Source organism: Mycobacterium angelicum, assembly GCF_002086155.1.
Classification (GTDB): Bacteria; Actinomycetota; Actinomycetes; order Mycobacteriales; family Mycobacteriaceae; genus Mycobacterium; species Mycobacterium angelicum.
This window is the reverse complement of record NZ_MVHE01000011.1, coordinates 1-57,671: the sequence shown is the minus strand read 5'-3', so window position 1 is coordinate 57,671 and position 57,671 is coordinate 1. Positions and strand designations below refer to the sequence as shown.

Here is a 57,671-nt window from a genome sequence, read left to right as displayed (position 1 = left end):
TTCACCACGATGTCGGGACGGTGATTGCCCACCACGGTGTACCACCGCAACTTGTCCCGCCAGGTTGCGGCCAGATCGAGGAAAACTTCGGCAGGGTGTTGGCCCCGTTCGCGGCTGAGGTCTTCGAAGTTGCGACCCACCACCGACGCATCGGGGCAATCGATGATGACGGCATCGTCGAAACGGCGGTTCCACAGGCCGGTCATCATGAATCCGCCCATGTCTTTGATGAATTGGGCGCGGAATTGCGGGTCTTGCAGCAGCGCGAACTGGTCGTCGGCGGTGCGCAGGTTGCGCAGCGTGACGCCGCTGCTGAACTCCTCGAACGCAGCGAAGTCCACCCCGTCGCAGAATATCGTCATCGGGCCGGGCAGCGCCTGAAACCGTAAGTCGCCGTTGAGTATTCGGTTGGTGAGAAATGCCAGCAGCCGCGACACCCGGTGTAGCAAGGGGTTGGACTTGAAGTCCAGCGCGGTCAGGAGGCTGGTGCGCAGCGGCCTACGGCCGATTCCGGCCGCGGTCAGCGCGAATGCCAAGACGTTGACCTGAGTTTCGGCGTTGGGGGCGCTCTGCAGGATCCGGCCGCGCCGGCGCAGCCGCTTGTGCAAGCGCCGGTACTCGCGCCACCGTGCGAACGTCGATGGCAACGGTTCCGCCCAAGCCCGGTCACCAGCGAGCTTGTCCCGACGGGTGGTCATGGTCGACAACCCGAGGAAACCTTCGTCGAGCGCGTCGTCGAGGATGCGTTCCATGGTCGCTATCTGTGAGTCGCTGGGCCGAAAGTGCTTGTCGGTCGCGGTCTTTAGGCCCAGCACCCCGACGCGCAGATCGCTGTGACCCAACATGGCCGCGACGTTGGGGCCCAGCGGCTGCTGCTGCAGCCATTGGCGGTATTCGCCGGGGGTGCTCCAGGTCTTGTCCTGCTGCAAGATTGTCTTGATGCCTGAATGCGGGATCGCCTCCACTCGGGCGAACAGGTCCGCCGAATCGTCGGCGTCCACAGTGACCATGCTCAGCGAGCAGTTGCCGATGACCACGGTCGTCACCCCATGGCGCACCGATTCCGGCAGCCCAGGGGCGGTGACGATTTCGGCGTCGTAGTGCGAGTGGATCTCCAAAAAGCCAGGCGTGACCCATTTTCCGTCGGCGTCGATCACCTCGTCGTAGTCGGCGGGATTCAGCGGCCGCGCGGACACCGCGGTCACCGCCCCGTCGGCAATCGCGACGTCACCGATGGCGCCCGGCGATCCGCTCCCGTCGAAAACCAGCCCACGCCGGATCAAGACTCGTGGGGCGGGCTTGCTTGCGGTGTTGCTCATTGGCGGGCTCCTTAAGTTCGGGTCCCGGCGATCGCGCTGACGACCCTGTGCGACAAATGATCCAAGCCGCGGCCCCGGGAGCCCAAGGGGCGAATAATCCCATTAGGCGCAGCAAATGGTGCAAAAGTGTGCAGCGGTGGCCGACGGCGGGTGGGTAAGCTGACCGCAAATGCACCAGCTTCTCAGCCGGATCTGGCCGGGTAATCGCTTGCGTGCCAAGATAATTCGATGTAGGAGGCCTGATGACCGGCGACGCCGACGCAATCTATCTCAACGGTGACATTGTCACCATCGACGACGAGCGACCAACGGCCGAGGCGGTCGCGATCAAGAATGGCCGCATTGTCGCCGTCGGGACTCGCGCCGAGGTGGTGGCCCGATACCAGGGGCCAGTGACGCGCCAGGTAGACCTGGATGGCAAGACCCTGCTGCCCGGCTTCATCGACCCGCACAGCCACTACATCAACGCGCTCACGGTGGCCAACCAGGTCAATGTGTTCGCGCCTCCGGCCGGCCCCGGCGCAGATGTCGACGCCATCGTCGCCGAGCTGAAGAACTTCCGCGACACCCGCGACATCGGTGCGGGCGAGCTCATCATCGGCTACGGCTACGACGAAACGGTCATGCCCGGGGGGCGCACGCTGCATCGAGAGGACCTCGACCGGGACTTCCCGGACAATCCGGTATTGGTCGGGCATGTGTCGCTGCACGGGGCGGTGCTCAATTCGGCGGCGCTGGACAAGTTCGGCATCTCGGCGGACACCGTGACACCGCCGGGCGGCGTGATCGTGCGCAAGGAAGGGTCGAATGAACCCGACGGGCTGGTCATGGAAACCGCGTTCCTGCCGATCTTCGGCGCGCTGCCCAAGCCCACCCCGGAGCAAGAGGTCGAGTGGAGTATCGCCGGTCAACGGCTGTACGCCGCGGCTGGCATCACCACCGCCCACGAAGGGTTGACCCACGCGGCCGACATTGCCCTGCTGCAGCGAGCGGCCGCCGGAGGCGCCGATCTGATCGACGTCGTCGCGTACCCGTTCATCCTCGACCTTGATGCGGTCCTTCAGGAAAACCCGCCGGAGAACTTCGGGACCTACCGCAACGGCGTCAAGCTAGGTGGCGTGAAGATCACCCTGGACGGATCGCCGCAGGGGCGCACGGCGTACTTCACCACCCCGTACCTGGTCGACGGACCCGGCGGCGAGCGCAACTGGACGGGAGAACTCGGCTTCCCGCAAGAAACCGTCAACTCCTGGTTCAAGCGTGTCTACGATCTAGGCCTGCCGCTGAACGTCCACGCCAACGGTGATGCCGCCATTGACGCGCTGCTGGCCGCACACGAATTCGCCGCGGCCGGCGATCTGACCAAAGACCGCCACACCACGGTTATTCATTCCCAATTCGTACGGCGTGACCAGCTTGCCAAATACGTCGAATACAAGCTGATTCCCTCGCTGTTCACCGAGCACGCCTTCTACTTCGCCGACACGCATACCCGTATGCGAGGCAAGGAGCAGGCCCATTTCCTCAGCCCGATGCGGGCCGCCATCGACAGCGGCCTGCGCCCGACCAATCACACTGACTTCAACGTCACACCGCTGGACCAGATGTTCGTAGTGTGGACCGCGGTCAATCGCGTCTCGCGAAGCGGCGAGGTCATCGGTGCCGATCAGCGCGTCACCGCGCTGGAAGCGCTTGAGGCGATCACGATCAATGCCGCATATCAGTACGGCGAGGAGCTGTCCAAGGGCTCGATCACGGTAGGCAAACTCGCCGACCTGGTCATCCTGGACGCCAACCCGCTGACCGTGGACCCGATGCTGATCAAAGACATCGCGGTGGTCGAGACGATCAAAAAGGGGCGCACGATCTATCGCAGACCGGTCGCACTACCGGTTTGATGCTGGCCGCTACGGCCACGCGCCTTGATCACCGCCACCACCGAGGATGGCCAACCGGGTCAGCCGCCGGGCGGGAGGCTGGGCGGGGTCGTCACGGCTTTGGACGGTGTCGTCGTCGGCGTGGACGTGACGGCGGGAACGCTGGTGACCGTGACGGTGCTCGTGCTCGTACTGATCGATGGCGGCGGCACGGTGATCGTGGTGACGGTCGTTGACGCCGTGGTGGACGAGGTCGTCGTCGCGGTTCCCGCGGCAATCACCCCGCAGGCCAGCCGCTTGCTCGACTCACCGGCCGGGCTGGTGCCCAGGTAGTCCGCGTTCTCGTGGATGACCAGTGCGGTGCCCGGGTTTTCTCGTAGGTCCGCCGCGGTGAACAAGTTGCTGGTGGTGATGAGTTTTGCCGAGCCGTCATTGCGCACCTGCAATGCGGTCAGCTCGCCGCTGGCGGGATAGCCGGTGTGACCGGGCGCCTGGTAGACGCCTCCGGCGGAGTCGAAATCGTCGGTATCGCATTTGCCCACCGAGTGGATTTGCAGGCCGTGGAAGCCCGGCCGCAGGACCGGGTTCGGACCGGCCTCCACGCTCACCGTCGCATAGCCGTTGGTGAAATCGATTGTGGCGCTGGCGATCACGATCCCGTCGGAGCTCTTCAACTGCGTGGTCGTCCGGTCCGCGCCGGGCTGCCCACTGCTGCTTGGTGACGTACTCGGCTCGCCGGCCTGTTGGTTGGTGCAGGCGCCCAACGGCGCGACGGCCGCGGTAAGCGCCGCGACGGCAACGGCTGCTTGCCTTTTCACGCCCTTTTTCATGGGCCCAACCTACCCGAATTGGCAAGTATCAAACGCTGCGGAATTCGCGGTGTCGCGCCGCGGACTCAGCGGTGCTGATGCTGCTGCAGTGGCGCGGCAGGCCGGCCACTAGAGACGACTAGAGCCGGCCCATTCCGCCGCCGCCCATGTGTGGACCACCGAATCCACCGGGTCCACCGATGCCACCGATCTGGCCCGGTGAACCGATGCCGCCGGGGGTTCCGGGCGCACCCGATTGGGGTCCGTATGGTCCGTACGGTTCACCGGGCGCCGGAGGCCCGCCCGGTCCACCGGGCCCACCCCAGCCGCCGGGTCCATACACGCCGCCCGGGGTACCGGGTTCGGGCGGGCCGATGGGTGTCGGAGGCGCGGCCGGACCGAGCATGCATTGCTGTAACTGGTCGTTCCAGACCTGGCCCGGGGGGCAGATTGGGTCGGCCCGGCTGATCGCTGGTGCGCCGAGTCCGACCACCGGCATGACGCCTAACGCAACAGCGAACGCAGCGACGGCACCGCAGCGCGGCAGAAAATTCGTCATTTCGGGCCTTTCGGTTCGTGGTCTGTCGTTGCGGGGTGATCCCCGTGCTGACCAGGTGTCATTAATGATCCGGGCCGCAGGAACGCGGCCCAAGGGTCAGAACAGACCACTACAACCGAAGAATGGTGCAAAAGTGTGCGGCGGCCGCCGCGGCGAACTAGGCCGAACGAGGGATACCGCGAGTGCGTGCCAGGCTGCCCTTGAGCAGGAGGTCGCGCTCGGATTCCGACAGGCCGCCCCAAACGCCGTAGGGCTCGGCGACATCCAGCGCGTGGGACCGGCACTCCTGCATCACCGGGCAGCGGCGGCACATCTCCTTGGCGCGCTGTTCGCGTTGCATGCGGGCACGGCCACGCTCGCCGTCGGGATGGAAGAACATCGATGAGTCGAGCCCGCGGCACAGGCCCTGCAATTGCCAGTTCCAGACGTCGGCGTTGGGCCCAGGTAGCTGCTCTGGCTGTGGCATTGCTGATTCCCTCTCTACACGGCACACCTAAGTGGAGGTCAGGTTCGCGAACGCGCGAGTTGTGCAACTGAAATGGAGTGGTGTCACCGATGACTACCCGTCAACGGTAGACGCTAGGGGTGCCGCCGAATTTCCGTCAATAGGCGCTTCTCCCGGCAAAATACGGGGCCGTTGTTTGAGAATTAACTTTGCGTTCATCTGTCGCCCATTCGTCGAAGGCTAGGTGTGCTAACCGCACGCCTTCGTTATCGGGTTTTCCCAGGTCACCTGGGTACTGTGAACCAGCTGTAATTAGCCCATAGAAGGCTGTGAGTAATATTTCGGTAACCCAGAAAGCACAAACTTTTTACCATTGTGGGCGCAGCTATCACGGTGATTGAAACTCGTCACACTTCCGAATCGCGACTCAGTACGGAACCGTACCGAGCCACGCGGCTGCGGCCCCGGCTGTCGTGAGCCGGCGCCGGGAGGCCGGCCTCTAGCTACGCCGCCGGGGCGATCCCCAGCTGGTTCCCCAACTGTGTTGCCAGACTCAGCAACTGGGCAGCCAATGCCGGGTTGCTGGCCTGTATCTGGTTGAACGTCGCGATTATCTGGGCGGCCAGCGCCGGGTTGTTCTGCACCTGGGCCAACAGGCCGGCCACCAACTGCGGATTGCTGGCCAAGAAGCCATACACGCCGGACAGCAAAGCCGGGTTGCTCGTCAGCAACGGCACGAAGTTGGACAACAGCGCCGGATTGCCCGTCACCAGGGCGATCTGCTGGGTCAACGCCGTGGTCTCCAGCGCGGTTAGAGCACCGGTCGCGGCGGTGCTCACCTGGCCGACCGTCGCCGTCGCGACGTCGGCCACGCCATTCACCGCGGCGGTGACCTGAGCGGCCACCGGCGCGATGGCCGCGGTGGCCGCGGCCACTATCGGGGTGGCCGCGATGGCCTTGGCCACCGGCTCCACGGCCGCGACCACCGGCGCGGTGGCGCTGGTGATGCCAGCTATAGCCGCTTTGACCGCAGGCGTGAAGACCGCGGCGGAGCGGGCAACCGTCGTCTCGAGATTTCCGATGGCGACGACGAGAGGCGTACCGACGAGGGCCGCGATCAGCCCGTACTCGAACGCTGTGGCCGCTGGGTTTGCCGCAGCCGCGGCCGGCGCCAACGCGGCCGGACTGGCCCCCACCGCGGCGGCAACCTGACCAGGCAGGGCTTTGAGCGCCTGCTGTAACGGCGCCAGTTGCTCGGCCACCGCCGAAGCTCCGCTGTGATAGCCGATCATCGCGGTCACATCCTGCACCCACATCGCCTCGTATTCAGCGTCTTTGAAGGCGATCGCCGGGGCGTTGAAGCCGAACACATTCGAGACCACCAGCGAGATCATCTGGTTGCGATTGGTTGCAATCGCGAGGGGATGCACCACGGCAGCTCGCGCCTGTTCGAAGACGGTTGCCACCGTCGTGGCGCCAACGGCCGCGCCTCCTGCGTGGGTCGCGGCCGCGTCGAGCCAGTGCGCGTACGGTCCGGCGACCGCGGCCATGGCCGCCGACGCCGGACCCTGCCACGCCGAACCCACCAGGTCGGAAATCATCGATGAAAAGGAACTCGCCGCCATACCCAGCTCGTCGGCCAACCCGTTCCAGGCGGCCGCGGCGGTCAGCATCGGAGCCGAGCCTGCACCGCTGTACATCTGCGCCGAGCTAACCTCTGGCGCCGCCATCAAGAAACTCATCACAACCGCCTTCCTGCGCCTTCCTGCCGGCCTTCCCGGCCTGACCGCCACCGTGCTGACGGCCTCGAGGATTTACCTACCGAACCCCCGTTCACGCCGATTCACCGCAGCCACCTCTAGCCGCCCTCGCGGTGCCACCACTACCAACACCACGCACCACGCCCTTTCATCGAAGCGCTCGGCGATCGACCGGTCACTCAGGAACTGTGACGAGGGAGAATTTTATGCCCATTCGCGGCCGAATGTCTGGTCTTTTCCACTTCATGGAAAACGCATAAATTCCGGTCCGCCGCGCGTCTGCCGCCACGGCAATCCCGCCGACGGCGTTAGCCGACTGGCCCATTGCCCCAGCACAATCGTGCTAACGACGGCGTTGCACGAGGCCGGGTGCGTGGCTGGTGCGATCACGTGGGTTCGGCTGCGGCATGCCATAATCGCGACCAACCGGGGCCTTCTTCGCGAGAATTGACCAAACATCAGCAACTCGGGTAATTCCGTGGTAGAAGGGCTCTGCTGTTGCCAACACTCGGTAATTGCGCAAAAGGGAATCGGGCGGAAACACGGCTATCTCTGTGAGTGAAACTGCAAACACCGGGACTCTTTTCGATGCCGCTTTCGGCAGCAGCCCGGGTTCCTGGCCGCTGCCCACGGCCACCTCGTCGCAACAGCTGTGGCTGCGTGCCGTCGCGGCCGGCGGACAGGGCCGGTACGGCAGCGCCTACAGCGATTTGGCGCTGCTGCGTCGCCGCGTCGAAACGGGCCCACTGGCCTCGCTGGCCTACAGCACCCACGCATCGTTTCTGCGCCAGCTGGGCTGGCACCGGCTGGCGCGCGGCTGGGACGGTCGTGCCCTGGCCCTGGGCCTGGCCGAACGAGATCCCGAGGCAACCGCCGATGCCCTGATCGGGTTGGCGGCCGACGCCCTGGGCGTCGGCCGCCTTGCTGCGGCCGCGACCCTGCTGGCTCGCGCGGAAGCGCTGCCCGTGTCGGAGCGGCTGGCCGTGCGCAGGCGCTGGGTGGCCGCGGAGCTGGCGATGGCCGGCGGCGACGGGACGACCGCGGTCCGCCATGCCGAGGAGGCGGCCGGACTTGCGGCGGCCATGACCACCGCGTCGGTGCGCCACCAGGTCAAAAGTGAGGTGGTGCTGGCGGCGGCGCTGTGCAGCGCCGGCGCCGTCGAGCGGTCCCGGGCGGTGGCCGGCCACGCGCTGCCGGCCACCGCCCGTCATGGGCTGATACCGCTGCGCTGGGCGTTGGCTTGCTTGCTGATCGATACCGGAAGCGTCACGGTTGCGCCACAACAGGTGCGCGAACTCACCGAAATTCGGGATATTTGCGCAGGCCAGGTGCGGCGCGCCGGAGGAACCTGGCGTACCGCTTGAAACGCCGTACGGCCGTTATTGTCTAGCTGTGTCTTAGCCCGGGATGTGTCCGGACCGTAACGTTGGAGAGACCGCCGTCAATGACAATTGAAGGGGAACGTCTCGACGCTGTGGTTGCGGAAGCCGTGGCTGGAGACCGCAATGCGCTTCGGGAGGTGCTGGAGACCATCCGCCCGATCGTCGTGCGGTATTGCCGCGCACGAGTCGGCACCGTCGAGCGGAGTGGCCTGTCAGCAGATGACGTGGCTCAGGAGGTGTGCTTGGCCACCATAACGGCACTGCCACGCTACCGGGACCGAGGACGCCCCTTCCTGGCCTTCCTGTACGGCATCGCGGCACACAAGGTTGCCGACGCGCATCGGGCCGCCGGCCGTGATCTGGCCTATCCCGCCGAGGAGGTCCCCGAACGCCGGTCGGCCGACGCGGGGCCGGAACAGATGGCCATCGAGGCCGACTCGGTCACCCGGATGAACGAATTGCTCGAAATCCTGCCGGCCAAGCAACGCGAGATCCTGATCCTGCGGGTCGTCGTCGGGCTGTCCGCCGAGGAGACCGCAGCCGCCGTCGGCAGCACCACCGGGGCCGTTCGGGTGGCCCAGCATCGCGCGCTACAGCGACTGAAAGACGAAATCGTTGCGGCAGGTGACTATGCGTGAATTTGGTTATGCCCTAGGCGATCAGCCCGGCCTGGACGAGGTTGCCCGCACTGATCTGCTGCTCGACGCCCTCGCCGAACGCGCCGCCGTCCGTCTCAGCGACCCTGACGACGATGCACTGGCCGCCCTGCTGGGCGATTGGCGTGACGATCTGCGCTGGCCGCCGGCCAGCGCATTGGTCTCCCAGGACGAGGCCACCGAGGCGCTGATCGCCGGGATGACCGAGCGCCGGCGCGCGCGCCGCGGCCTGGCCGCGGTGGGGTCGGTGGCCGCGACGCTGTTGGCGCTCAGCGGGTTCGGCGCTGTCGTGGCCGACGCACGCCCGGGGGATGCGCTGTATGGCCTGCACAAGATGATGTTCGACGAACCACGGGTCAACGACGATCAGATCGTGTTGTCCGCCAAGGCCGATCTGGCCAAGGTCGAGCAGATGATCGCCCAGGGCCAGTGGAGCCAGGCGCAGACGCAGCTGGCCGAGGTCAGCAGCACCCTGCAGGCCGTCAACGACGGCAGCCGCCGCCAGGACCTGCTGGCCGAGGTGAATCAGCTCAACACCAAGGTGGAAAAGCGCGACCCGCACGCCGCAGCCCCCGCGCCGGCCAGCGAGGTCACGTCGTCGGCGCCCATTCCGGCCTCGACGTCGCCAAGGGCCGCCACACCCAGCACCACGAGTCCGGCACCCACCACCAGCCCGGCTATGACTACGAGCCCGACCGCGAGCCCGACGACGACTACCACCCGAACCAAGAAGTCGAAGCCGAGCGCGTCGTCAACCGCGCCCAAGGTCACGCCTACTTCGCCTACTTCAGCCGTCGCGTCGCCGCCGGCGACGACGCTTCCCGCAGCGCCGCCCGCCTAGCGGGTTTCTCAGAGGTGGCGGCGGAATCCGTCTGCGTCCGACGTCGCTTCGTTGAGCGAGGCATCCGCGTACCCGCGGCAGTAGTCCCACGTGACGTAGGCATCCGGCTCCGGGTCGTACGCCGGCTCGTGCGGGCGCACCGTGCCGTCGATCAGCAGCTGCAACAGGTTGGCGCGCAACATGTCCCAGTCGTGATAGTGGTCTTGCTGGCACTCGTCGCAGCACACCACCAGACCGCGAATTCCCTTGTGCGCCAATAAAGCTTCGTACACGGCCAAGTCGGCCAGGTCGGCTTCGACGGCCATCCGCTCCTGCTGATCCAGCGGCTGGCCCGGCTCGACGGCCTCCAGCGCCGCCGACGGGTCACAGGGGTCGTCGGCAAAGGGGTCGGGTGGCAAACCCGGGGGGAGGTGGTCGCGCACCCCTCTACAGTACGCAAGCGGACAGCGATAATGCCAGAAATTGAGATCGCCGCACGCTGCGCGTCGGGCACCGCCGATTGAGCCGATAGGATGGGTACCTCACTGACGCATGCGTATGGAGGGCTTCACCGATGTCCCGTGGCATGTCCGGCCTAGAAGACAGCTCCGACCTGGTCGGTAGCCCATACGTGCGTATGGGCGGCCTGACCGATGACCCGGTGCCGACCGGAGGCGACGACCCGCACAAGATCGCGATGCTGGGCCTGACGTTCGACGACGTCCTGCTGTTGCCCGCGGCTTCCGACGTGGTGCCGGCCACCGCCGACACGTCCAGTCAGCTGACCAAGAAGATCCGGCTCAAGGTGCCGTTGGTCAGCTCGGCCATGGACACCGTCACCGAGTCGCGGATGGCCATCGCGATGGCCCGCGCCGGCGGCATGGGTGTGCTGCACCGCAACCTGCCCGTCGCCGAACAAGCCGGCCAGGTCGAAATGGTGAAGCGCTCCGAGGCCGGCATGGTCACCGACCCGGTCACCTGCCGCCCGGACAACACTTTGGCCCAGGTCGACGCGCTGTGCGCCCGCTTCCGCATCTCGGGGCTGCCGGTGGTCGACGACGACGGCGCCCTGGTCGGCATCATCACCAACCGGGACATGCGCTTCGAGGTCGACCAGACCAAGCAGGTCGCCGAGGTGATGACCAAGTCGCCGCTGATCACCGCCCAGGAGGGGGTGAGCGCGTCGGCGGCGCTAGGACTGTTGCGGCGCAACAAGATCGAGAAGCTGCCCATCGTCGACGGCCGGGGCAAGCTGACCGGGCTGATCACCGTCAAGGACTTCGTGAAGACCGAGCAGCACCCGCTGGCCACCAAGGACAAGGACGGCCGGCTACTGGTGGGTGCGGCCGTCGGTGTCGGCGGCGACGCCTGGGTGCGCGCCATGATGCTGGTCGACGCCGGGGTCGACGTGCTCGTCGTCGACACCGCCCACGCCCACAACCGGCTGGTGCTCGACATGGTGAGCAAACTCAAACTCGAGGTGGGCGACCGCGTCGAGGTGGTCGGCGGCAACGTCGCCACCAGGTCTGCGGCCGCGGCCCTGGTCGACGCCGGCGCCGACGCCGTGAAGGTCGGTGTGGGGCCGGGCTCGATCTGCACCACCAGGGTCGTCGCCGGGGTGGGCGCGCCGCAGATCACCGCAATCCTGGAGGCCGTTGCGGTGTGCGGACCCGCCGGAGTGCCGGTGATCGCCGATGGCGGGCTGCAGTACTCCGGCGATATCGCCAAGGCCCTGGCCGCCGGCGCCTCGACGGCGATGCTGGGCTCGCTGCTGGCCGGCACCGCCGAAGCGCCCGGCGAACTGATCTTCGTCAACGGCAAGCAGTACAAGAGCTACCGCGGCATGGGCTCATTGGGCGCCATGGCGGGCAGGGGCTCCTCCGGTGCACAGGCGAAGTCCTACTCAAAGGACCGTTACTTCGCCGACGACGCGCTTTCCGAGGACAAACTCGTACCCGAAGGGATCGAGGGCCGGGTGCCGTTCCGTGGTCCGCTGGCGACGGTGATCCACCAGCTGACCGGCGGCCTGTGCGCAGCAATGGGTTACACCGGCTCGCCCACCATCGAAGTGCTGCAGCAGGCGCAGTTCGTCCGGATCACGGCGGCCGGTCTCAAGGAGAGCCACCCGCACGATGTCGCGATGACCGTCGAAGCGCCCAACTACTACGCACGCTGACAGGCGGACCTGACATGGTCGAAATCGGCATGGGCCGCACCGCGCGGCGCACCTATGAATTGAGCGAAGTCAATATCGTGCCGTCGCGGCGCACCCGCTCGTCACAAGACGTGTCCACAGCCTGGCAACTGGACGCCTACCGGTTCGAGATCCCGGTGCTGGCGCACCCCACAGATGCGCTGGTATCCCCGGAGTTCGCGATCGAACTGGGCCGGCTGGGCGGGCTGGCCGTGCTCAACGGCGAAGGGCTGATCGGCCGGCATGCCGACGTCCAGGCCAGGATCGCCCAGCTCGTCGAGGCCGCCAGTAAGGAGCCGGAACCGTCGGCGGCGATCCGGCTGCTGCAGGAGCTGCACGCCGCGCCGCTGAACCCCGATTTGCTGGGCGCGGCGGTGGCGCGCATCCGGGAAGCCGGGGTGACGACCGCGGTGCGGGTCAGTCCGCAGAACGCCCAGGCGCTGACGCCGGTGCTGCTGCAGGCCGGGATCGACCTGCTGGTCATCCACGGCACCATCGTCTCTGCCGAAAGAGTGGCCTTGGATAAGGAACGAGACGGCGAGCCGCTGAACCTCAAGACCTTCATCGCCGAACTCGACGTGCCCGTGGTCGCCGGTGGTGTGCAGGACCACCGCACGGCGCTGCATCTGATGCGCACCGGCGCGGCCGGCGTCATTGTCGGCTACGGCTCCACCCGCGGGGTCACCACCACCGACGAGGTGCTGGGCATCAGCGTGCCGATGGCCACCGCGATCGCCGATGCCGCCGCCGCCCGGCGCGAATACCTCGACGAGACGGGCGGGCGTTACGTGCACGTGCTGGCCGACGGCGACATCCACACCTCCGGAGAGCTGGCCAAGGCCATCGCGTGCGGCGCCGACGCGGTGGTGCTGGGCACGCCGCTGGCCGAGGCCGCCGAAGCACTGGGCGAAGGGTGGTTCTGGCCGGCCGCGGCCGCGCATCCGTCGTTGCCGCGCGGGGCGCTGCTGCAAATCGCCGTCGGCGAGCGGCCGCCGCTGGAGCGGGTGCTCAACGGCCCGTCCGACGATCCGTTCGGCACCCTGAATCTGGTCGGTGGCCTGCGCCGGTCGATGGCCAAGGCCGGCTACTGCGATCTCAAGGAGTTCCAGAAGGTCGGCCTGACGGTAGCGACCTGAGGTCGGTTGAGCCGCCGAACGTGCGGCCAGCCGCACGTTCGGCACCGAATGTGCAGCTAGCCGCACGCTGGACGCCGAGGTTAGGGTGGCTGATTGACACGGCAGATGTAAAGAAGGTCATACTGCAGCGATGAAGCCGGATTACGACGTCCTCATTATCGGTTCGGGTTTCGGGGGCAGTGTCAGCGCGCTGCGGCTGACCGAAAAAGGCTACCGGGTAGGCGTGCTGGAGGCCGGCCGCCGGTATGCCGACGAGGAGTTCGCCAAGACATCGTGGGACCTGCGCAAGTTTCTGTGGGCACCCAAGCTGGGCTGCTACGGCATCCAGCGGATTCACCCGCTGAAGAACGTGATGATCCTGGCCGGTGCTGGCGTGGGCGGCGGCTCCCTGAACTACGCCAACACCCTGTACATACCGCCGGACCCCTTTTTCAACGACCAGCAGTGGCGGCACATCACCGACTGGCGATCCGAACTGATGCCGCATTACGAGCAGGCGCAACGGATGCTGGGCGTCGTCTACAACCCGACCTTCACCGACGCGGACCGCATCGTCAAAGAGGTCGCCGACGAGATGGGCTGCGGCGACACCTTCGTGCCCACTCCGGTCGGGGTGTTCTTCGGAGCCGACGGCACCAAGACGCCGGGCAAGACCGTGCCCGACCCATTCTTCGGCGGCGCGGGGCCGGCGCGCACCGGCTGTCTGGAATGCGGCTGCTGTATGACGGGCTGTCGCTACGGCGCTAAGAACACACTGCTGAAGAACTACCTCGGTCTCGCGGAATCCGCAGGCGCACAAGTGATTCCGATGACCACCGTGAAGGGATTCCAACAGCGGCCGGACGGCCTGTGGGAGGTGCGCACGGTGCGCACCGGCAGTTGGCTGCGCAGGGACCGGCGCACCTTCACCGCCGAGCACCTGATCCTGGCCGCCGGCACCTGGGGAACCCAGCACCTGCTGTTCAACCAGCGCGATAAGGGACGGCTGCCCCGCCTTTCCAAGCGACTGGGCGTGTTGACCCGGACCAACTCCGAGTCGATCGTCGGTGCCGCGCGACTGGAGGTCTCCCCGGACCTCGACCTCACCCACGGGGTGGCGATCACCTCGTCGATTCACCCGACGTCGGACACCCACATCGAACCCGTCCGTTACGGCAAGGGCTCCAACGCGATGGGTCTGCTGCAGACTTTGATGACCGACGGCTCGGGGCCCGAGGGCACCGACGTGCCGCGGTGGAAGCAGTTGGTGCGACAGGGCCGCGAAGACCCGTCGCACATCCTGCGGCTGCTCAACCCACGCCAGTGGAGTGAGCGCACGATGATCGCCCTGGTGATGCAGCATCTGGACAACTCGATCACCACCTTCACCAAGCGCGGCAAGCTCGGTATCCGCTGGTACTCCAGCAAGCAGGGCCACGGTGAACCCAACCCGACCTGGATCCCGGTGGGCAACGAGGTCACCCGCCGTATCGCCGAGAAGATCGACGGCGTGGCCGGCGGCACCTGGGGCGAGCTGTTCAACATCCCGCTGACCGCGCACTTCCTCGGCGGTGCGGTGATCGGCGACAGCCCGGAGAACGGCGTCATCGACCCCTATCACCGCGCCTACGGTTACCCGACGATGTACGTGGTCGACGGCGCCGCGATTTCGGCGAACCTGGGCGTCAACCCGTCGCTGTCCATCGCCGCCCAGGCCGAGCGGGCCGCGTCGTTGTGGCCGAACAAGGGCGAGAACGACCAGCGGCCGCTGCAGGGTGACGCCTACCGGCGGATGGACCCGATCGCACCGGAGCATCCGGTGGTGCCCGCCGACGCGCCGGGTGCGCTGCGGTGGCTGCCGATCGATCCGGTCAGCCCCACGGCCGAGGTGGGTTAGCCGGCCGCTAGCTGGCCAGCGTCAGGGGTGCTCCGCTGACCACCTGGCTGCGCTGTCCGCGCACGTTGACGGGCACGTCGCCCATCAGGGTGACCCGCTGCATGAGCCGGTACTGGTCGTCGTAGTCGTCGACGGCGCGGTGCTGGGTGGCCCGGTTGTCCCACATGGCGACGTCGCCCGGTTCCCAGTTCCAACGGATGGTGTTCTCCGGCAACGTGATTCGCAGCTGTAACAAGTCGAACAGCACATTTGACTCGTGGCTGTCCAGGCCGACGAAATTGCGCACGAAGTCCCCTGCGAGCAGAGTGCGCTCGCCGGTCTCCGGGTGTACCTGCACGACCGGGTGAACGGTCCGGAAATCGGGGTGCTCGAAAACCTTGCGGAAGGCGCGTTGCGCGTCGGTCTGCACCTGGGCCTCGGCCTTCACGTAGTCGTAGCGGTTGCTGTGCAAAGCCCACAGGTTCTCGGCGAGGCACTTGAGTGGCTCGGGCAGGTCCGCGTACGCGGTCGCGGTATTGGCCCACAGCGTTGAGCCGCCGTAGTCGGGCAGCTTGACCGCCCGCAGCACCGAGGCCGCGGGGTAGTTCGCGGCGAACGTGACGTCGGTGTGCCAGCGATTCGCCTTGCCGAAGTCGGAGTTGATGGGCGTGAGGATGGGTGCGCCGGGCGCTACGGCAGTCACCGATGGGTGGCCGACGGGGGTGCCCAGCAGGGCGGCGAAGGCAAGCTGTTCGGCGTCGTCGAGGTGATGCTGGCCGCGGAAGAAGACCACCTTGTGGGCCAGCAGCGCCGCGCGGATCTCGGCAACTGCGGCCACGTCCAGGTCGCCACCGAGCCGCACCCCGCTTACCTGGGCGCCGATCCGGCTGCCGAGCTTCTTAACCGAGATGACTTGGGACATGTTGGGTCCTTCAGGGAGAAGATTCGGTGTAGTCAGTTGACTACATGGGCTAGTGTAGTCATGTGACTACGCGCGCGTCAACGGCACACCGGACCACACACCGGACGACACCCACCGGGCGGGAAGAAGTGGCGGCGGCGGTCTTGGAGGCCGCCACCGATCTATTCGCCGAGCGGGGTCCCGCCGCGACGTCGATTCGCGACATCGCCGCCCGGTCCAGGGTCAACCACGGGCTGGTGTTCCGGCACTTCGGCACCAAGGAACAACTGGTCGGATCAGTGCTGGATCACCTGGGCGAGAAGTTGGCGGGCCTGCTGCACGCCGGAGCAGCAGCCGACGTCGTCGATCGGGCGCTGGACCGGCACATGCGGGTCTTGGCCCGGTCGCTGCTGGACGGCTATCCGGCCGGCCAGCTGCAAAAGCAGTTCCCCAACGTCGCCTCGCTGATCGACGAGGTGCGCCCACGCCACGAGTCGGAATCCGACGCGCGGATGGCCGTCGCCAATGCCCTTGCGCTGCAATTCGGTTGGCGGCTGTTTGCGCCGATGCTGCGCACCGCGACGGGTCTGGACGACATGACCGACGAGGAATTGCGACAGGCGATTCTGGCCGAAGTTGCCTGGATCGTTGAGCCGCACTGAACCCAGGGCCCAAATTCACGGAATTGAGTGTGCGCGTGGGGCGGGCTTCGGCCGGCTGTCGCGCCCAGGATTCACCCTCAAGGCCCTGGATGCACACCCGGCCTCGGTGTCACCCCGTCTGGCGGGTCAACGTCCGCCGGTGCAACGGCTCGCGGCCGGGCGGCTGCGGCGGCGCCGGCAGCTGCGCCTCGCGTTCGCGCACCGCGATGGTTTTCGGCGCGTCGGTACTCAGCGTGAGTTCCTTTCCGGCGTGCCGGATGGTCAACTTGCTGCCCGGCCCGTCGCGCAGCGTGTAGGTGACGTCGGAGTGGTTGACGTCGACGGTGAGCCGGCATCCCTGCCAGCGCAACCGGAACCGTAGGCACGAAATACCGTCGGGCAGTTGGGGATCCAGCGTCAGGATGCCCTCGTCGTCGCGCAATCCGCCGAAACCGGCGACCAGCGCCATCCACGCCCCGGCCAGCGAGGCCATGTGCAAGCCGTCGCGGGTGTTCTTGTGCAGGTCGCGAAGGTCGATCAACGCGGCTTCGTAGGCGTAGTCATGGGCCAGCTCCAAATGGCCGACCTCGGCGCACATCACCGCCTGCGTGCAGGCCGACAGCGAGGAGTCGCGCACCATGCGCCGCTCGTAATAGTCGACGTTGCGCGCCTTCTGTTCGGGAGTGAATGCGTGGCTCTGCCATTGCATCGCCAGCACCAGATCGGCCTGTTTGATCACCTGCGCGGGGTAGAGCTTCACGTAGGGCTCGTGCAGCAACAGCGGGTAGGTGGTGTTGGTTTCGAAGTCCCACTCGGCGAAGGTGGTGAAGCCTTCACATTGCTGGTGGACACCCAGCTCCTCGTCGTAGGGGACGTGGACGGCATTGGCCGCGTCGCGCCACGCGGCCATTTCCTCGGTGGTGACGCCCTGTTCGCCCGCCTTGTCGGGGTGCCGTGCGCAGGAATCGGCGGCGGTAAGCAGGTTGTGCGCCGCCATCAGATTGGTGAAGACGTTGTCGCGCACGATCGCGGTGTACTCGTCGGGACCGGTGACTCCGTCCAGATGCCACACGCCGTGGCGGTCATGGTGGCCCAGCGACATCCATAGCCGAGCGGTCTCGATGAGCACGGCGAGACCACACTCGGACTCCAGTGAATGATCACCGGTGACGGTGCGGTAGCGCTCGAAGGCCATCGCGATGTCGGCGTTGATGTGCCAGGCCGCCGTACCGGCCGGCCAGTAGGCCGAGCACTCCTGGCCGCGGATGGTTCGCCAGGGAAAGGCCGCCCCGTCCAGGCCGAGTTCGGCGGCCCGCTCCTTGGCCAGATCGAGCGTCGACGCCCGCCAGCGCAGGGCGTCGGCGACCGCGTGCGGCAGCGTGTAGGTGAGCACCGGAAGGACGAAACCCTCGGTGTCCCAAAAGGCGTGGCCGTCGTAGCCGGTGCCGGTGAGCCCCTTGCTGGGAATCGCGCGCCGTTCGGCCCGGGCGCTGGCCTGCACCAGATGGAAGAGCCCGAAGCGCACCGCCTGCTGTGACTCCGGGTCGCCCTCGACCTCGACGTCGGCGGAGTCCCAGAACTCGTCGAGGTATTTCCGCTGCCCGTCCACCAGGCCCTGCCACCCGCTGTAGCGGGCGCTGTGCAGTGCGGCGGCGGCCTGATCGCGCAGTGCCGGACGCGACCGCAGGCTGGACCATCCGTAGGCCAGGTATTTGACGATGCGCAGCTTCTGTCCGGCGCGCAGCCCGCAGATCACCGTGGTACGGGCCAGGTCTGCGCGCGCGTCGGTCGATATCTCGACGCGGCCGGGGACGTCCACCTCGTGGTCCATCGCCGCGGCCATCATCAGGGCACTGGACCGGGTGCGGTGCATGAGAATTGCTTTGCTGCCGGCACTTTCGTGGTCGACGGCCTCCAGCGGGTTTTCCAGAATCGCCGACACCCGCGGGTCGTCGGAGGTCTCCGGCTGGTCTTCGTTGGTGACCAGTTCGGACTGCACGGTCACCCGGACGAAGTCGTCGACGGCCTCCACCACGTACTCGATGGCCGCGACGCCGCGCTGGACGAGCGACACCAGCCGGGTGGACACCACTTTGACCTGCTTGCCGGTGGGGGAGCGCCAGTGCGCCTTGCGGCACAGCGTGCCGGCGCGCAGGTCGAGAATGCGCTCGTGGTCGATCAATTCTCCGTAGCGGACGTCGAACGGCTCGTCATCGACCATCAGCCGAATGATCTTGCCGTTGGTGACGTCGACGACCGTCTGGCCGGCTTCGGGATAGCCGTATCCGGCTTCGGCATACGGCAGCGGCCGGATCTCGTAGAACGAGTTCAAATAGGTGCCCGGCAATCCGTACGGCTCACCCTCGTCGAGATTGCCGCGCAATCCGATGTGTCCGTTGGACAACGCGAACAGCGACTCCGACTGGGCCAGTAGGTTCAGATTGAGCCGAGTCTCGCGCACCTGCCACGGCTCTACCGGAAAGGCTTCCTCAGAGATCATGACTGCAGCAGCTCGGCGAGATCGGTAACCACCACGTCGGCGCCGTTGCGGCGCAAATCCTCGGCCTGGCCCACCCTGTCGACGCCTACCACGAAGCCAAAGTTACCGGCACGGCCGGCCGCCACACCGGATAGGGCGTCCTCGAACACAACCGCTGCATCGGGGGCCACGTCGAGCAGCTGCGCGCCGCGCAGATACGAGTCCGGTGCCGGCTTGCCGGCGATGTGCTCCTCGCGCAGTGTCACGCCGTCGACGCGCTGCTGGACGAACCGGTCCAGACCGGTGATCTCGAGCACGTCGCGGGTATTGGCGCTGGACGACACCACGGCGACGCCCAGCCCAGCTTCGGTCACCGCTTCCAGATAGCGCCGCGATCCGTCGAACACCTCGACGCCGTCCTTCTTGAGGACCCGCTGGAACATGTCGTTCTTGCGGTTGCCCAGGCCGTAAATCGTTTCGGCTTCGCCGGGATCGTCGGGATTGCCTTGGGGGAGTTCGATTTTCCGGCTCTCCAGGAAGGACCGGACACCGTCTTCACGCTTCTTGCCGTCCACGTACTGCCGGTAGTCGGCGGCGGGGTCGAACGGCACGAACGGTTCGCCGGTGCGTTCGGCCCGATCGGACAGGTAAGCGTCGAACATGGCCTTCCAGGCCTTTGTGTGCACGCTGGCGGTATCGGTGAGTACACCGTCCAGGTCGAAGAGACAGGCACGCACGTTGTCCGGCAGACCCAGCGCAGAGGACACTCAGAAACCTCACTTTCGGGCGGTGGTGGGCCATACCAGTTCACCATGCCCCGAGCGGGTGGCGCGACGGGTCCGCCCCCAGGCGACGCGATACCTCGTCACGACTCCTGCGACTTAGCTCGCGCGACGGCCTGGACGGCGCGCAAGCGTCCGTCGGCCAACGCGCGGGTGAGGTTGTCGGCCTTTCGGGTGAAGCCGGCGACGAACGTGTGCAAGCCCAGCGGGTTGGGCGGCTGGGACAGCAGTGCGTGCATGATCGCGACCGCCTGGTCGGTCAGGTCGTTCCAGTGCTCGACGGCCAACCCGGCAGCCTCGACTGCCGTGCGCAGCTGGCCGGCGGTCACCAGATGGCTGCGCGTGGGTTCATCGGCCCACGGCAGCGGATAGTCCAGTTGGCCGCCGCTTCCTGCGGTGATGTCCCAGAGGGCAAGCCGGCCCCCGCTGACCAGCACTCGGCGCGCTTCGGAGTACATGCGCGCTTTGTCGGCCACGTTCATCTGGACATGCTGGCTGATGGCGAACTGAAAGGTGGCGTCGGCGAAGGGAAGTTGGGTGACGTCAGCCTGGCGAACCGATATCCGGTGGCCCAGGCCGACGAGTTCGTTGAGCCAGCGGTTGGTTTGGCAATACTCCTCGGTCAGGTCCACCGCGCTGACCCGGCAGCCGCGCTGGTCGGCCAGAAAGCGTGCGGTGCCGCCGATCCCGCTGCCGGCGTCGAGCACGTAATCGTCGCTGCCGATGTCCAGCAGGGCGAGCAATTGGCCGGTGGCGTAACGGCCCATGGTGTGGAAGTCCTCCAGCGGCGCGAGGTCGGCGGGTGTGAGGTGGGCAGGGTCGCGGCCGGTTTCGATTAGCGCTTGTTCGATGTTGTACCGGGCCAGCCCGGTTGCGTACTGTGCGCGAATCGTGTTGATTGCCATGGCCTTAGGCCTGCACCAGTGCCGGGGCCTGGGTCGGGGCGGCCGGGTGTGTGGTCCGCGGCGGCAGCAGCCACGCGACGACGATCGCCGCGGCCAGCGCGATGCCGGCGCAGACCAGCGTGCCGACCTGCAGGCCGTCCAGGAACGCACGATTGACGGCGTCGCGCACTGGCGCGGCCTGTCCGGCGGGCAGCTGCTCGATCACCTTGTGCGCCACTGCCATTGAGCGTCCCATCGCCCAGCGCAGGTCGGCGGGTAGTCCGGTCAGGGCGGAAGCTGCGGCGATCCGGCCCGAGTAGACCGAGGCGAAGACGCTGCCGACGATGGCGACGCCGAGGGTGCCGCCGAGTTCACGTGTGGTGTCGTTGACGGCCGAGCCCACGCCGGCCTTGTCCGCGGACAGCGATCCCATGATCGCCTCGGTGGCGGGCGCGGTCGTCAGCCCCAGGCCGCCGCCGAGCAACAGCATCTGCAGTGCGATCTCGGTGTAGGACGTGGACCCCTGCGCCGTGGCCGCCCACGCCAGCCCGGCCGCGAACACGGTCAGGCCGGCGGCGACGACGGCGGTGGTGCCGATGCGTTCGACCAGCCGCGGGCCGAGGATGCTGGCCAGCGCGATCGAGCCGGCCACCGGCAGCAATCGCACGCCGGTCTCGAATGCGCTGTATTCCTTGACGAACTGGAAGTACTGGGTGATGACGAAGATGAAGCCGAACAACGTCAGAAAACCCGCGGTAACTGCCAGGCTGCCACCGGAGAATCTGCGGTTGCCGAACACCGACACGTCCAGCATCGGATGGCTGGTGCGCCGCTCCCACAACGCGAAACCGGTGAGAACCATTGCCGCAGCGGCGAATCCGATCATGCTTCGGATATTCGTCCAGCCCCAGGTTGGCGCCTCGATCACCGTGTAGACCAGCGCGGTGATCCCGACTGCGGACAGGATCAGGCCGCCGACGTCGACGCGCGGGGCCGCCGGGTCGCGCGAGGTCGGGACGAACAGCACGCCGCCGACGATGGCCAGCACGGCTACCGGAATGTTCACCAGGAAGATCGAGCCCCAGGAGAAGTGCTCGAGCAGCCAGCCACCGCTGATCGGTCCGACGGCCACCCCCACACCGACCATGGCCGCCCACAGTCCGATGGCCTTCGCGCGGGGTACCGGGTCGGTGAAGATGTTGGTGATCAGCCCCAGGGTGGTGGGAAAGATCACCGCCGCGCCCACACCCATGGCGGCGCGCGCGGCGATCAGTGCGTCGGCCGAATCCACTTGTGCGGCAACCGCGGACGTGATGGCGAACAGGGCGAGGCCGCAGCTGAGCCAGCCCCGCCTGCCGTAGCGGTCGGACAGGCTGCCGGCCGATAGCAGCAGCCCGGACATGACCAGGGTGTAGGCGTCGACGATCCACTGCAGCTGGGCGGTGTCGGCGGCCAGTTCCCGCGACAGGGTGGGCAGTGCGACGTTGACGATGGTGGCGTCGACGCTGATGACGAAGACCGACAGGCAGATGACGGCGAGGGCGGGAATCGGGTGATTTCGGAAAACGGGCGACAAAGCCGGTCGAAACGCAGGTGGGGTACGCATAGACAAGACGCTAAAGTTTATAGACAAGAAAATCAAGTACTAGTTTGAAAAAGGTGTCTACTGCAGGTAGCGTGGCTGCGTGCCCACCCGCAACTACAACCAGAACTGCCCCGTCGCGCGCGGGCTGGACGTCCTGGGTGAGCGCTGGACGTTGCTGATCCTGCGCGAGCTGGTCGGGGGAGCCCGCCGCTACGGCGATCTGCGCGCCGAGTTGCCCGGGATCGCGACCAACCTGCTCGCCGAGCGGCTCAAGGAGTTACAAGACGCCGGGCTCGTCGACCGGACGGATCTGCCGCCGCCGATCGGGCGCACCGTCTACACCCTCAGCGACATCGGCTGGCAGCGGGTGCTGCCCGTCCTGCAAAGCATCGCGTGGTTCGGTTTGGACCGGCTGGATCCGGTCGAGGATGGCCCGGCATCGCCGCTGAACGGATTCCTGGCCGGCATCCTGCTGGGCTTCAACTCGGGCAACGCGGCTGGCTTGGCGGCAAGCTATCGCGTCGAAATCGACGGCCGCCGTTTCGAATTCGCCGTCACGCAAGGCCGTCTGGCCGCCGCGCAGGGCGAACCGGCGGTGACGGTCACCGCCGCCGCGGCGGATCTGGTCGCGGCCCGCCTCGGGGCGAGTGAGGCCAAGCGCAAGGCGGCCTTGCGCCGCATCAGTTTCCACGGCGATGCGGACGCCGTCGGCGCGCTGCGTCGGGCGTTCGCGCTGTAGGACGCGGTAAGACTACGAATCGATCAAACCCTGTTGCCGGGCCAGCTGTTCGAAGCTGCTGCGCACCGCGAGAATCTGCTGGGCAGTCAGCGGCGGGGTAATCACCAATAACTTCTCGGTGACCAGATGCCGAAACTCTTCGGCGGAAAGCACGTCGAAGTAGTCGTCATTCGGCCCGTTCGGATCGTCGAGATCACTGATCGGTGGGCGCGACGGTGCCGCGTCGGCCGATATCCGGACCTGAGTGGCGAACTTTCCGCGATCACCCTCCTCGATTTCGAAGGAGACCCGGGCACCGCGTACCGCCTGCCGTTTCTCCATTTCGAGATCGTTTGCGTGCAGAAAGACATCGTCGCCGCCCGCATCCGGAGTAATGAACCCGTAACCGCGCACGTCGTCGAAACGAACGATTTTCCCTGAGACCCGCACCCTAGAACCCCTCATCAGCCCAGCACCAACAAGTGGCGATCGTACCCGTATGCCCCAGCCACTACACTCACTCCCCGTGGATTCAGCGTCGCCGCGGCCGGTGTTGGTGGTCGATTTCGGTGCCCAATATGCGCAGTTGATCGCCCGGCGGGTGCGGGAGTCCCGGGTTTTTTCGGAGGTGATCCCGCACACCGCCTCGATCGAGGAGATCAGGGCCCGCGATCCGTTGGCACTGGTGCTCTCCGGGGGGCCGGCCAGTGTCTATGCCGACGGTGCCCCGCAACTGGACCCGGCACTGTTCGAGCTGGGGCTGCCGGTGTTCGGCATCTGCTACGGGTTTCAGGCCATGGCGCAGGCACTGGGCGGCACCGTGGCCCACACCGGAACCAGTGAATACGGCCGCACCGAGCTGAAAGTCCTTGGCGGCGAACTGCATTCGGATCTACCCGGCGTTCAGCCGGTGTGGATGAGCCATGGTGACGCGGTCACCGCGGCGCCGGACGGATTCGACGTGGTGGCCAGCAGCCCGGGCGCGCCGGTGGCCGCCTTCGAGGCCCGGGCCCGGCGCCTGGCCGGGGTGCAGTATCACCCCGAGGTGATGCACACCCCGCATGGCCAGCAGGTGCTCAGCCGGTTTCTGCACGAGTTCGCCGGGCTGGGTGCGGATTGGACGCCCGCCAACATCGCCAATGCGCTCGTCGATCAGGTGCGCGAGCAGATCGGCGACGGCCACGCGATCTGCGGACTGTCCGGCGGGGTGGACTCCGCGGTGGCCGCCGCGTTGGTGCAGCGAGCCATCGGCGACCGGTTGACCTGTGTTTTCGTTGACCACGGGTTGTTGCGGGCCGGCGAGCGTGAGCAGGTGCAGCGCGATTTCGTGTCCGCTACCGGGGCCAATCTGGTCACCGTCGACGCGGCGCAGACCTTCCTCGAAGCGCTGTCGGGAGTGAGCAACCCCGAGGGTAAACGCAAGATCATCGGCCGCCAGTTCATCCGGGCATTCGAAGGTGCGGTGCGAGATGTGTTGGGGGACAAGTCGGTTGAGTTCCTGGTGCAGGGCACGCTGTATCCCGACGTAGTGGAATCCGGCGGCGGCAGCGGCACCGCCAACATCAAGAGCCATCACAACGTCGGTGGCCTGCCCGACGACCTGAAGTTCACCCTCGTCGAGCCGCTGCGGCTGCTGTTCAAAGACGAGGTGCGCGCGGTGGGGCGCGAGTTGGGTCTGCCGGAGGAAATCGTTGCGCGCCAGCCCTTTCCTGGCCCGGGCCTGGGTATCCGGATCGTCGGCGAGGTTACCGCGGCGCGGTTGGAGACGTTGCGGCGCGCGGACTCGATCGCTCGTGAGGAGCTGACCGCAGCCGGTCTGGACAAGCAGATCTGGCAGTGTCCGGTGGTGCTGTTGGCCGACGTCCGTTCGGTCGGGGTGCAGGGCGACGGCCGCACCTACGGGCACCCGATCGTGTTGCGTCCGGTGTCCAGTGAGGACGCCATGACCGCCGACTGGACGCGGGTGCCCTACGAGGTGCTGGAGCGGATTTCGACGCGGATCACCAACGAGGTGGTCGAGGTCAACCGGGTGGTGCTGGACGTGACCAGCAAGCCGCCCGGCACCATCGAGTGGGAATAGCCTCGGTTAACGCAGCCCTATTCGGGCGGTTGCACGACAGGCGGTTTCTGCAGCACTGGCTGTCGTGTGGTGACCCGAAACGGGTCCAGCCCGTTCGCCTCGTCCAACGCCTCCCGGACGTCTTCGGGAGTGATGAGGCCAAGTTCGACTTGTAGCCACGTAGCACTGAGTCCGAACGCATGGGCGGCGCGCCTGGCCTCTTCGGCATCCGGGAAGTCGTCAGCGTTGGCGCGCCCGACCCCGCCGTACCACCGGCCTTTGGTAACGCCACACGCGTCGCGCAATTGCTCAACGGTGATGTCGCGGTTCAGCGTTGCCTCAAGCAGGCGCTTCAATCCCCACCCGGCAGCGTTGGTTCGTGGCATCTGCCAAGCGTAACTGGATGCCAGATGGCGGTCAAAACACCCTGAAAGGCGATTTGACCGCCCAAATCATGATTTTCCAGATCAGTTGTTGACAACGATTCATAAAATATGAAAGTGTGTACTCACAACGGACAGGGACGCTCAAGGGGAGAAACTCATGTCGTACGTAATAGCATTACCGGACCTACTCGCGGCGGCTGCTGCAAAGCTGGAAGGAATCGGCTCGGCCGTTGGTGCTGCCAATGTGACTGCGGCGATGCCGATCACCGGCGTGATCCCAGCTGCGGCCGACGCGGTATCGCAGGTGACGGCGCAGGGCTTCGCCGCCTACGGCCAGCTGTACCAATCGATCAGCGCCGAGGCCAACCTGATCCACGAGCGTTTCGTCCAGGCACTGGGCCTGAGCGCCAAGGCTTACCAGACTGCCGAGACCGGCAATATGCAGAGCATCGGTGGATCCGGCGGCGTGGCGCCCGCCCCGTCCGGCCCGGGGTCGGCATTGCCGAGCAAGGTCGGCGCGCCGGCGAAGACGGCTCCTGTGGTGCCGGCGCCCAAGACTGGGCCCGCCAAGACTGCCCCCGCCACGCCTAAGCCCGCCACGCCCAAGCCCGTCACGACCGGACCGGTTACCACTGGGCCCGCTACGACCACGTCTGGACCGGTTACGACCGGGCCCGTTACGACTGGGCCCGCCACGACCACGACTGGACCCGTCACGACCACTTCCGGGCCGGTTACGACTGGGCCCGCCACGACCACGACTGGACCCCTCACGACTGGGCCAACGACGACCGCGCCCCTGCCGAGCTCGCCCGACAGCGTCCCACCCGGCACACAAGCTGTGCCAAGCGGCGGCATGGGCGGCAACGCACGCGACCTGGGCGCGAGCACCTTCGGCGGCGACACGGGCACCCTCAGCACAGGTAATCCCACCGTCAGCACCGGCAACCCCGACGTCACGCTGGGCACGCCTGTCGGGCCCGTCGAGCCGGTAACGCCCTACGTGCCGCCACCACCGCCTCCGCCGGCCCCGCCCGTGCTGCATGTCCCGGCCCAGCGCGGCATCCCGGCCCACCGTACCTAGCAAGAGCTACTCGAAAGAAAAGGATCTGACCATGGACTTCGGTGCCTTACCGCCAGAAATCAACTCCGGACTGATGTATGCCGGCCCTGGGTCAGCGCCCATGCTGGCCGCCGCGACGGCCTGGGAGGGCCTCGCAGCCGAGCTGCGCACGGCCGCGACCGGCTACGGGGAGGCCGTCGCCGAGCTCGCCGACGCCGGGTGGCAGGGCCCGTCGGCCACCGCGATGGCCACCGCCGCCGCGCCCTATGTGGAGTGGATGCACAGCACCGCCGCGCAGGCCGAGCAGGCGGGCATGCAGGCCACTGCGGCAGCAGCCGCGCACGAGGCGGCCTTTGCCGCTACCGTGCCGCCCGCGATGATTGCCGCCAACCGCAGCTTGCTGGCGTCGCTGGCCGCGTCGAACGTCATGGGCGTCAACACGCCGGCGATCATGACCACCGAGGCGCACTACGCCGAAATGTGGGCCCAAGACGCCGCCGCGATGTACGCCTACGCCGGCTCCTCGGCCGCGGCGAGCGCGCTGAGCCCGCTGGCGATCGCGCCGGTGACGACCAATGTGGCCGGGCTGGTGGGCTCCGCCGTTACCGGCCTGCAAGGCGCCGTCCAGAATGTGGCCGCCCAAGCGGTCGGGACGGTTGCCGCGCTGCCCTCGGCGCTCAACTCGTCGGCGTCCACGCTTTTCGGCAGCCTCCAAAGTGGCCTCAGTAATTTCGCGGGCTTACTCGGCCTGCCGTTGAGCCAGGGTGCCGGGATGGCCACCTCCGGGACGGCCACCTCCGGGATGGGCGGAACCCCGGCGCCCGGCGTGGTGACTCCGACGCGTACGCCGATGGAGGTCCCGCGGCCGGCGACGCCGGCTCCCGCTCCGCGCACGCTGCCCGCGACTCCGGTACGTCCGGAAATGCACCCCCGCATAATCCCGCCGGTGGAGCCCCGTCAGGCGCCGGTGACGGCAGCGATGGGCCAGTCCACCCAGGTCGGTGGGTTGTCGACGCCACGCAGTTGGGGAGCTACGGACGTGCCGGGGCCGGCGGTTGCGGACCCGAGTGCCGCGACACCCGCGGCGGGCGCGCCCATGGTGGCAAGGGGCATCCCCGCGGGTCAGGTATTGGGTATGGAGACCCGCGGCTACGGCGCTCCCGAACTGCCTCGCATGACCGTGCTGCCACGCGGTGTGGCCGGCTGACGGAAGGAGAGGCGCGTCCGAATAGCTTTGAACGGCAATCAGTTTCGACGATTTGATAAGGAGAAATTCAAATGACCACACGTTTCCTGACCGACCCGCACGCAATGCGGGACATGGCGGGCCGCTTCGCGATGCACGCGCGGACCGTCGAGGACGAGGCCCGGAAGATGTGGGCGTCCTCGCAGAACATCTCGGGCGCTGGCTGGAGCGGGGCGGCCCAGGCCACCTCGCTGGACACCATGGGTCAGATGACGCAGGCGTTTCGCAACATCGTGGCCATGCTGGACACGGTTCGCGACGGGCTGGTTCGCGACGCCGGCAACTACGAGCAGCAAGAGCAGGCCTCCCAACAGGTCTTGAGCAGCTAACCCACCACCCGATCAAGCAAGAAGAGAGGCCAATCATGACCATCAACTACCAGTTCGGCGATGTCGACGCCCACGGCGCTCTGATCCGCGCACAGGCCGCCAGCCTGGAGGCCGAGCACCAGGCCATCGTTCGCGATGTGCTGGCTGCCGGTGACTTCTGGGGTGGCGCCGGTTCGGTGGCTTGCCAGGAGTTCATCACCCAGTTGGGTCGCAACTTCCAGGTGATCTACGAGCAGGCCAACGCCCACGGCCAGAAGGTTCAGTCCGCCGGCAGCAACATGGCGCAGACCGACAGCGCCGTCGGCTCCAGCTGGGCCTGACGCCTTACATGAAGTCCAGGGCCTCTACCGTCGCGATAGCTCCTTCATGAGTAGGCCGGTTTGCGCCGCCGATGCAGTAGACGGTGTTGCCGACGGTAGCGACCACCGCGGCGTGACGAGGGGTCGAGAGAGAGGGGAGTGGGCTCCACTTTGCATTGGCGATGTCGTACATCTCGACCACTCCGAGCACCTGGGTTGGTTCTTCCCCGCCGACCACGACGATTCGGCCGTCGATGAATGTGGCACCGTAGCTCCCGCGCGGCGTCGGCATCCCGACCAAGGTGGTCCATTTCCCGCTTTGCGGGTCGAACCGGTCGAACGCTGCGGAGTTCTTGTCGGCGGACAGGAAGCGCCCGCCAATCGCATACACATAGGTGCCGTCCGATACTGCTGCGAGATGTTCTCGAGGGGTCGGCAGGTCGGGCGCATCCTTCCACGAGTTGCCGTCGAAAACCTCGGTCTGCGGGACGATCTGCTTGGCGTTCTGCCCACCGACGATGACGAGTTTGTCACCGACCGCCGCCGCGGCGGCACCCGCCCGAGCGTGGGTGAGGGTGGGCAACTCCACCCAGCTGTTGCCACGCAGGGCGAAAACCTTGTTGGAGGCGTCGGCGAGGTTCTCGCTGGCGCCACCGAGCACCACCACTTCGCCGCGGTAGGTAGTTGCCGTCGCGTGGTGCAACGGCATGGGCAATGCGGGCCCGGGCTGCCAGGCACCGGTGCGCGGGTCGTAGCTCTCGACGGTCGACAGCGCCATTCCGTCCCGGATGCCGCCCATGATCCAGATCTTGTCGTTGAGAACGGCCCACGCCGTCATCAACCGGGCCGTCGGCGCATCCGGCAAGGTACGCCACTGCGCCGCCGGCTGAATCCGGCGCATGGGGAGCTTCAGCACTTCGGCCGACGAAGTGGCCTGGTCGTCGCCAACGCCCGTGGACCCGCCGATCGCATATACGGACTTTTCCACCGCGTCGACGGCCATGCCGTGCCGCGGGGTCGCCATGTCCGGCAATCCGGCCCACGTTTTGGTCATCAGATCCAGCACCGCGACGCTCTTGAGGACCTGTCCAGCCGACATGCCGCCGACCGCCACCAGGCGTCCATCGGCGATTGCCACGCCGAGGTCACTGCGGGGCTGGGAAAGGTCAGCCAAGGGCGTCCAGGTCTTGGCGGCGGGGTCGTACGCCTCGACCGTGGGCAATTCTGAGTTCGCATTGCGGCCGCCCACGGCGTACACCAGCTTTCCGTCCGTGGCCGCGGCCAGCAGTTGCCGGGGCGTCGGTAACGGAGCGCCAAGGGTCCATGAATTGCCGTCGAAAACCTCGGTCGTGTTGAGCAGCGCGCCGTTGGCGTCCACACCGCCGGCGACGATGATGCGGTCGCCTACCACTGCCGCTGCCGCCGCCGATCTGGGCTGCAACAGATGCGGCAGCTCTACCCAGCGGCTGTTGATTACTCGCCAAACCTGGTCGGTCGCAACCTTTTTGGTGCCGTCGCTGCGGATACCGCCCAGCACAATGGGATTGCCCTGCCAGGTGACCGCCATCGCGTGCTCAACCGGAACCGGGAGGTCGTCGCCGCCTTTCCAGCTGTCGATGATGGGGTCATAGCCTTCGTGCAGTCCGGTGATATTGCCGTCGGCCCGTACCCCACCGAAGATCCAGATCGTGCCGTCCGCCTGCGTCGTCGTCGCCGCAACGCGAGCAACCCGCGCATTGGTGATCGGCTTCCACTGAACCGGCGCCTGAGTGGTCGGTTGACTCGAAGCGGTTTGGTGAGCGTTGTTGTCGCGGGAAGTTGCAAGGTAGACACCGCCGCCCACCAACAGCACCACCACGACCGCTGCCACTGCGCTGAGCGCAATGCGATTTCGCTTCTTACCGGGTTCGGCGAACCACGCTGCAACGCGCCCGCGCGGCGGCTGCCAGACCCGCGGCGGGCTGGGCGCAGGCGGAGCTGGTGCGGTCTCTGGCCCCGGGTCGCTGGTGGGTTTGACCGGGGTGGTGACGTCTGCGTGGTGCGAGTGCTGCGGCGCCGGCTCGGCGGCGTCTGGAGGAGTCGGAACCTGCGTTGCGCCGCGTTGTGCCGGTTGGGAGATGTTGTCGGGTTCGGCTGAATCCTGCTGACCGGCGGGTGGGGCAGTGACCGCGGCGATCTTGCTTGTCGGGGGCTCCGGCTGATTCTGCTTTCCCATATTTGCGATCGCGGGTGATACGGGAGGCGCTTCGACGACATCCGGAGCGGCGTCCGCGGTGCTCGGTCGCATATTGGTGATCGCCATGGAAGCGGGTTTTAGGCCGTTGCGGCGTAGTGCGGCCTGCAACTCGCGGCCGAACTCGGCGGCTGAGGCCGGCCGTTGGTCCGGGTCGATCGACATCGCTTTCTCGATTGCCGCGCACACCGCATCGGGAATTCCGTCCGGACGCATATCCGGGACGCCCGTTGAACTGATCCGCAGATATTGCGCGACGAGGTCTTCGCCTTTTTTGCGTTCGTGTGCGGCATTGCCCGCAATCAGCGCATAAAGCGTGGCACCCAGGGAGTAGACGTCGGCGACCACCGTCGCGTGGTTACCGGTCATCACCTCGGGTGAGGTGTAATCGATTGTGCCGGAGAAGAATCCGACCGCCGTTTCGAAACCGCCCTCAATGTGGGCGATCCCGAAGTCGGTCAATTGCGGGTCGCCATAATCGTTGATAAGGATGTTGGCGGGCTTGATATCGCGGTGCAAAGTGCCGGCCTGATGCGCGGTTTCCAGTGCCCCGCACAACTTCACGCCGATCTGCAAGGCCTCGGGCCAGGGGATCGGCCCTTCGCGGCGCAACCGTACCGCCAGGGAATCGGCGGCGTAGTAGGGCATCACGATATATGGCCGGCCACTTTCGGTTATTCCGACTCGCAAGATATTGACGATGTTGGGATGCCCCGAAAGGCTGCCCATCGCGTAGCCCTCGCGCAGAAAACGTTCCCTGCTGTCGTCGTCGAAATGTGAGGGCAGCACTTTGACTGCAACGTTTCGTCCCAGCACGGTCTCGCGGCAGCAATAGACCACACCTGCGCCGCCACGGGCCACTTGGCGTGCGTTTTCGAATCCCTCGGCGGCCAACTCCGCAGCGGCTCCGCTGGGTACGGACGTCGAGCCGGCAACCCCCGGTTCTTCAGCCATTTTTTGGCGCTCTACCTCCATGTAAGAATCGCGAGTTCAGCGTAGCGAACATGCAGTTAGCGGTGTATAGCTCCGTGGCGATCGTTGCAGAACGGTAGTGTGAGGCTTTGTCACAACAGCCACAGTGGCACCTGTCCGTGGTGGCACTAGGTTTGCCCGCCTCTGCGCGACAAGTGTTGGGCGGCAATCGGGTTCGGCGTTCACATCGGCTGGGTGGCCGAAGGCCGGCACCGGCGTCATGGCCCAATTGGCAGACATCGAATACACCATCAGCCACACCAGCATCGAGCGCATAAAGCAGCCTCTTGCGTTGCTTGACGCTTGTCGGACCGTCGGTGTTTACTCGAACATATATTCGAATGAATCCCGGCAGGAGGCTCGTCATGACCGCGGCTTTAGCCTCTGACCAGCTCGAATCGTTGCGCAAGCGGATGGCTGAAATGGCTGGGACGGGTGGGGGGCATCTGCACTCGGCCGACATGCTGGAGGCCGGGCCGGCGCGGTTGCCCCGGGGAACGGTGGCGGTGCTCTCGGGGGCCAGGTCGCTGCTACTCAGCGTGGTGGCCAAAGTGACGGCGGGCGGGGGCAACGCCGCTATCGTCGGACAACCCGATATCGGGTTGTTGGCCGCGGTGGAAATGGGCGCGGATCTGAGCCGGCTTGCGGTGATACCGGATCCCGGGACGGATCCCGTGGAGGTGGCCGCGGTACTCATCGACGGAATGGATTTGGTGGTGCTCGGGCTGGGCGGGCGTCGGGTGACCCGGACGCGGGCCCGGGCCGTGGTGGCCCGGGCCCGCCATAAAGGCTGCACGCTGCTGGTCACCGACGGCGACTGGGAAGGCGCGCAGACGCGGCTGGAGGCCCGGGTGTGTGGCTATGAGATCACCGCGGGGGGCCGGGACAGGCCGGCGCCCGGCTTCGGGCGCATCAGCAGGGTGCGGCTGCAGGTCAGCGGGATTTGTGCGGGACGAACGATCGCCCGGGCGCGAACTGGGTGAGGGCGAAGTGAATTCACGAGCATCTTCGCGCGTGCTGGCGATCTGGTGCATGGACTGGCCCGCGGTCGCGGCGGCCGCGGCCGCGGGCCAGCCCGTGACGGCTCCGGTCGCGGTCACTTTGGCCAACCGGGTGATCGCCTGCTCGGCGGCCGCGCGTGCGGCCGGAGTACGGCGCGGGAATCGGCGCCGGGAGGCGGCGGCGCGTTGTCCGCAACTGCACATCGCGGCCGCCGACGCCGACCGCGACGCCCGCTTCTTCGAAGGGGTGATCGCGGCGGTGGACGATGTGGTGCCGCGCGCCGAGGTGCTGCGGCCCGGGCTCCTGGTCTTGCCGGTGCGCGGGGCGACCCGTTATTTCGGGTCCGAGCAGCAAGCGGCCGAACGGCTGATCGACGCCGTGGCTGTGAGTTCAGTGGCCGGTGTCGAGTGTCAGGTCGGGATCGCCGACCAGTTGTCCACCGCGGTTTTCGCGGCGCGGGCGGGCCGGGTGGTGGAGCCGGGGGAGGACGCGCGGTTTCTGTCGTTGCTGTCGATCCGCCAGCTCGCCACCGAGCCGAGTCTGTCCGGGCCCGGCCGGGATGAACTGACGGACCTGTTGTGGCGGTTGGGGATTCGTACCATCGGGCAGTTCGCCGCGCTGTCGCGTACCGATGTGGCTTCCCGGTTCGGCGCCGACGGTGTGGCAGCGCACCGGTTCGCCCGCGGCGAACCGGAACGCGGACCGTCCGGGCGTGAGCTGCCGTCGGAACTCGATGCCGTGCTGAACTGCGATCCGCCGATCGACCGGGTCGATGCCGCGGCATTCGCCGGGCGTTCGCTGGCCGCCACGCTGCATCAGGCGCTGATGGCCGCCGGAGTGGGATGCACCCGGCTGGCCATCCACGCCGTCACCGCCAAAGGCGAAGAGCTACAACGGGTCTGGCGGTGCGCCGAGCCGTTGACCGAGGACGCGACCGCCGACCGGGTGCGCTGGCAGCTGGACGGCTGGTTGAACAATCGGGGTGCCGATAAGCGGCCCACCGCACCCGTGACGCTGCTGCGGCTGCAGGCCATCGAGGTGGTGTCCGCCGGGGCGCTGCAGTTGCCGCTATGGGGTGGTCTGGGGGAGGAGGACAGGCTTCGGGCCCGCCGCGCGCTGGTGCGGGTGCAGGGCTTGCTCGGCCCGGAGGCGGTGCAGGTTCCGACGCTGTCCGGCGGTCGCGGGCCGGCCGAGCGCATCACGCTGACCCCGCTGGGCGACGAGCCGGCACCGCCGCCCGACCCCGGGCAGCCCTGGCCCGGGCAGCTACCCGATCCGTCGCCCGCGGTGCTGCTCGACGATCCGGTGGAATTGCTTGACGCGCAAGGTAATCCGATCCGGGTGACCGGCCGGGGCCTGTTCTCCGCCGAACCTGCGCGGCTGACCCTGCGCGGCCGTGACGATCGGCTGAGCTGGTGGGCCGGACCATGGCCGGTCGACGAGCGGTGGTGGGACCCCGAACGCATCGGGGGCCGCACGGCCCGTGCCCAGGTGTTGCTGGAGAGCGAGCGGGCGTTGTTGCTGTGCTACCGCCAGCGGCGCTGGTATCTGGAGGGAGCCTATGAGTAACCCGTAACGCGTTGCAGCGCCCCGGGCGTCAAGTCCTTGAGCGAGGGATAACCGTCGACGGCCATGATCAGGTCGGCTTCGGCCAGCAGCGAGCGCAGTACGTGCACGATGCCGTCGACGCCGCCGAGCGCCAGGCCGTAGGCGTACGGGCGGCCGATACCGACCGCGGCGGCTCCCAATGCCAGGGCTTTGATGACGTCGGCGCCGCTGCGAACCCCCGAGTCGAACAGCACCGGCAGCCCGTCGGCGGCTTCGAGTACTGCGGGCAGGCAATCCAGGGCGGGCAGGCCGCCGTTGGCTTGCCGGCCGCCGTGGTTGGAGCAGTAAATGCCGTCCACGCCAAGATCTTTGGCGCGACGCACGTCGTCTGGATGGCAGATGCCCTTGACCATCAGCGGCAGGCTGGTCTGCGATCGCAGCCACTGCAGGTCCTCCCATCGGAACGGGCCACCGAAAATCGGCAGTTTGCGCACCGCCGCCTCGGTAGCGTCTTCGCCCGGTTCCAGGCCGGCGCGAAAGACCGGATCGGAGGTGTAGTTGCTCAGACAGCCGCTGGGTACCTGAGGGTAGTTGCCGGCGCTGAGGTCGCGTGGCCGCCAGCCGGTGACCCACGTGTCCAGCGTGACCGCGATGGCCTTGAAGCCGGCGGCCTCGGCGCGACGCACCAGGCTGGTGGCCATCTCCCGGTCGGGCGGGGTGTACAGCTGAAAAAAGCCGGGCGTATCGCCAAGGGCGGCGGCCACCTCTTCCATCGGATCCGACGTCAGGGTGCCCACGAAGAACGGCACGCCGGTGCGGGCCGAGGCGCGCGCGGCGGCCAGGTCGCCGTGACCGTCTTGGGCACACACGCCGATGACGCCGATGGGAGCCATGAATATCGGTGCGGGCAAGCTGATTCCGAACAGCTCGACGGACATGTCGCGTTCGGCGGGAGCGATTCCCATGCGGGGGAATACCCCCCATCGCTTGAACGCCTCGACGTTCGCCCGCTGAGTCTGCTCGTCACCGGCGCCGCCGGCGACATAGCCGAGCACTTTCGGCGGCATCGCCGCGGCCGCCTTGGCCTCCAGCTCGGCGAACGCGATCGGATACGGTGGCTGGCGCCCGGCTTGTCCTTGTTCGTAAAGCTCGTTCTGATACTCGGCGAACGCCATCAAGCCCCACCCTCGCTGGCGCCAAGTGTGGCCTGCATGTCCGGCTTCATCGCCACCAGCTGGGCATTCCAATAGCCCCAGCTGTGCACGCCGTTGCTGTCGAGATTGAAAGTGGCGTTGTGGCCGCCGGCCGCGGTGTAGGCGTCTTTGAAGGTGGTGTTGCTTTGCAGGACGACCTGCTCGATCACCTGGCCGGGCAGGCTGCCCTGGCCGATTTCCGACGGCGTGCCATTGCCGCTGTACACCCACAGCCGGGTGTTGTTGCCCGCCAGTCGTCCGGCCTGCACCGTCGGATCGTTGCGCTGCCAGCCCGCACCGCCGGTCGGACCCCACATGTCCTCGGGATTGAAGCCGCCCTCGTCGTTCATCGCGAGCTTGATCAGCAGGGGCCCGTTGCCGCTGGACGGCGTCATATAGGCCGACAGCGAAGCGGCATAGGCGAATTGCTGCGGGTGATAGGCCGCCAAAATCATCGCCGAGGACCCCGACATCGAGGCGCCCACCACGGCATTGCGGGTCGAGCGCACCCCGCGGCTCGACAGGAACGCCGGCAGTTCACTGGTCAAAAACGTTTCCCACTTATAGGTCTGGCCGTTGGCCGAGCCGTACCAGTCGGAGTAAAAGCTGGATCTGCCGCCCACCGGCGCCACCACCGAGATCCCCGAACCGCGGTATTCGTCGAAAGCCGGAGTCTCGATGTCCCAGCCGCTGCGGTCGTCGCGGGCACGCAAACCGTCGAGCAGGTAGACCGCCGGGGCGCCACCGCTCTGGAATTCCACGGTGATGTTGTGGCCCATCGACGCCGATGGCACTTGCAGGAATTCGGGTGCGGCGGCCCGCGCGGGTGCGGTGCCTCCGAACCCACCGATCAGCCCCGGCAGGCTGGCCGCCGCGATTCCGCTGACGATAAGACGACGCGTCCAGTTGACCATTGTTTTCCTTCACTTCGTTGTTGCGAGCAGCGGCCGGTGGCCGTTGGTTTGGAAGACGAACCGCCCGGCGATGTGCCGCGCGTGATCGGCGAAACCCTGGTAGCACTGCACTATCCGGGTCGCGTCGTCGGCTGTGCCGGCGTCGCTGCAGCGACGCGCTGCCACTCCCGGCTCCCGAGACACCAGTACTTCCTGAATGGCGCGGCCCAATCCGATTGCCGTGGAACTCAATTCGGCCACGTATCGGTTCAGTTCGCTGGGCACCGCGTGCTCGGGATGCCGCCGCCGGGCGATCTCGGCTACCTGTACCGCCAGTTCGCTCATCCGTTCCGCATCGCCGGCGATCCGGATCGCGTTGACGATCTGACGGAGATTGGCCGCCGACGGCGATTGCAACGCCAGCAACAAGAACGCCGTTTCGTCGGCGCTGGCCCGCATCGCGACGGTGTGCTCGTGCAGCGCGGTGACGGCCTTGGCCGCCTCGACGTCGGCCGACAACAGTGCCCGGGTGGCATGGTCCATCGCCTGACTGGCCATAGCGGACATCTCGGCGAGCTGGAAGGTCAGCGCCGCGAGCCCGTCTCCGATTGCGCTCGTCATGTCCGCGAATCGGCCGAGCCGGCCGGGTTAAACCTGCCGCAGCGAATCGTTATCAAATCGCGACCTAGCGCGCCCTAGCGCGTCCGGGGCCGGCAGCGTGCCACGGGAGTGCCGACTAGCCGGAACTCCTTGCTCTTGTCCAGCTCAACGTCAACCCCATCTTGGAAAAGGATGATGATGTCCGAACCGCCGAACTGGAAGTAGCCGAACTCCTCGCCCTTGGCCATGTGCTTGCCCGCGACCGAGGTGAGCACAACCGACGACACGTGGGCCATGCCGACCGGTATGACCGCGACGACGCCGATATCGCCGCAATCGGATTGGGCGGTGTCTATCGTGACGACCCCGCGAGTCTGGGAGAACTCGTAGCCGCTGGTGGTGCTGTCACTGGCCTGCAGCTCGTGATCCTCGATGCCAACCCGCATGAAAACCTTGCCGTGGATACGGAAGGACTCCTGCACCACACCGGCCACCGGCAGGTGATACCGGTGATAGGCATGCACCGGCAGCATGTAATGCACGAACTTGCCATTGGCGAAGCTGTCGGCATAGGCGCTGCCGTCGATGAGTTCCCGGATGTCGCCGTACTTTTCATTCTTGACCGCGGTGGCCGGGATGCTCGAGTCGGCGCCGATATCGTAGGCCTGCTGGAAACTGCAGTCGGCCGGTGAGGTGACCACCAAGTTGCTGATCGGCTCAGCGATCGGGCGCAGCCCGCCGTTGAGTTCGCGAGCGATGAACTGGTTGGCCGTCAGCCAACCACTGGGCGCGTTCGGCACGCCGTCGACCAGCGATTCGTGAACGCGGTACTCCGGCGCGTTGTCGATGAACGACTGTAAGGCGGCGGGGCTGAACGACTCCGGGCTGTCCATGAAGTTGCCGAACTGCCGGGCGAACTCGGACATCCAGTCGCGGAAGGCTTTTGAATCCTGCGGCGCTTTCCCGTCGACACCCTGGTCGAGGAGAAAATAGAAGTGCCCCATCCGGTCGCTGACCTCTTGGGCGTATCGCTCTTCGTTCTTCCACGCGTCCGCACTCGACTCGTGTGGCACCCACCGCACCAGCCGCTTGAGATAAGCCTCGTACTCGCCGATGTTGCGCGGCCATTCCAGCGCCGCGAACAGCTTGGGATTCAAGTCGGCCGCGGCCCAGTCGCGGGCCTTGGCCAACGATGACTCGACCAGATCGGCCAGCCCCGGCTCGTTGTCGAGGGTCTGGTGCAGCTTGTCGATGATGGTGTTCGTCTGAATCATGCGAGTTAACCCCTTGTCTTCCAAAGCATTCGGACCCCGGCCGCACCGGCCAACGGCATCGCAACCAGCGCCGCAGCGGGCAATGCCACCCGGGCGGTGCGGGTGCGAGGGCTGGGTTCTGGACGCAGCGGGGGAGCCGCGGAGCGAAGGTCGGCCGATGCGTTGGCCATGGCCATGATCTGGCCGAGGTGCAGCGCGTTGCCCGAGCCCGCGTCGCTGATCTGGGTCTGGCAGGAGAATCCGTTCGACACCACCAGCGCGTCCGGGTTTTTGCGGATCGCCGGAAGCAGCGCCTGTTCGCCACAATCCATCGACAGCTGGTACTTGCCCTGCTCGAATCCCCACGAGCCGGCCAGTCCGCAGCACCCGCCGGAAACAGGTTCGACGTCGACGCCCATTTTCTGCAGGACCTGCTGGTCGGCGTCGACTCCGCCGGTGGCCCGCTGGTGGCAGTGCCCCCACAACAGCGCACGTCCGGCCGACACCTGAGGCAATTCGACGTCGAACTCGGTAAGGAACTGCGCGAAGTGGTAGGTGTTGCGCACCAACCGGTCCGCGTCGTCATCATGGGGGAGCAGCTTCTTCAGTTCGTCCTTGAACACCGCCGTACAACTTGGTTCCATCCCGACGATCGGTGTGCCGGCGCGTATTTCGCTACGCAGCTGATCCAGCACATCGAGCAGATAGCGCTGCGCGACGTCGAGGAAGCCGTAGTCATACAGCGGCCGGCCACAACAGATGTGGCCCTGCGGCATCACCACCCGCCAGCCCGCCGCCTCGAGCGCTTCGACGCAGGCCACCCCGACATCTGTGTGCAGCCGGTTGTTGAAAGTGTCGGGAAACAGGATCACCCGCGGGCCGCCGGCGTTGACGATCGGGCGTTGGGCGAACCATCGTTGCAGGGTCATCGGCGCGAAGGTGGGCAGCGGCCGGCGCCGGTCGATTCCACCCAGCGCCTTGGCAATTCGGGAGAGCCCCGGGGTCTGAGTGACAAAGTTGGCCAGCTCCGGCACGGCGCTGGCCAATCGTGCGGCCTGGTCGATGAACCCGAATGCGTAGGCATAGCGCGGGCGCCAGCGGCGCAGCGACCGGTAGTGGTGGTAGAGGAACTCCGCCTTGTAGGTGGGAATGTCGACCTCGACCGGGCAGTCGTTGGTGCACCCCTTACAGGCCAGGCACAGATCCAGCGCGTCGGCCACCTCGGCCGACTGCCAGCCGTCGGTGATGACCTCGCCGCGCAGCATCTCGAACAGCAGCCGCGCCCGCCCACGGGTGGAGTGCTTCTCCTCCCTGGTGACCTGGTAGCTGGGGCACATGGTGGTCTGCGCCTCGGGCACCCGGCATTTGCCGACCCCGACGCAGCGCAGCGCGGCATGCGAGAAGTCGCCATGGTCCTCGGAGTAAGCGAACTTCACCTCCGGGCGCGGCGGGTTGTAATCGGTGCCCAGCTTGAGGTTCTCGTCGAAGCGGTAGGCGTCGATTACCTTGCCCGGGTTCATCTTCCACTCGGGATCCCAGATCAGCTTGAACTTTCGCATCGCTTCGATCAGCCGCGGGCCGTACTGCTTGCCGAGCAACTCGGCGCGCTGCTGACCGTCGCCATGTTCCCCGGACATCGAGCCACCGTAGGACGCCACCAGGTCGCCGGCCTCTTCCATGAAGCTGCGGTAGTTGCGCAGGCCGTCCTTGTGGCGCAGGTCGAACCCGATGCGCGAGTGGATGCAGCCCTGACCCAGGTGCCCGTACATGGCGCCGCGCAAATTGTGCTTGGCATACAGCTGCTGCAGATCGCGCACATAGTCGCCGACCCGCCGCCACGGCACCGCCGAGTCCTCCCAGCCCGGCCAGTGATTGCCGCTGTCGACCGGAAACGCGGTCGACCCCAGCCCGGCCTCGCGGATCGCCCACAGTTGTGCGCTGTTGCCGCCGTCCTGCTCGCTGCGGGCCAGCGCGATACGGTCGTCTTCGACGCCCTTCTTCTTCAGCCAGTGCACGAATTCCTCTGCGCGGCACAGTGATTCGCCCGGCTGGTCGGACCCGAACTGCACCATCAACCAGGACCCGCTGGAATCGGGACGCGGCAATGCCGCACGGCCGGCGGGGTTGGCCCCGGTGACTTCCTGGTCGTGCACCAGCACATGGTCGACGGCTTCCAGCCCGATGGGCTTCCACTCCATCATCTCCGGGGCCGCATCGCCGGCCTCGCCGAGTGATTCGAATTGCACGACCACCACGGTGCGGTGGGCCATGGCGGGGGTGAGCATCACCGTCGCGGTAAGTGCTATGGCGCAGGTGCTTTCGGTGCCGACCAGGGCACGGGCGACATTGAATCCCTTCTCGGGCAGCAGTTCGTCCAGGTTGTAACCCGACACCCGGCGGGGCAGCTCGTCTACCGAGGGAAAGCCCTGGCGGATGTCGTCGGCATACTCGTCACGCAAATCCCTTAGCGCGGCATATATTTCGCCCTTGCGCCCGCCCGCGGCGATGATGGCGTCCAGCTGGTCTTCCTCGTTCACGCCGACGGTGAACCGGGCGCCGTCGTAGGTGAGGACGTCGAGTGCATGGGTGTTGTCGGAGGTGCGCGGCCCCGGCCCGTAGAACTGGGACTGGATCGAGTGCACCCCGCACGAGTTGTTGCCGATATTGCCGCCCAGGGTGCATCGCGAGTGCGACGACGGGTCGGGCCCGAACACCAGCCCGTGTTCGCCGGTGGCCTTGTTGAGTTGCTCGTTGATCACTCCGGTCTGCACCGTGGCCACGCGGCGATAGGCGTCGATGTCGATGATGCCGGTGAGGTACTTCGAAAAGTCGATCACCACAGCGACATTCACCGTCTCGCCGGACAGGCTGGTCCCGCCGCCTCGGCAGAGCACCGGAGCGTGGTAGGCGTGGCAGGCCCGCACCGTTTGCACCACGTCGTCGAGGGTCTTGGGGACCACCACAGCGATTGGAACCTGGCGATAGTTCGACGCGTCGTTGGCATACATCGCCAACGTGCCGGCGTCGAATCGCACTTCGCCGCTGACATGGCGGCGCAGTTGGCTTTCCAGGCCTGCGACGTTGACCTTGTCGACGCTAGCCATCCCGGCCACGAACCGGGTATCCGGCCGGGCCGGGATGGTCTGCATCCGCTCGGATCTGAGCAGACTCATTCGCTGTCGCCCCGGCCGCCGATGGTTTTGATCGACTCGGTGAACTCGTGCATCTTCTGCTTGGCGCCCTTGGTTCCGATGCTGACCCGGTCCGGGTCCTTCATCAGCGCCTTGGCGGTCTTCTTCGCCATCATCTTCTTGATGTGCGGCGGCACCGGCGGAATGTCCTTGTCGACCACCACTTCCAGTACGACCGGACCGCTGGCCGCCAGCGCCTGGTCCCAGGCCTGGCCGATCTTGGCCGGATCGTCACACCGAATGCCGGTGATCCCGAGCAACTTAGCGAACTCGGCGTAGGGAACATCTGGAATGTACTGCGAGCCCTCGAATTTCGGTTCACCACCCATGGCCCGCTGCTCCCAGGTCACCTGGTTGAGGTCTTCGTTGTTGAACACGCAGAAGATCAGCGGGCCGTCGGAAAGCCGGTCCTTGTAACGCTTGACGGTGATCATCTCGGCCAGCCCGTTCATCTGGAACACGCCGTCGCCGACGAGGGCGATCACCGGACGGCCCGGGTGGGCCAGCTTGGCGCTGATGGCATAGGGCGTGCCCGGTCCCATGGTGGCCAGGTTTCCGGCCAATGAAGCGGCCATGCCGGGGCGCAGCCGCAGGTGCCGCGCCCACCAGTTGGCTACCGAACCCGCATCGGTGGTCAGGATTGCGTTGTCGGGCAGCCGCTTTGACAGCTCGTGCACCACCAGCTCGGGGTTGAGCGGATTGGCCTTGTCGTGGGCGCGCTTGTCCAGTACCGCCCACCACTCCTGGACTTCCTTTTCGATCTTGTCCTGCCAGGATCGGTCCTGCTTGCGCTGCAGCAGCGGAACCAGTTCGCGCAGGGTGTTTTTGGAGTCGCCAACCAGGTTGGCCTCCATGGGGTAGCGGGTGCCGATCATGCGGCCGTCGAGGTTGATCTCGACACCGCGGCACTGCCCCTCCTTGGGCAACCACTCGGCGTAGGGGAAGCTGGTGCCGATGAAGAACAGCGTGTCGGCGTCCGACATCATGGCCTGGCTGGCGGTGGAGCCCAACAGCCCGATCGGCCCGGTGACATAGGGCAGATCGTCGGGAAGCACGGCGCGGCCCAGCGAGGTCTTGGCCACCCCCGCACCGAGCAGTTCGGCGGCCTGCACCACCTCGTCGACGGCCTCGGTGGCGCCCTGGCCGACGACGATCGCCACCTTCTTTCCGTCATTGAGGATCTCGGCGGCCTTCTGCAGCTCGGACGTCGGCGGAATCACTCGTGGCTTGGTCCAGCCGATGCTGCTGAACACGGCTCCGTGCATGCGGGGCGGTGACGGTACCGCATCGGCCTCGGCAACGTCCTCGGGCAGGATGATGGTGGCCACCGTGCGGTTGTTCAGCGCCACCTTGCACGCCCGGTCCACCAGGTGCCTTGCCTGCTCGGGTGCCATGCAGGTCTGCACGAAGTCCGACGAGACGTCCTTGTACAGCGAGTTCGGATCGATCTCCTGCTGGAACGCGGCCCCCAGCGACATCCGCTTCTGCTGGCCGACGATGGCGACGACGGGATAGTGGTCGAGCTTTGCGTCGTACAGGCCGTTGAGCAGGTGGACGGCGCCACCACCCGAGGTGGCCAGACAGCAGCCGATCTCGCCGGTGAACTTGGCATGGCCGGTCGCCATGAATGCGGCCATCTCTTCGTGGCGGGGCTGGATCAGCTCCGGATCGCCGCCGGCACGGTCCAAAGCGCCCAGCATGGACAGGATTCCGTCACCGGGGTAGCCGAAGATCCGATGGATGCCCCACTGTCGCAGGCGATCGACGATGAAATCGGCTGTCTTGGGCATGTTGCTCCTCATGTATTTGTCTGTGCGCAATGATTGCCTATGGCTACGATTGGTGGGCTACCCCCACTTCGGCCGGTCGAAACAGCGAAGTCAGGCGGGCGGATCGGCCGGGTCGGCCAGGCGATGCGCGGTTTCCAGCAACAGGGCATGGACGAAGGCCTGGGGCAGATTGCCCCGCAACTGTCGTTGCCCGATGTCGAACTCCTCGGTGAACAAACCGGGCGGACCGCAGGCGGTGCGATTGCGTTCGAACCAGCGCACGGCCGCCAGGTCGTTGCCCTGCTGATGGTCGGACAGCGCCATCAGGAACCCACAGAGCAGGAAGGCGCCTTCGGCTTCACCCAGCGGTTGCTCGTCGGGGCGGAAACGGTAGACGAAGCCGTCTCGCCCCAGATCATCGCGCACCGCCTGCAGGGTGGCGACGGTACGCGGATCGGTCGCCGCAACCGCGCCGCGGATCGCCGGAACCAGCAACGCGGCGTCCACCCGCGAATCATCCGGTCCCCGTTGCCATCTCCCGTCCGGATGCAGGCAGTCCAGCGCGGTGTCGGTCACCAGGAGATCGGCCAGGCGCTGCCACTGTGAGCCGTGCCGCGCGGGCACCACCTCGGCGATGCGCCGCAGTCCGGCCGCACACGTCAACCGGGAATGGGCCCAGCGCCGGTTGTCGAGCTCCCAGATCCCGGCGTCGGGCTCGCGCCACCGTTCTTCGATCGCTTGCACCAGCGTGTGCACGGCCTTCCAGTGCATCTTGTCCAGGCGGTCCAGTCGCGCGGCGGCGGCCAACAACAGCAGCGCCTCGCCGAACACGTCCAGCTGAAACTGATCGGTCACCCAATTGCCGGACTTGACCGTGGCACCGGGATATCCAGGCAGATCGAGGTCGTGCTCTTCGGGCACCAGGTTGCCGGTCACGCAGTAGGCCGGCTTGAGGCCCGGTCCGTCGGCAAGCACGCGCTCGCTGACGAAGCGAACCGCGTCGTCGACCAGCGGGTGGGCGCCGGCGACGGCCACCGCCTGACCCACGTAGCACTGATCGCGGATCCAGCAATACCGGTAGTCGTAGTTGCGGCCTTGTTCTGCTCGCTCGGGTAGCGACATCGTGGCCGCGGCCACCATGCCGCCACCCTGGCTGGTCAGCCCGCGCAGGACCGCGTACGAAACACCGGCGTCGTCGTCGGCCAGTGTTCCGGAAAAATTCGGAACCGCTTGGTGCCAAGCACTTTCGGTGTCCCGCCAGGCGTCATTGGGCCGTGCGACGTCGCTGGGCAGCTCGCGATCGGACATTTCCAGAATCAGGTCGTGATCGTCTCCCGGCGAGACCTCGACGACCATTCGCAAGAAGCCGTCGTCGTCCAGGGCGGCATGGCCCGCGCCGGTCCACCGGAAACGGATCGGTCCCGACCGCCCGGTCCATATCCCGTCGGCGCGGGACAGGTCAGACATGGGCTCGGTGCCGAACCCGGCACGCACCTCGAGCGCTACTTGCATCCGGGTTGGCCGGTCGAGCGCGCTGATGCGGCGCAGCAGCACCGCTGTGTGCGGGTCGCCGGGAAATGCCAGCGCCTCGCGGCATTCCACGATCGCGTCGGTGCTCACCCAGCGCGACCGCCAGATCAACGACTGCTCCTCGTACCGCCCGCCCCAGACGAACCGGGGATGATCCGGCGAGACGGCGTAGAGCCCGCCGCCACCGAGCAGCGAGTTGAACACCGCGGGACTATCCCAGCGCGGCAAGCACATCCAGCAGCAGTCGCCACGCGGACCCACGACGATTCCGCGTTCCCCGTCGGCGAGCAACGCGTACTCGCGTAACACGTGCGGCGAAACCAGTTCAGCCAGTTGCGGTCCGTAGTTTTTGTCGTTCACTGGCTGCGGGCATACCCGGTTTGCGTTGCGGGTAGTCACCCCGACATGACATTTCCTGCCGGCGAGCCGATTCCCGTGGAGTCCGTCGAAGCCTCGGCCTACACCATCGACACCGATGCCCCGGAGTCCGACGGCACCCTGGGCTGGGATTCGACCACCTTCATCCTGGCGACGGTGCGGGCCGGCGGTCAGGTCGGTACGGGCTACACCTACGGCGGCACCGCCGTCACGACGGTGGTGAACGCCAAGCTGGCCGACGTCCTGTCCGGGGCCGACGCGCTGCAGCCGCCGGCGCGGTGGGCGCAGATGCAGCACGCGGTGCGCAACATGGGCAAGCCGGGCGTGGTGGCCAGCGCGATCTCGGCGGTCGACATTGCGCTGTGGGATCTGCGGGCCCGACTGTTGGGTGAGCCGTTGGTGATCGCCCTGGGTGCCGTGCATGACGCCACACCGATTTACGGCAGCGGCGGGTTCACCTCATACGACAACGACACCCTGGCCGCGCAGCTGCGCGGCTGGGTTCAGGCCGGCATTCCCCGGGTCAAGATGAAGGTGGGCCGCGACCCCGACGCCGACCTCGACCGGGTTACCGCCGCCCGGGCGGCGATCGGCGAGGACACCGAGTTGTTCGTCGACGCCAACGGCGCCTTCGGGCGCAAGCAGGCGCTGCTGTGGGCGCAGCGCTTCGCCGACTACGACGTGCGGTGGTTCGAAGAGCCGGTCTCCTCCGACGACCTCGACGGGCTGCGCCTGCTGTGCGAGCGGGGGCCGGCCGGCATGGACATCGCCGCCGGCGAGTACGGCTACCACCTGCCCTACTTTCACCAGATGCTGGCCGCGGGCGCGGTGGACTGCCTGCAGGCCGACGTCACCCGGGCCCTGGGTATCACCGGAGTGCTCAAGGTCGCCGCGTTGTGCGACGCGCGCGGCATGGACCTCTCGCTGCACTGCGCCCCGCAGATCAGCGCCCACGTCGGCACCGCGGTGTGGCACCTGCGCCATCTGGAGTACTTCCACGACCATGTGCGCATCGAAGGCCTGGCGTTCGACGGCACCATCGATCCCGAGCCGGGTGGCCTGTTACGTCCGGACCGGACCGCGCCCGGGCACGGGCTCACCGTCAAGCACGCCGATCTCGAGAAGTATCGGGTTGCGTGATTTCGGCGCGGGCCTGGTGCCAGCCGAAGCCCGCCCACACTGCCGCGACGATGCCGTCGGCAACGCCGCCCTGCAGCCGGCGCCGGTCGAGGATCCCTAATCCGAACGCGGTCAGCGAATGAATGGCGTCGACGACAGCACCGGCAGCAAGCATTCCCCGGCTGGGGTTGATCCCCGACACCCACGCCTGAACCAGATGACGTGCCCCCAGAATGCGGGTGACCACGAGCGCCTTGCGGTCGGCCTGCACCCCGTGCAGCGCGCTGAGGACCGCGCTCGGGGCGAAGAGTAGTACTGCGCCCCACGCCGCGCGCAGGATTTCGATGCGGCGAAGCTTCATGATTATTAGCTTCCCAATCTGTTGCCAATTCAAAACCCTTATTTGCGGGGGGAATTTGTCGTAGTGTTTTTTTGATTCCTCGGCAAACCAGCTACGAAGGGATGGCTGTAATGAGTTTCTGTGTGTCGGCGCCAGAGGTGATTTCGGCGCAAATCCATTCGGGTCCCGGCTCAGAGCCGATGCTGGCCGCCGCGGCGGCTTGGGACGGCCTGGGCGGCGAGCTCGGCTCGGCTGCGGCGTCGTTCTCCTCATTGATTTCCGGGCTGGCCGAAGGGCCGTGGCAAGGTTCGGCAGCCAAGGCCATGACCGCGGTGGCTGGCCAATATTCGCAGTGGCTGAACCGGGCGGCGACCGAGGCCGGGGGCGCGGCCCTGCAGGCCAAGGTGGTGGCCTCCAGCTTCGAGACGGTGCGGACCGCGGTAACCCACCCCCTTGCCGTGGCGGCCAACCGCTTGCGCATGCGAATGCTGGCGATTTCGAATTTGTTCGGGTTCAACGCCCCGGCGATCGCGGCGGCCGACGCCGAATACGAGGGAATGTGGGCCCACAACGTGGGTGCGATGGCGGGTTACTACAGCGCGGTATCGGCGGTGGCCGCCAAATTGTCGCCGTGGCAGCAAGCGTTGCAATCTTTGCCGGGCCAGCTGGCCAGCGCCGCCGCCGATACCGGAATTCCCGCCCAGCTGAGTGCGACAAATCAGGCTTTCTTGGCTCAGATGAAGTTCACCAATGACGCTCAGCTCGCCAAAGCGAAACAAGTGTCCGGTCGTAACTACGCCGCGGCTTCCGAGGCGCTGCGCCGCGGGGATGTGGCCACAGCCGCCAAGTACGGCGCCGCCGGCGCGCTGTATCAGGCCGGCGCGCAGACGGTGGTGGCCACCAATAGGGCTGCCGCCGTTCCCAGCTTGATAGGTCTGGACGCGACGACCGCCGGGCACCTGCTGGCTCCCGCGCCGATAGCCAGAGTGGCGCCGGTCGTGCCCGCTGCGGCCGATCTGTTCGGACGGCTGGGGGCGACCAACGAGTCGTTCGTCGCGCAGCTGAGCTCGGCTAGCCAGACGATGCTGGGCCGCCAGGGAGCCATGGCTTTTGGCGACTTCGGTGTGGCGGCTACAGATCTCGCGCATGGTGACTTCACCGGCGCCGCCACCTATGCGACTGCCGGCGGCCTTATCGATACCGGTGCTGCATGGAGTGTGGGCACCGGATTGGCGTTCGCGCCGCCGCGGTTGCTCGGCCTGGACCTGATGGCGGCTGGTGACTACTTATCCGTGCCTGCGCCTGAGGCTGCGCCGGTAGTGGTGACGCCGGCACCTCCGCCGCCTCCGCCGCCTCCGCCGCCCATGTCCGAATAAGCGCCTGCGAGCGCGGCGACCCGACCGATAAACCGGTCGAAGAAGTCGGCCGGGTCGACGCCAATACCGATGTGGGCGTTGGCTTCTCGGTTTAGTGACCAATCCGCGACGGTTGCGCCGGCCGCGGTGATCTCCACCGTCGCCGGGCGGGTGGCGACCAGTTCGGGGTCCAGCGCGACCGCGGCGGCCAGTGGATCATGCAGATACGCCAGATAGCCAAAGCCCCGATCCCGATGGGACTCGAAGTAGAACCGCAGCGCATCCTCGATGAACCGGATCACCGGAGCAGGGCCCGAAAGCCTGGCGAGGATCTCCGGTGTCATAGCCACCCGCTGGGTCAGCTCCAAACCGCACACGATCGGAAGTCGTTGTCGCCCAGCCCAACCGGCGAACACTTCACCGGCCGCGTCCGGGTCGACCCGGATGTTCCACTCGGCCTGCTGCTGGTCTCCGAAGGCGCCGCCCATGATGACCAGGCGGCGCAACAATGTCGGCAGCGCGGGTTCGGCGCGCAGCGCCAGCGCCAGGTTGGTCAGCGGGCCGGTGACCACGCCGATCAGCTCGCCCGGAAAGGCATGCGCGGCACGCACCCAGGCCGTCGTCGCGTCGTAGTCGGTGAGCCGGCGCTCGGTGGGTGGCGCCTGCGCATAGCCCAAACCCGTTGGACCGTGGAAGTTTCCGCGTTCGGGCCAGTGGCCGCAGAGTGGCTCGTCGGCACCCTTGGATACGGGTATGGCTGGGGCGCCGCACAATTCGAGCAGGCCGAGGTTGTTGGCGCACACCTGGCCGACCGGGATGTTCCCGCCGGTCGAGGCGATGCCGACCAAGTCGGAGTCTTCGCTCGCCAGCAGATAGATCAATGCCAGCGCGTCATCGATGCCGGTGTCGACGTCGGCGAAAACGGGCTGCACCGCGCTCACGATACGCCGACTAAGCTGTGCCAATGCCTGACGACGGTGGCAGCGTCCAGCGACAGGTCCTCCACGACATCGAATCCCGCCGCGCGGGCATCCTCGAGCGCGTAGCGCACTCGCGAGCGCGCCGCATACAAGTCCGAGGCCGCGCTGCGGGCCACTTTGGCCGCCTCGTGCAACTGGTCGGCCACCGCACTGGCCGTCAACATGTCAGACCGCGTGTCGGTACGCATCGCGTCGGCGGTCGCCCCTTGCCAATCCACTGCCAGGGCGTCTCGCCAGACCTGGTTGGCTACCCCGTAGCAGCGCCCGGCGACAGCCTTCCAGTGGTCAGCGGCGTGGGAGAGATGCTCGGTGGGCCAGGCCACCAGCTGCGAAAGGGTGGGGAACGCGGTGACCGCTGACATGTGCTAGACGCGGATCACCGGACTGGCCACGGCGGCCAGCATGTTCGCCGAATCTGTCTCGTTGGCAGCGTAGCGAGTATCAGCCTCGACGACATGGACGGCCCGGGCACCTATCCGTTCGGCTAACGCCGCCGAAAAAGCTGTGACATCGGAGTGGGCGCCGTCGACTGCCAGAGCGCTGGGCTGACCCGACAGACCAAGCCCCGTCGGAGCCACTGTCGCGTTGAGTTCGCCGGCTGCGGCGCCCCAGCGTGTGGCCATGGTCTGCAGACCACCGGTATCGACACGCAGATGCTGCTGCACAGCGGCAGTGTAGCCAAGGTCCTGGTCGCCCGCACTTCAGTATCAAAAGACCATTGCTGATGAGTTTTGGTCGGTGGTAGAGCCGTTAATGCTTTCGCATTAGGCAAGCAAGACAACAGGTTTAGTGATCGCCGGTTGATCCTGCAAGGGATTGCTTGGCGGTTCTATACGGGCAGATCGTAGCGGGATATGCCTGCTCAGTTCGGGCTGTGGAAAACGGATGGAAGCGTAATTACCGATGGTCGCTGGACGGTACCTACGATGAGATGTTCGCCCGCGTCGCAGCCGCGTTCGGGCTCAACTCAGCGCCAAGGCCCCGTCGCGATCCGGTTGACTGCTGCGACACCCCAACTGATGCCCTGCTCGACGACTACAACCAATCCTGCGCCGATGACGCCCTGGGTGGCACCGATTTCCGGTTGCTCTCAGACAAGACCCACTCACATCCGAGCACCCGCGCCCAATTCCGTTTCAAGAGAATCAAATACACCATTCCCGAACGCCGAGATCGGATCGACCAGCAAAGCCAAGGGCTCTGTTGGTGGCCGGTCACCAGGATTCGACGCTGCACCGCGCTCAAGATACGCCGACTAAGCTGTGCCAATGCCTGATGACCTGAAACCGCACTTTGACGATGTACAGGCGCACTACGACCTGTCCGACGACTTCTTCCGGCTGTTTTTAGACCCCACCCAGACCTACAGTTGCGCCTACTTCGAGCGCGAGGACATGACGCTGGAAGAGGCGCAGATCGCGAAGATCGACCTGGCGCTGGGCAAGCTGGGATTGCAGCCCGGCATGACGCTGCTCGACGTCGGTTGTGGTTGGGGCGCCACCATGATGCGTGCGGTGGAGAAATACGACGTCAATGTCGTCGGCCTCACCTTGAGCCGCAATCAGGCCCGCCACGTCGAGCAGCTGTTCGCGGCGTCGGACAGCCCGCGCGCCAAGCGGGTGCTGCTGCAGGGCTGGGAGCAGTTCGACGAGCCGGTTGACCGGATCGTATCCATCGGTGCCTTCGAGCATTTCGGGCATGAGCGTTACGACGCGTTCTTCACACTGGCCCACCGGCTGCTGCCCGACGATGGAATCATGTTGCTGCACACCATCACCGGGCTGCATCCGCTGGAAATGAAGGAACGCGGTATGCCGCTGTCTTTCACGTTCGCCCGATTCGTGAAATTCATTGTCACCGAGATCTTTCCGGGCGGCCGGTTGCCGTCGATACCGATGGTGCAAGAGCGCGCCACCGCGAACGACTTCACCGTGACCCGCGTGCAGTCGCTGCAGCCGCACTACGCAAGGACCCTCGACATCTGGTCGGCCGCGCTGGAAGCCCATAAGGATCAGGCCATCGCGCTGCAGTCCGAGGAGATGTACGAGCGCTACATGAAATACCTGACCGGTTGCGCGGAGATGTTCCGCATCGGGTACATCGACGTCAACCAGTTCACCTGCGAGAAGTGAGGTCTGGCTTCTCGTGGCTTTTCGGGCGGCGAGGGTGCGCAGAATGCCAATACCTCGCGGCGTGTTGCGTACAGACGTGCACGCTCGCGGGATATGGGGTCACCAGTGCACGCCGGGTAACAGACGCACCAGGCGTTTGACGGGGGCGGGCACCCCTAGCCGGGGTCGGGCTGGGCGGGGTGCAGCGGGCGTCCGGGGCTTGTGCGGAGCCGGCGGAGCCTGCGGCGCCGAAACTCCGCGTGCGGCAGCCGAATCGGGGTAGCCCAGGTAGAGCTGATGCAGGATCCGCCGCGACAGCCGCGGCGCGAAATAGTTGCCGGCCTCGGCCAGCGTGCCCAGGGGGGTGTCGATGCGCACCGGCTTCTCGACAAGCGCGCGCACCACCATGGCCGCGGCGTGCTCGGGGCTGATGGCCGGTACCGGGTTGAGCCGGTGCGACGGCGCAATCATCGGTGTGCGGACCAGTGGCATGTGGATGTTGGTGAACGTGACGTGGTCGGACAGGGTCTCGGTGGCGACCACGTCGGCGAACGCGTCGAGTGCGGCTTTGGTGGGCAGATACGAGCTGTACTTGGGGTTTCGGGCCTGCACGCCGGCGCTGGACACGTTGACGACGTGGCCGAACCGGCGCTCCTGCCAGTGCGGCAGCAGCGCCAGCACCATCCGAACCGCACCGAAGTAGTTGACGGCCATCACCCGTTCGTAGTCGTGCATCCGGTCGTATGCGTTGACCACCGAGCGGCGGATGGACCGGCCAGCGTTGTTCACCAGGTAGTCGACATGGTCGAAGCGGCCCAGGATGTCTTTGACGGTGTGCTCGACGGATGTGGAATCGGTTACGTCGCAAGTGAATGCGTAAGCCTGGCCGCCGTTGGCCCGGATTTCGGCGACCAGCTTGTCCAGCGCGTCGGCGTTGCGGGCTAGTGCGAATACCGTCGCGCCGCGTTCGGCGACCGCGATCGCCGAAGCCCGGCCGATGCCACTGGACGCGCCGGTGATGATGACATGCCGGCCCACCAGCGGATCGCTACGGCGAGCGCGATCGGGATCGAGGTGCTCAGCCCAATAGTGCCACAGTGTGGGCGCATAGCCGCTGAATTCGGGGACTTCGATTCCACTGCCGCGCAACGCATTTCGGGTGTTATCGTCGGTGAACGTCGCCGCGGTGTCCACCACGTCGAAGATCTCGGGCGGGATGCCCAGTTGGGTGGCGGCCATGCTGCGCAGCACCTTCGCGCGCCCGCTGGCCTTGAGCACCGGTGCGGCCATCGAGCGCGGCAGGGACCCGAGCATTGGGGGCAGTCCGGCCGCGCCGGCGACGCCGCGGTAAACACCATGTAGCCCAACGTTTTTCGGAGCAGTCAGGTGAAACGTCCGGCCGTCGGCGCCGGCCGTGTGCACAAGTGACACGAGCGCATCGGAAACGTAGTCAACCGGGACCAGGTTGGTGCGCCCGATGTCGGGCAGCAGCAGCGGGGTGAACGAGGGCAGGACAGCCAGCTTGGCCAACACGCCGAAGAAGTGATAAGGCCCGCTCACCTTGTCCATCTCGCCGGTTCGCGAATCTCCCACCATCACCGCGGGACGGTAGATGCGATATCGCAGCCCGGCGGTGCCGCGCACCAGCGACTCGGCTTCGAACACGTTCTGGTGATACGGCGTCGGCAGGCTTTGGCCGACGTCGAAGTCGGCCTCGGTGTATTCGCCCCGGAAGTCGCCGGCAACGGCGATGGACGACACATGGTGCAGCGTCGCATCGAGCCGTCGCGCCAATGCGACCACGGCCTCAGTGCCCTCAATGCCGACCGCTGCGCAGTGCAGCAGGTGATCGATATCGCCCAGTTCGGCGCGGGTCTGCTCGGTCAACTCGAGCTGGGGAAGCTCACCGACCAGCGGTTTTACGCGTTCGCCCCACCCGGTGGCCAGTCGTTCGAAGCGGCCCAGCGAGGGGCGGCGCACCAGCACCCATACGTGCGCATCGGGCTGTGCGTCCAGCAGACGGGATACGACGCGGCGACCAAGAAACCCGGTACCGCCGGTAACGACATACCGCATGTAGCCCATCGTGCGGGGTGCGACCGCACCCGTCAACTACCTAGGCTCAACTACCTAGGTGAAGCTGCGGATGCCGTCCCAGTCCACCAGGGTCCAGCCGGTCACCGGGTTACCGGTGATCACCACGCGGCCGATGTTGGGCAGCGGATGGCTGGTCAGCAGGCTCTCTTTGGGGTTCTTGACGTTCATCAGCGTCCACACCATGAGCGCGGCGCCCTGAGCGAACACGACCGGCTTGTTGTGGCCGCTGTCGTAGATCTTGCGGACCGCCGCGGTGAACTGAGAGTTGAAGTCGGTGCCGTTGATGGAGCCCGGAATGGCATTCTTGGTATCGCCCTGGATCCAGTCCACCGGTGCCAGCATGTAGGTCGAGTTGGCCATCGATTCGGGTTTGCCGTTGTACCAGCCGGCATCGAGGGATTGCAGGCCGGGGACGATCTCGACTTGCCTGCCGATTTCGCTGGCCAGGGGGCCGGCGGTCTGTTGGTCGGCGGCCATGGGGGAGGAGTAGATGCTGTCGAACTCGTTGTGTCCGACCTGGTGGGCGAGCTGCTGAGCTTGCCCTTTGCCCTCGGCGGTGAGGCTGGGGCCCGGCATGCTGGTGTCGATGACGCCGTCGGCGTTGGCCTGGGACTGCGCGTTGCGGATGAACGTCAACGTGATGGTGCGTGCCTGCGGGCTGCCGCCGCCGCAGGCGCCGACGAACACCGCCACGGCCAGCACCGCGAGGACTTTGTGGGCTTGCCAGATCATGGTGCGCTTCGCCATGGCGATAGCCTGCCCTGCCGACAGCGTTGGAGGGAAGGGTTTGCGATGGTTAAGTGCCGAAAAGTTCTTCAATCGAGAGGAGACTCGCATGGCGATTGACCCGAGTGCCGTCGGCGCGGTGACCGAGCCGATGTTGTTCGAGTGGACCGACCGGGACACGCTGCTCTACGCACTCGGTGTCGGAGCCGGGACCGAGGACCTGTCGTTCACCACCGAGAACAGCCACGGCATCACCCAGCAGGTGTTGCCGACCTATGCGGTGATCTGCTGCCCGGCGTTCGGTGCGGCGGCCAAGGTCGGCACGTTCAACTGGGCGATGCTGCTGCACGGCTCGCAAAGTGTGCGGCTGCATGGGGCGCTGCCGCCGGCGGGGAAGCTGTCGGTGGTCAGCGAGGTGGCCGACATCCAGGACAAGGGCGAAGGCAAGAACGCGATCATCGTGCTGCGTGGTCGTGGCAGCGATCCCGACACCGGCACCCTGGTCGCCGAGACGCTGACCACGCTGGTCATCCGCGGCGAGGGCGGCTTCGGCGGGCAACGGGGTGAGCGGGCCGTGGCGCCGGAATTTCCCGACCGCGAGCCCGACGCCCGCATCGACCTGCCCACCCGGGAAGACCAAACGCTGATCTACCGGCTGTCCGGCGACCGCAACCCCCTGCACAGCGACCCCTGGTTCGCCAGGGAGCTGGCCGGATTTCCCAAGCCGATCCTGCACGGGCTGTGCACCTATGGCGTGTCGGGCCGGGCGTTGGTGGCTGAGCTGGGTGGCGGCGTGGCCGCCAATATCACCTCGATCGCGGCGCGGTTCGTCTCGCCGGTGTTCCCCGGAGAGACGCTGAGCACGCTGATCTGGCGCACCGAACCGGGCCGTGCGGTGTATCGCACCGAGGTCGCCGGTGCCGAGGGTGCCCGGGTTGTGCTGGACGACGGCGCGGCGGAGTACGTCGAGCCTTAGGCGTCCATACCTGGGGTGCCGTTGCCCGTGGCGATGTCGGGGAATGTCACGACCAAGCCAGGGGCGCCGCCCTTGCCGACTTGGCCGCCGTCGCCGCCGTTGTTGCCGAGATCGTTTTGGGGGTTGCCTCCGTTTCCGCCCACGCCGCCGGTGCTGCCGGTGCCGGGGTTACCGTCGAAGTCCTGGCCATCCCCAGCGGTGGCACCGCCGCCGCCACCACCACCGCTGCCGCTGCTTGGCGTCCCGGCGCCGCCACCGGTGAATGTGGTGTCGGTCGCCGCGGCGCCGCCGGCACCCGCGCCGCCGCCGGCAACGGCGGCGGACGCGGCCCCGCCGCCACCGCCACCACCACCGCCGGTAAACAGTCCGAATACGTTTTGATAGCCGCCCCCAGCGCCGCCGCCACCGGCACCGGCGGCTCCGCCGGTAACGCCAGAGGCTGTTTCGCCGGCGCCGCCGCCGCCACCGTAGCCGCCATTTCCGCTGAAGATGGAGGGGTTGGTCTCGACGTAGGCGGCGCCGCCGTTACCGCCGCTGCCGCCGCTGCCGCCTTTGCCGCCGGTGCCGGGGCTGCCGGCACCGGTGCCGGCGTTGCCCCCGGTGCCGCCGGCGCCGCCGCCACCACCACCGCCGCCGACAGCGTTGGTGCCGTACTGAGAATCAAGCGCGAGCACCGTGTCCGCGCCGTTGCCGCCAGCGCCGCCATCGGCTCCGGAACCACCATTGCCGTTGGCTCCGGAGACGGAGTTGCCCCCGTTTCCACCGGCACCGCCTCGTCCTCCGGTGCCGCCTTGGCCACCGGACATGGTGCCCTGCCCGTCGTCGGGCCCGACGCCGCCACTACCGCCGGCGCCGGCGATACCTCCGGTTCCACCGAGGCCGCCGTTGCCGCTGTTGGAGTTGCCGCCGCCGCCGCCGGTCCCGCCTTGACCTCCGTGACCGCCGTTGCCGCCGGACTGGTTGCCGATGCCGAGTCGGGGCGTAGTGCCGCCGCTGCCGCCGTTTCCTGCGGTGCCGCCGGTGCCACCTTGCCCGCCGTTACCGGTGTCGGAGTCGCCGCCGGCCCCGCCGGCCCCGCCTTGACCGCCGTCGCCACCTTGGCCGCCGGAGGTGGAGTTGGTGCCGGGGTTGCTTGGCGCCGAACCGCCTTTTCCGCCTTCACCTGCGGTGCCGCCCTTACCGCCCTGACCGCCGGTACCGCCGTCGGTCCCGGCGCCGCCCTGGCCGCCGCCGCCCCCCTTGCCGCCGTCGCCGCCTCTGCCGCCGGTGTTATTGGTGACGGCGTCGGCGCCGTTGCCGCCCGTGCCGCCGGTGCCGCCGGTGCCGCCGTTGCCGCCATTGCCCGTCACCGAGCCGCCTGCGCCGCCGGCGCCACCGGCGCCGCCGCTGCCGCCGGTACTACCCGACACGCCCGTGCCGCCGCCGCCGCCCATGCCGCCGTCTCCGCTGCCGAAACCGCCGACTCCACCATTGCCACCGGTCCCGCCGCCAAATCCGCCGTTGCCGCCATTGCCCGCGTTGCCCCCAGGGCCGCCACCTCTGCCGCCGTCGCCCCCGGTGCCGCCGGTGCCGCCGTTACCGCCGTTACCGCCGCTGCCGTCGAAGTGGCCGTCACCGCCGCCACCACCGTTGCCGCCGGCGGCGGCGACGGTGCCGTCGGTGATGCCGCCATTGCCGCCCCTACCGCCGCTGCCGCCGTTGGAACTGTGCAGGATTTCGCCGTTGCCGCCGCCACCGCCGGCGCCGCCCGGCTGCGCGGTACCGCCATTGGCGCCTGGGCCTCCATTGCCCCCATCGATGCCATTGGGTGCGCTGGCATCAGCGCCCGTGGTGCCGGCCTGCGCCGGGGGTTGTTGCGACGCGGGCAGCGGTTTGGGGTTGTGGACGGCGGCGCCAGCGGTGCCGGATCCGCCGGATCCGCCGGCACCGCCGTTGCCGTTGGTGCCCGCGTTGCCGCCGGCGCCGCCGGCTCCGCCGCTACCTCCGGACGTCCCGTTGCCGCCGCTGCCGCCGTTGCCGCCGTCGCCGTGGCCGGCGCCGTTGCCCCCGGCGCCACCCGATCCGCCGGCCCCGCCGTCGAGTTGGTTTTGCGAGGCGTCGCCGTTGGCGCCGGCCCCGCCGGCACCGCCGGCCCCAGCGTTGCCAGGGGCGCCGATGGTGCCGGCGTTGCCGCCGTGGCCACCGGTCCCGCCCGCACCATTGTTGATGTCGAGCTGGCCGTCGCCGCCGTTTCCGCCGTTGCCTCCGGCGCCGGCCTGGCCGGCGCCGGAGGTGGCGTTGCCGCCGTTGCCGCCGGCCCCGCCGGTTGCGCCGCCGACACCGGCCCCGCCGCTGCCGCCGTTGCCGCCGTCGGCTGCGGCGCCGCTGCCCGCGTTGCCGCCCGCCCCGCCGGCACCGCCGACACCGGAGTTGTTCTGCGACTGCGCGCCGCGACCGCCGGTGCCGCCATTGCCGCCGCTGCCCGCGGTCCCGCCGGTGGCGTTGCCGCCGTTTCCGCCGGCTCCACCCTGGCCGCCGTTGCAGCCGCTTCCGCCGTCGCCGCCGCGACCGGCGACGCCGCCGGCGCTGGCGTCGCCGCCGCGGCCGCCGGACCCGCCGGCCGCCGAGGTTCCGGTGCCGTCATTGTCGGCGCCGTCACCGCCGTGGCCGCCGTAACCGCCATTGCCGTCGGTGCCGACAGTCCCGGCGTTGCCGCCGTTGCCGCCGCGTCCGCCGGGGCCCGTTTCAAGGTTGTTGGTGGCGCCGTTGCCGCCGTTACCGCCATTGCCGGCGTGACCGACGAACGCGGTCGTGGTGCCGCCGGCGCCGACGTGTCCGGCGTTGCCGCCATTGCCGCCGGTGCCACCGGCGCCGTTATTGGTGGTGGATATGCCGTTGGCGCCGTTGCCGCCGCTACCGCCGTTGCCCGAGTTACCGCCGGCCAGACCGTGGACGCCGGCGTTGCCGCCGTTGCCACCGTTACCGCCGTTGCTTCCGTTGCCGCCGGCCGCGGTGGCGTTGCTGCCGTTGCCTCCGTTGCCGCCGGCCCCACCGCTGCCCACCGATCCGCCGTTGCCGCCGTTACCGCCGCTGCCGGCGGATGCCGCGGCCGTGGTGGCGTTGAAGCCGTTGCCGCCGGCCCCGCCGTTGCCGCCGCTGGTGGGTATGGCGCCGCTAAGGCCGTTGGTGCCGATGTATGCGGTCAACCAAGACAAGCACGGCACCGCCTACACCGTCACCGT

The 57,671-nt window shown here is 67.2% G+C and carries 47 protein-coding genes and 2 pseudogenes (1 of these 49 running past the window's edge); 21 read left to right on the top strand and 28 right to left on the bottom strand.

The features are described from left to right. A protein-coding gene (locus tag BST12_RS10110; protein ID WP_083112971.1) for an N-acyl-D-amino-acid deacylase family protein crosses the window boundary here: on the bottom strand, positions 1-1,319 show its 5' portion. Its footprint begins 460 nt before the window's first position; only the first 1,319 of its 1,779 coding nucleotides appear in the window; it begins with the start codon at positions 1,317-1,319; its stop codon lies off the left edge, out of view. Positions 1,320-1,561: 242 nt separating this feature from the next. On the opposite strand from BST12_RS10110, the gene BST12_RS10105 reads away from it, so the two are divergent. Further along, entirely contained in the window at positions 1,562-3,217 is a 1,656-nt protein-coding gene (locus BST12_RS10105) for an amidohydrolase (RefSeq protein WP_083112970.1), read from the top strand. A 59-nt stretch (positions 3,218-3,276) separates the two neighbouring features. Here BST12_RS10105 and BST12_RS10100 read toward each other — a convergent pair whose 3' ends face one another. The 4 genes from BST12_RS10100 to BST12_RS32845 all read right to left on the bottom strand — a co-directional run bounded on the left by BST12_RS10100 (position 3,277) and on the right by BST12_RS32845 (position 6,751). Beyond that, a complete protein-coding gene (locus BST12_RS10100; RefSeq protein ID WP_372511099.1) occupies positions 3,277-4,014 on the bottom strand; it encodes a superoxide dismutase family protein in 738 nt (245 codons plus the stop codon). A gap of 130 nt (positions 4,015-4,144) precedes the next feature. Continuing rightward, complete coding sequence (locus BST12_RS10095) at positions 4,145-4,564, bottom strand: hypothetical protein (RefSeq protein ID WP_083112968.1); 420 nt, start codon at positions 4,562-4,564, stop codon at positions 4,145-4,147. Positions 4,565-4,721: 157 nt separating this feature from the next. Next, positions 4,722-5,030: a WhiB family transcriptional regulator gene (locus tag BST12_RS10090; protein WP_083112967.1), complete on the bottom strand. Its 309-nt coding sequence runs from the start codon at positions 5,028-5,030 to the stop codon at positions 4,722-4,724. Between the two features lie 482 nt (positions 5,031-5,512). Then, a complete protein-coding gene (locus BST12_RS32845) occupies positions 5,513-6,751 on the bottom strand; it encodes a PPE family protein (protein ID WP_083112966.1) in 1,239 nt (412 codons plus the stop codon). A gap of 572 nt (positions 6,752-7,323) precedes the next feature. Between BST12_RS32845 and BST12_RS10080 the strand changes: the two genes are divergently transcribed. From BST12_RS10080 to BST12_RS10070, 3 genes are all read left to right on the top strand, one after another. Further along, positions 7,324-8,133: a hypothetical protein gene (locus BST12_RS10080; protein WP_245850206.1), complete on the top strand. Its 810-nt coding sequence runs from the start codon at positions 7,324-7,326 to the stop codon at positions 8,131-8,133. Positions 8,134-8,213: 80 nt separating this feature from the next. Then, on the top strand, positions 8,214-8,789 hold the full coding sequence (sigD, locus tag BST12_RS10075; protein WP_083112965.1) for an ECF RNA polymerase sigma factor SigD: 576 nt from the start codon (positions 8,214-8,216) through the stop codon (positions 8,787-8,789). Next, positions 8,782-9,648, top strand: a complete 867-nt coding sequence (locus tag BST12_RS10070) for an anti-sigma-D factor RsdA (protein WP_083112964.1) — start codon at positions 8,782-8,784, stop codon at positions 9,646-9,648. Before sigD ends, BST12_RS10070 begins: the two co-directional genes overlap by 8 nt. 8 nt (positions 9,649-9,656) lie before the next feature. Here the strand turns inward: BST12_RS10070 and BST12_RS10065 are convergent, their stop codons facing one another. After that, on the bottom strand, positions 9,657-10,070 hold the full coding sequence (locus BST12_RS10065) for a DUF5319 domain-containing protein (protein ID WP_065142871.1): 414 nt from the start codon (positions 10,068-10,070) through the stop codon (positions 9,657-9,659). Between the two features lie 131 nt (positions 10,071-10,201). On the opposite strand from BST12_RS10065, the gene guaB reads away from it, so the two are divergent. The 3 genes from guaB (at position 10,202) to BST12_RS10050 (ending at position 14,833) form a co-directional block, all read left to right on the top strand. Then, a complete protein-coding gene (guaB, locus tag BST12_RS10060) occupies positions 10,202-11,803 on the top strand; it encodes an IMP dehydrogenase (RefSeq protein ID WP_083112963.1) in 1,602 nt (533 codons plus the stop codon). A gap of 14 nt (positions 11,804-11,817) precedes the next feature. Further along, positions 11,818-12,957 carry a GuaB3 family IMP dehydrogenase-related protein gene (locus BST12_RS10055; protein WP_083112962.1) on the top strand — a complete coding sequence of 380 codons (1,140 nt, stop codon included), beginning with the start codon at positions 11,818-11,820 and terminating at the stop codon, positions 12,955-12,957. 130 nt (positions 12,958-13,087) lie between these two features. Next, on the top strand, positions 13,088-14,833 hold the full coding sequence (locus BST12_RS10050; protein ID WP_083112961.1) for a GMC oxidoreductase: 1,746 nt from the start codon (positions 13,088-13,090) through the stop codon (positions 14,831-14,833). Positions 14,834-14,840: 7 nt separating this feature from the next. Here BST12_RS10050 and BST12_RS10045 read toward each other — a convergent pair whose 3' ends face one another. Then, positions 14,841-15,734, bottom strand: coding sequence for a TauD/TfdA dioxygenase family protein (locus BST12_RS10045; protein WP_083112960.1), 894 nt, complete (start codon positions 15,732-15,734; stop codon positions 14,841-14,843). Between the two features lie 62 nt (positions 15,735-15,796). Between BST12_RS10045 and BST12_RS10040 the strand changes: the two genes are divergently transcribed. Continuing rightward, positions 15,797-16,375: a TetR/AcrR family transcriptional regulator gene (locus BST12_RS10040; RefSeq protein ID WP_083112959.1), complete on the top strand. Its 579-nt coding sequence runs from the start codon at positions 15,797-15,799 to the stop codon at positions 16,373-16,375. Positions 16,376-16,484: 109 nt separating this feature from the next. Here BST12_RS10040 and BST12_RS10035 read toward each other — a convergent pair whose 3' ends face one another. The 4 genes and pseudogenes from BST12_RS10035 to BST12_RS10020 form a co-directional block, all read right to left on the bottom strand. After that, positions 16,485-18,854: a glycoside hydrolase family 65 protein gene (locus tag BST12_RS10035; RefSeq protein WP_083112958.1), complete on the bottom strand. Its 2,370-nt coding sequence runs from the start codon at positions 18,852-18,854 to the stop codon at positions 16,485-16,487. Next, positions 18,851-19,647 (bottom strand): annotated as a pseudogene (locus BST12_RS10030) (beta-phosphoglucomutase family hydrolase). Before BST12_RS10030 ends, BST12_RS10035 begins: the two are co-directional and overlap by 4 nt. 51 nt (positions 19,648-19,698) lie before the next feature. Further along, positions 19,699-20,520, bottom strand: a complete 822-nt coding sequence (locus BST12_RS10025) for a class I SAM-dependent methyltransferase (RefSeq protein ID WP_083112957.1) — start codon at positions 20,518-20,520, stop codon at positions 19,699-19,701. 4 nt (positions 20,521-20,524) lie between these two features. Beyond that, entirely contained in the window at positions 20,525-22,105 is a 1,581-nt protein-coding gene (locus BST12_RS10020) for a DHA2 family efflux MFS transporter permease subunit (RefSeq protein WP_083112956.1), read from the bottom strand. A 79-nt stretch (positions 22,106-22,184) separates the two neighbouring features. Here BST12_RS10020 and BST12_RS10015 point away from each other — a divergent pair, with 79 nt between their 5' ends. Beyond that, a complete protein-coding gene (locus tag BST12_RS10015) occupies positions 22,185-22,823 on the top strand; it encodes a winged helix-turn-helix transcriptional regulator (RefSeq protein WP_083112955.1) in 639 nt (212 codons plus the stop codon). Positions 22,824-22,835: 12 nt separating this feature from the next. Here the strand turns inward: BST12_RS10015 and BST12_RS10010 are convergent, their stop codons facing one another. After that, positions 22,836-23,252, bottom strand: coding sequence for a cold-shock protein (locus BST12_RS10010; protein WP_083112954.1), 417 nt, complete (start codon positions 23,250-23,252; stop codon positions 22,836-22,838). Between the two features lie 76 nt (positions 23,253-23,328). Between BST12_RS10010 and guaA the strand changes: the two genes are divergently transcribed. Next, a complete protein-coding gene (guaA, locus tag BST12_RS10005) occupies positions 23,329-24,882 on the top strand; it encodes a glutamine-hydrolyzing GMP synthase (RefSeq protein WP_372511096.1) in 1,554 nt (517 codons plus the stop codon). A gap of 17 nt (positions 24,883-24,899) precedes the next feature. Here the strand turns inward: guaA and BST12_RS10000 are convergent, their stop codons facing one another. Next, complete coding sequence (locus tag BST12_RS10000) at positions 24,900-25,247, bottom strand: hypothetical protein (RefSeq protein ID WP_083112952.1); 348 nt, start codon at positions 25,245-25,247, stop codon at positions 24,900-24,902. Positions 25,248-25,404: 157 nt separating this feature from the next. Between BST12_RS10000 and BST12_RS34220 the strand changes: the two genes are divergently transcribed. From BST12_RS34220 to BST12_RS09980, 4 genes are all read left to right on the top strand, one after another. Then, positions 25,405-26,331 carry a PE domain-containing protein gene (locus tag BST12_RS34220; RefSeq protein WP_083112951.1) on the top strand — a complete coding sequence of 309 codons (927 nt, stop codon included), beginning with the start codon at positions 25,405-25,407 and terminating at the stop codon, positions 26,329-26,331. Between the two features lie 31 nt (positions 26,332-26,362). Further along, positions 26,363-27,517 (top strand): PPE family protein, encoded by a 1,155-nt coding sequence (locus BST12_RS34215; protein WP_139801585.1) that lies wholly within the window; start codon positions 26,363-26,365, stop codon positions 27,515-27,517. Between the two features lie 71 nt (positions 27,518-27,588). Then, positions 27,589-27,885: a WXG100 family type VII secretion target gene (locus BST12_RS09985; protein WP_083112949.1), complete on the top strand. Its 297-nt coding sequence runs from the start codon at positions 27,589-27,591 to the stop codon at positions 27,883-27,885. Between the two features lie 35 nt (positions 27,886-27,920). Continuing rightward, positions 27,921-28,205, top strand: a complete 285-nt coding sequence (locus tag BST12_RS09980; RefSeq protein ID WP_083112432.1) for a WXG100 family type VII secretion target — start codon at positions 27,921-27,923, stop codon at positions 28,203-28,205. A gap of 4 nt (positions 28,206-28,209) precedes the next feature. Here BST12_RS09980 and BST12_RS09975 read toward each other — a convergent pair whose 3' ends face one another. After that, entirely contained in the window at positions 28,210-31,371 is a 3,162-nt protein-coding gene (locus BST12_RS09975) for a serine/threonine-protein kinase (RefSeq protein ID WP_083113037.1), read from the bottom strand. A 383-nt stretch (positions 31,372-31,754) separates the two neighbouring features. Here BST12_RS09975 and BST12_RS09970 point away from each other — a divergent pair, with 383 nt between their 5' ends. Both BST12_RS09970 and BST12_RS09965 read left to right on the top strand, forming a co-directional pair. Then, on the top strand, positions 31,755-32,372 hold the full coding sequence (locus BST12_RS09970; protein WP_083112948.1) for a hypothetical protein: 618 nt from the start codon (positions 31,755-31,757) through the stop codon (positions 32,370-32,372). A gap of 49 nt (positions 32,373-32,421) precedes the next feature. Next, the gene (locus BST12_RS09965; protein ID WP_083113036.1) at positions 32,422-33,960 is read left to right on the top strand and encodes a DNA polymerase Y family protein; all 1,539 of its coding nucleotides are present in this window, start codon (positions 32,422-32,424) and stop codon (positions 33,958-33,960) included. On the opposite strand, the gene BST12_RS09960 is transcribed toward BST12_RS09965, so the two are convergent. The 7 genes from BST12_RS09960 to BST12_RS09930 form a co-directional block, all read right to left on the bottom strand. Then, positions 33,951-35,114 (bottom strand): alpha-hydroxy-acid oxidizing protein, encoded by a 1,164-nt coding sequence (locus BST12_RS09960; protein WP_083112947.1) that lies wholly within the window; start codon positions 35,112-35,114, stop codon positions 33,951-33,953. The two genes, BST12_RS09965 and BST12_RS09960, sit on opposite strands and share 10 nt — an antisense overlap. Continuing rightward, a complete protein-coding gene (locus tag BST12_RS09955) occupies positions 35,114-36,046 on the bottom strand; it encodes an esterase family protein (protein WP_083112946.1) in 933 nt (310 codons plus the stop codon). The genes BST12_RS09960 and BST12_RS09955 overlap by 1 nt, the downstream gene beginning before the upstream one ends. Before the next feature lie 9 nt (positions 36,047-36,055). Next, positions 36,056-36,646 (bottom strand): PhoU domain-containing protein, encoded by a 591-nt coding sequence (locus tag BST12_RS09950; RefSeq protein ID WP_083112945.1) that lies wholly within the window; start codon positions 36,644-36,646, stop codon positions 36,056-36,058. Between the two features lie 74 nt (positions 36,647-36,720). Further along, entirely contained in the window at positions 36,721-37,899 is a 1,179-nt protein-coding gene (locus tag BST12_RS09945) for a phosphatidylserine decarboxylase (RefSeq protein ID WP_083112944.1), read from the bottom strand. 5 nt (positions 37,900-37,904) lie between these two features. Further along, positions 37,905-41,051, bottom strand: coding sequence for an FAD-binding and (Fe-S)-binding domain-containing protein (locus BST12_RS09940; protein ID WP_083112943.1), 3,147 nt, complete (start codon positions 41,049-41,051; stop codon positions 37,905-37,907). After that, on the bottom strand, positions 41,048-42,859 hold the full coding sequence (locus tag BST12_RS09935) for a thiamine pyrophosphate-requiring protein (protein WP_083112942.1): 1,812 nt from the start codon (positions 42,857-42,859) through the stop codon (positions 41,048-41,050). The genes BST12_RS09940 and BST12_RS09935 overlap by 4 nt, the downstream gene beginning before the upstream one ends. A gap of 90 nt (positions 42,860-42,949) precedes the next feature. Then, on the bottom strand, positions 42,950-44,728 hold the full coding sequence (locus BST12_RS09930) for a glycoside hydrolase family 15 protein (RefSeq protein ID WP_083112941.1): 1,779 nt from the start codon (positions 44,726-44,728) through the stop codon (positions 42,950-42,952). 45 nt (positions 44,729-44,773) lie between these two features. On the opposite strand from BST12_RS09930, the gene BST12_RS09925 reads away from it, so the two are divergent. Further along, the gene (locus BST12_RS09925; protein ID WP_083112940.1) at positions 44,774-45,886 is read left to right on the top strand and encodes an enolase C-terminal domain-like protein; all 1,113 of its coding nucleotides are present in this window, start codon (positions 44,774-44,776) and stop codon (positions 45,884-45,886) included. Here the strand turns inward: BST12_RS09925 and BST12_RS09920 are convergent. Beyond that, positions 45,849-46,226: a hypothetical protein gene (locus tag BST12_RS09920; protein ID WP_083112939.1), complete on the bottom strand. Its 378-nt coding sequence runs from the start codon at positions 46,224-46,226 to the stop codon at positions 45,849-45,851. The genes BST12_RS09925 and BST12_RS09920 overlap by 38 nt on opposite strands. Positions 46,227-46,336: 110 nt before the next feature. Between BST12_RS09920 and BST12_RS09915 the strand changes: the two genes are divergently transcribed. Next, the gene (locus tag BST12_RS09915) at positions 46,337-47,581 is read left to right on the top strand and encodes a PPE family protein (protein WP_083112938.1); all 1,245 of its coding nucleotides are present in this window, start codon (positions 46,337-46,339) and stop codon (positions 47,579-47,581) included. On the opposite strand, the gene BST12_RS09910 is transcribed toward BST12_RS09915, so the two are convergent. From BST12_RS09910 to BST12_RS09900, 3 genes are read right to left on the bottom strand one after another with little or no spacing between them, the layout of a single operon-like run. Further along, complete coding sequence (locus BST12_RS09910; RefSeq protein ID WP_139801584.1) at positions 47,488-48,501, bottom strand: nucleoside hydrolase; 1,014 nt, start codon at positions 48,499-48,501, stop codon at positions 47,488-47,490. The two genes, BST12_RS09915 and BST12_RS09910, sit on opposite strands and share 94 nt — an antisense overlap. Then, positions 48,498-48,902 carry a hypothetical protein gene (locus BST12_RS09905; RefSeq protein WP_083112937.1) on the bottom strand — a complete coding sequence of 135 codons (405 nt, stop codon included), beginning with the start codon at positions 48,900-48,902 and terminating at the stop codon, positions 48,498-48,500. Before BST12_RS09905 ends, BST12_RS09910 begins: the two co-directional genes overlap by 4 nt. 3 nt (positions 48,903-48,905) lie before the next feature. After that, on the bottom strand, positions 48,906-49,205 hold the full coding sequence (locus BST12_RS09900; RefSeq protein ID WP_245850205.1) for a hypothetical protein: 300 nt from the start codon (positions 49,203-49,205) through the stop codon (positions 48,906-48,908). A gap of 88 nt (positions 49,206-49,293) precedes the next feature. On the opposite strand from BST12_RS09900, the pseudogene BST12_RS09895 reads away from it, so the two are divergent. Both BST12_RS09895 and cmaA1 read left to right on the top strand, forming a co-directional pair. Further along, positions 49,294-49,775, top strand: a pseudogene (locus BST12_RS09895) (transposase); the annotation flags it as partial. 33 nt (positions 49,776-49,808) lie between these two features. Next, on the top strand, positions 49,809-50,672 hold the full coding sequence (cmaA1, locus tag BST12_RS09890) for a cyclopropane mycolic acid synthase CmaA1 (RefSeq protein WP_083113033.1): 864 nt from the start codon (positions 49,809-49,811) through the stop codon (positions 50,670-50,672). 99 nt (positions 50,673-50,771) lie between these two features. On the opposite strand, the gene BST12_RS09885 is transcribed toward cmaA1, so the two are convergent. Together BST12_RS09885 and BST12_RS09880 are read right to left on the bottom strand one after the other, a co-directional pair. After that, positions 50,772-52,727: an SDR family oxidoreductase gene (locus BST12_RS09885; RefSeq protein ID WP_083113032.1), complete on the bottom strand. Its 1,956-nt coding sequence runs from the start codon at positions 52,725-52,727 to the stop codon at positions 50,772-50,774. Positions 52,728-52,781: 54 nt separating this feature from the next. After that, on the bottom strand, positions 52,782-53,495 hold the full coding sequence (locus BST12_RS09880; RefSeq protein WP_083112935.1) for a histidine phosphatase family protein: 714 nt from the start codon (positions 53,493-53,495) through the stop codon (positions 52,782-52,784). A gap of 88 nt (positions 53,496-53,583) precedes the next feature. On the opposite strand from BST12_RS09880, the gene BST12_RS09875 reads away from it, so the two are divergent. Next, positions 53,584-54,450: a MaoC family dehydratase gene (locus BST12_RS09875; protein ID WP_083112934.1), complete on the top strand. Its 867-nt coding sequence runs from the start codon at positions 53,584-53,586 to the stop codon at positions 54,448-54,450. On the opposite strand, the gene BST12_RS34210 is transcribed toward BST12_RS09875, so the two are convergent. Further along, positions 54,447-57,644, bottom strand: coding sequence for a hypothetical protein (locus BST12_RS34210; RefSeq protein WP_170062091.1), 3,198 nt, complete (start codon positions 57,642-57,644; stop codon positions 54,447-54,449). The two genes, BST12_RS09875 and BST12_RS34210, sit on opposite strands and share 4 nt — an antisense overlap. Positions 57,645-57,671 lie beyond the last annotated feature (27 nt).

What these genes read in the sequence shown, in the direction of transcription:
- BST12_RS10105 (WP_083112970.1), top strand. Translation starts at nt 1,562, where the DNA reads ATGACCGGCGACGCCGACGCAATCTATCTCAACGGTGACATTGTCACC.
- BST12_RS10095 (WP_083112968.1), bottom strand. Translation starts at nt 4,564, where the DNA reads ATGACGAATTTTCTGCCGCGCTGCGGTGCCGTCGCTGCGTTCGCTGTT.
- BST12_RS10090 (WP_083112967.1), bottom strand. Translation starts at nt 5,030, where the DNA reads ATGCCACAGCCAGAGCAGCTACCTGGGCCCAACGCCGACGTCTGGAAC.
- BST12_RS32845 (WP_083112966.1), bottom strand. Translation starts at nt 6,751, where the DNA reads ATGAGTTTCTTGATGGCGGCGCCAGAGGTTAGCTCGGCGCAGATGTAC.
- sigD (WP_083112965.1), top strand. Translation starts at nt 8,214, where the DNA reads ATGACAATTGAAGGGGAACGTCTCGACGCTGTGGTTGCGGAAGCCGTG.
- BST12_RS10070 (WP_083112964.1), top strand. Translation starts at nt 8,782, where the DNA reads ATGCGTGAATTTGGTTATGCCCTAGGCGATCAGCCCGGCCTGGACGAG.
- guaB (WP_083112963.1), top strand. Translation starts at nt 10,202, where the DNA reads ATGTCCCGTGGCATGTCCGGCCTAGAAGACAGCTCCGACCTGGTCGGT.
- BST12_RS10055 (WP_083112962.1), top strand. Translation starts at nt 11,818, where the DNA reads ATGGTCGAAATCGGCATGGGCCGCACCGCGCGGCGCACCTATGAATTG.
- BST12_RS10050 (WP_083112961.1), top strand. Translation starts at nt 13,088, where the DNA reads ATGAAGCCGGATTACGACGTCCTCATTATCGGTTCGGGTTTCGGGGGC.
- BST12_RS10045 (WP_083112960.1), bottom strand. Translation starts at nt 15,734, where the DNA reads ATGTCCCAAGTCATCTCGGTTAAGAAGCTCGGCAGCCGGATCGGCGCC.
- BST12_RS10035 (WP_083112958.1), bottom strand. Translation starts at nt 18,854, where the DNA reads ATGATCTCTGAGGAAGCCTTTCCGGTAGAGCCGTGGCAGGTGCGCGAG.
- BST12_RS10025 (WP_083112957.1), bottom strand. Translation starts at nt 20,520, where the DNA reads ATGGCAATCAACACGATTCGCGCACAGTACGCAACCGGGCTGGCCCGG.
- BST12_RS10020 (WP_083112956.1), bottom strand. Translation starts at nt 22,105, where the DNA reads ATGCGTACCCCACCTGCGTTTCGACCGGCTTTGTCGCCCGTTTTCCGA.
- BST12_RS10000 (WP_083112952.1), bottom strand. Translation starts at nt 25,247, where the DNA reads ATGCCACGAACCAACGCTGCCGGGTGGGGATTGAAGCGCCTGCTTGAG.
- BST12_RS34220 (WP_083112951.1), top strand. Translation starts at nt 25,405, where the DNA reads ATGTCGTACGTAATAGCATTACCGGACCTACTCGCGGCGGCTGCTGCA.
- BST12_RS34215 (WP_139801585.1), top strand. Translation starts at nt 26,363, where the DNA reads ATGGACTTCGGTGCCTTACCGCCAGAAATCAACTCCGGACTGATGTAT.
- BST12_RS09985 (WP_083112949.1), top strand. Translation starts at nt 27,589, where the DNA reads ATGACCACACGTTTCCTGACCGACCCGCACGCAATGCGGGACATGGCG.
- BST12_RS09980 (WP_083112432.1), top strand. Translation starts at nt 27,921, where the DNA reads ATGACCATCAACTACCAGTTCGGCGATGTCGACGCCCACGGCGCTCTG.
- BST12_RS09975 (WP_083113037.1), bottom strand. Translation starts at nt 31,371, where the DNA reads ATGGCTGAAGAACCGGGGGTTGCCGGCTCGACGTCCGTACCCAGCGGA.
- BST12_RS09970 (WP_083112948.1), top strand. Translation starts at nt 31,755, where the DNA reads ATGACCGCGGCTTTAGCCTCTGACCAGCTCGAATCGTTGCGCAAGCGG.
- BST12_RS09965 (WP_083113036.1), top strand. Translation starts at nt 32,422, where the DNA reads ATGGACTGGCCCGCGGTCGCGGCGGCCGCGGCCGCGGGCCAGCCCGTG.
- BST12_RS09960 (WP_083112947.1), bottom strand. Translation starts at nt 35,114, where the DNA reads ATGGCGTTCGCCGAGTATCAGAACGAGCTTTACGAACAAGGACAAGCC.
- BST12_RS09955 (WP_083112946.1), bottom strand. Translation starts at nt 36,046, where the DNA reads ATGGTCAACTGGACGCGTCGTCTTATCGTCAGCGGAATCGCGGCGGCC.
- BST12_RS09950 (WP_083112945.1), bottom strand. Translation starts at nt 36,646, where the DNA reads ATGACGAGCGCAATCGGAGACGGGCTCGCGGCGCTGACCTTCCAGCTC.
- BST12_RS09945 (WP_083112944.1), bottom strand. Translation starts at nt 37,899, where the DNA reads ATGATTCAGACGAACACCATCATCGACAAGCTGCACCAGACCCTCGAC.
- BST12_RS09940 (WP_083112943.1), bottom strand. Translation starts at nt 41,051, where the DNA reads ATGAGTCTGCTCAGATCCGAGCGGATGCAGACCATCCCGGCCCGGCCG.
- BST12_RS09935 (WP_083112942.1), bottom strand. Translation starts at nt 42,859, where the DNA reads ATGCCCAAGACAGCCGATTTCATCGTCGATCGCCTGCGACAGTGGGGC.
- BST12_RS09925 (WP_083112940.1), top strand. Translation starts at nt 44,774, where the DNA reads ATGACATTTCCTGCCGGCGAGCCGATTCCCGTGGAGTCCGTCGAAGCC.
- BST12_RS09920 (WP_083112939.1), bottom strand. Translation starts at nt 46,226, where the DNA reads ATGAAGCTTCGCCGCATCGAAATCCTGCGCGCGGCGTGGGGCGCAGTA.
- BST12_RS09915 (WP_083112938.1), top strand. Translation starts at nt 46,337, where the DNA reads ATGAGTTTCTGTGTGTCGGCGCCAGAGGTGATTTCGGCGCAAATCCAT.
- BST12_RS09905 (WP_083112937.1), bottom strand. Translation starts at nt 48,902, where the DNA reads ATGTCAGCGGTCACCGCGTTCCCCACCCTTTCGCAGCTGGTGGCCTGG.
- cmaA1 (WP_083113033.1), top strand. Translation starts at nt 49,809, where the DNA reads ATGCCTGATGACCTGAAACCGCACTTTGACGATGTACAGGCGCACTAC.
- BST12_RS09885 (WP_083113032.1), bottom strand. Translation starts at nt 52,727, where the DNA reads ATGCGGTATGTCGTTACCGGCGGTACCGGGTTTCTTGGTCGCCGCGTC.
- BST12_RS09880 (WP_083112935.1), bottom strand. Translation starts at nt 53,495, where the DNA reads ATGGCGAAGCGCACCATGATCTGGCAAGCCCACAAAGTCCTCGCGGTG.
- BST12_RS09875 (WP_083112934.1), top strand. Translation starts at nt 53,584, where the DNA reads ATGGCGATTGACCCGAGTGCCGTCGGCGCGGTGACCGAGCCGATGTTG.